40 protein-coding genes and 1 tRNA gene are annotated in these 51,028 nt (G+C 75.8%); 9 read left to right on the top strand and 32 right to left on the bottom strand.

Annotation, left to right across the window (positions count from 1 at the left end; translation table 11 throughout):
- Positions 1-200, top strand: a 200-nt coding sequence (locus EJA20_RS09840; RefSeq protein ID WP_164983920.1) for a WD40 repeat domain-containing protein, incomplete at its 5' end; no start/stop codon positions are given.
- Between the two features lie 27 nt (positions 201-227).
- Here EJA20_RS09840 and EJA20_RS09845 read toward each other — a convergent pair.
- The 4 genes from EJA20_RS09845 to EJA20_RS09860 all read right to left on the bottom strand — a co-directional run bounded on the left by EJA20_RS09845 (position 228) and on the right by EJA20_RS09860 (position 4,962).
- Positions 228-1,766, bottom strand: coding sequence for a peptide ligase PGM1-related protein (locus EJA20_RS09845; protein ID WP_129337983.1), 1,539 nt, complete (start codon positions 1,764-1,766; stop codon positions 228-230).
- Positions 1,763-2,587, bottom strand: coding sequence for a class I SAM-dependent methyltransferase (locus EJA20_RS09850; RefSeq protein WP_129337984.1), 825 nt, complete (start codon positions 2,585-2,587; stop codon positions 1,763-1,765). The genes EJA20_RS09845 and EJA20_RS09850 overlap by 4 nt, the downstream gene beginning before the upstream one ends.
- Complete coding sequence (locus EJA20_RS09855) at positions 2,584-3,084, bottom strand: hypothetical protein (RefSeq protein ID WP_164983919.1); 501 nt, start codon at positions 3,082-3,084, stop codon at positions 2,584-2,586. The genes EJA20_RS09850 and EJA20_RS09855 overlap by 4 nt, the downstream gene beginning before the upstream one ends.
- A 441-nt stretch (positions 3,085-3,525) precedes the next feature.
- Positions 3,526-4,962: a ricin-type beta-trefoil lectin domain protein gene (locus EJA20_RS09860; protein ID WP_240675309.1), complete on the bottom strand. Its 1,437-nt coding sequence runs from the start codon at positions 4,960-4,962 to the stop codon at positions 3,526-3,528.
- 141 nt (positions 4,963-5,103) lie between these two features.
- Between EJA20_RS09860 and EJA20_RS09865 the strand changes: the two genes are divergently transcribed.
- From EJA20_RS09865 to EJA20_RS09875, 3 genes are read left to right on the top strand one after another with little or no spacing between them, the layout of a single operon-like run.
- Entirely contained in the window at positions 5,104-6,180 is a 1,077-nt protein-coding gene (locus EJA20_RS09865; RefSeq protein ID WP_338068815.1) for a LacI family DNA-binding transcriptional regulator, read from the top strand.
- Positions 6,177-6,677, top strand: coding sequence for a hypothetical protein (locus tag EJA20_RS09870; RefSeq protein WP_205687443.1), 501 nt, complete (start codon positions 6,177-6,179; stop codon positions 6,675-6,677). Before EJA20_RS09865 ends, EJA20_RS09870 begins: the two co-directional genes overlap by 4 nt.
- 7 nt (positions 6,678-6,684) lie before the next feature.
- On the top strand, positions 6,685-7,755 hold the full coding sequence (locus EJA20_RS09875; RefSeq protein WP_129337986.1) for a GGDEF domain-containing protein: 1,071 nt from the start codon (positions 6,685-6,687) through the stop codon (positions 7,753-7,755).
- Positions 7,756-7,846: 91 nt separating this feature from the next.
- On the opposite strand, the gene EJA20_RS09880 is transcribed toward EJA20_RS09875, so the two are convergent.
- The 9 genes from EJA20_RS09880 to EJA20_RS09920 all read right to left on the bottom strand — a co-directional run bounded on the left by EJA20_RS09880 (position 7,847) and on the right by EJA20_RS09920 (position 19,626).
- Positions 7,847-9,202, bottom strand: a complete 1,356-nt coding sequence (locus EJA20_RS09880) for a glucose-6-phosphate dehydrogenase (RefSeq protein ID WP_129337987.1) — start codon at positions 9,200-9,202, stop codon at positions 7,847-7,849.
- Positions 9,203-9,409: 207 nt separating this feature from the next.
- Positions 9,410-9,482: transfer RNA gene (locus EJA20_RS09885), tRNA-Asn, on the bottom strand.
- 79 nt (positions 9,483-9,561) lie between these two features.
- On the bottom strand, positions 9,562-10,329 hold the full coding sequence (locus tag EJA20_RS09890; RefSeq protein WP_129337988.1) for a LutC/YkgG family protein: 768 nt from the start codon (positions 10,327-10,329) through the stop codon (positions 9,562-9,564).
- Positions 10,326-11,834: a lactate utilization protein B gene (locus EJA20_RS09895; protein ID WP_129338016.1), complete on the bottom strand. Its 1,509-nt coding sequence runs from the start codon at positions 11,832-11,834 to the stop codon at positions 10,326-10,328. Before EJA20_RS09895 ends, EJA20_RS09890 begins: the two co-directional genes overlap by 4 nt.
- Positions 11,835-11,848: 14 nt before the next feature.
- Positions 11,849-12,718, bottom strand: coding sequence for a (Fe-S)-binding protein (locus EJA20_RS09900; protein ID WP_129337989.1), 870 nt, complete (start codon positions 12,716-12,718; stop codon positions 11,849-11,851).
- A gap of 63 nt (positions 12,719-12,781) precedes the next feature.
- A complete protein-coding gene (locus tag EJA20_RS09905) occupies positions 12,782-14,290 on the bottom strand; it encodes a rhamnulokinase (RefSeq protein ID WP_129337990.1) in 1,509 nt (502 codons plus the stop codon).
- Between the two features lie 107 nt (positions 14,291-14,397).
- Positions 14,398-16,452, bottom strand: coding sequence for a bifunctional aldolase/short-chain dehydrogenase (locus EJA20_RS09910; protein WP_129337991.1), 2,055 nt, complete (start codon positions 16,450-16,452; stop codon positions 14,398-14,400).
- A gap of 160 nt (positions 16,453-16,612) precedes the next feature.
- A complete protein-coding gene (gene rhaI / locus EJA20_RS09915) occupies positions 16,613-17,782 on the bottom strand; it encodes an L-rhamnose isomerase (protein ID WP_205687444.1) in 1,170 nt (389 codons plus the stop codon).
- A gap of 815 nt (positions 17,783-18,597) precedes the next feature.
- Positions 18,598-19,626 (bottom strand): LacI family DNA-binding transcriptional regulator, encoded by a 1,029-nt coding sequence (locus EJA20_RS09920; RefSeq protein WP_129337992.1) that lies wholly within the window; start codon positions 19,624-19,626, stop codon positions 18,598-18,600.
- Positions 19,627-19,806: 180 nt separating this feature from the next.
- Here EJA20_RS09920 and EJA20_RS09925 point away from each other — a divergent pair, with 180 nt between their 5' ends.
- Positions 19,807-20,604, top strand: coding sequence for a transglutaminase-like domain-containing protein (locus EJA20_RS09925; protein WP_129337993.1), 798 nt, complete (start codon positions 19,807-19,809; stop codon positions 20,602-20,604).
- A gap of 60 nt (positions 20,605-20,664) precedes the next feature.
- Here EJA20_RS09925 and dnaG read toward each other — a convergent pair whose 3' ends face one another.
- The 7 genes from dnaG to EJA20_RS09960 form a co-directional block, all read right to left on the bottom strand.
- Positions 20,665-22,815, bottom strand: a complete 2,151-nt coding sequence (dnaG, locus tag EJA20_RS09930) for a DNA primase (RefSeq protein WP_129337994.1) — start codon at positions 22,813-22,815, stop codon at positions 20,665-20,667.
- Between the two features lie 55 nt (positions 22,816-22,870).
- Positions 22,871-24,172, bottom strand: a complete 1,302-nt coding sequence (locus EJA20_RS09935) for a deoxyguanosinetriphosphate triphosphohydrolase (RefSeq protein ID WP_129337995.1) — start codon at positions 24,170-24,172, stop codon at positions 22,871-22,873.
- 67 nt (positions 24,173-24,239) lie between these two features.
- Positions 24,240-25,547: an alpha-amylase family glycosyl hydrolase gene (locus EJA20_RS09940; protein WP_129337996.1), complete on the bottom strand. Its 1,308-nt coding sequence runs from the start codon at positions 25,545-25,547 to the stop codon at positions 24,240-24,242.
- An 89-nt stretch (positions 25,548-25,636) separates the two neighbouring features.
- Positions 25,637-27,553, bottom strand: coding sequence for a glycoside hydrolase family 13 protein (locus EJA20_RS09945; RefSeq protein WP_129337997.1), 1,917 nt, complete (start codon positions 27,551-27,553; stop codon positions 25,637-25,639).
- A complete protein-coding gene (locus EJA20_RS09950; RefSeq protein WP_129337998.1) occupies positions 27,553-28,497 on the bottom strand; it encodes a sugar ABC transporter permease in 945 nt (314 codons plus the stop codon). Before EJA20_RS09950 ends, EJA20_RS09945 begins: the two co-directional genes overlap by 1 nt.
- Positions 28,494-30,128: an ABC transporter permease subunit gene (locus EJA20_RS09955; RefSeq protein ID WP_240675311.1), complete on the bottom strand. Its 1,635-nt coding sequence runs from the start codon at positions 30,126-30,128 to the stop codon at positions 28,494-28,496. The genes EJA20_RS09950 and EJA20_RS09955 overlap by 4 nt, the downstream gene beginning before the upstream one ends.
- A gap of 240 nt (positions 30,129-30,368) precedes the next feature.
- A complete protein-coding gene (locus tag EJA20_RS09960) occupies positions 30,369-31,670 on the bottom strand; it encodes a sugar ABC transporter substrate-binding protein (protein ID WP_129337999.1) in 1,302 nt (433 codons plus the stop codon).
- Between the two features lie 175 nt (positions 31,671-31,845).
- On the opposite strand from EJA20_RS09960, the gene EJA20_RS09965 reads away from it, so the two are divergent.
- From EJA20_RS09965 to EJA20_RS09975, 3 genes are all read left to right on the top strand, one after another.
- Positions 31,846-33,066, top strand: coding sequence for a LacI family DNA-binding transcriptional regulator (locus EJA20_RS09965; protein WP_240675313.1), 1,221 nt, complete (start codon positions 31,846-31,848; stop codon positions 33,064-33,066).
- 135 nt (positions 33,067-33,201) lie between these two features.
- Positions 33,202-34,269 (top strand): LacI family DNA-binding transcriptional regulator, encoded by a 1,068-nt coding sequence (locus EJA20_RS09970; protein WP_240675320.1) that lies wholly within the window; start codon positions 33,202-33,204, stop codon positions 34,267-34,269.
- Between the two features lie 32 nt (positions 34,270-34,301).
- A complete protein-coding gene (locus tag EJA20_RS09975; RefSeq protein WP_129338002.1) occupies positions 34,302-36,215 on the top strand; it encodes a glycoside hydrolase family 13 protein in 1,914 nt (637 codons plus the stop codon).
- A gap of 28 nt (positions 36,216-36,243) precedes the next feature.
- Here the strand turns inward: EJA20_RS09975 and EJA20_RS09980 are convergent, their stop codons facing one another.
- The 6 genes from EJA20_RS09980 to EJA20_RS10005 form a co-directional block, all read right to left on the bottom strand.
- On the bottom strand, positions 36,244-37,455 hold the full coding sequence (locus EJA20_RS09980; protein ID WP_129338019.1) for an SLC13 family permease: 1,212 nt from the start codon (positions 37,453-37,455) through the stop codon (positions 36,244-36,246).
- On the bottom strand, positions 37,452-39,110 hold the full coding sequence (locus EJA20_RS09985; RefSeq protein ID WP_129338003.1) for a catalase: 1,659 nt from the start codon (positions 39,108-39,110) through the stop codon (positions 37,452-37,454). Before EJA20_RS09985 ends, EJA20_RS09980 begins: the two co-directional genes overlap by 4 nt.
- A gap of 64 nt (positions 39,111-39,174) precedes the next feature.
- A complete protein-coding gene (locus EJA20_RS09990; RefSeq protein ID WP_129338004.1) occupies positions 39,175-39,642 on the bottom strand; it encodes a Fur family transcriptional regulator in 468 nt (155 codons plus the stop codon).
- A gap of 99 nt (positions 39,643-39,741) precedes the next feature.
- Positions 39,742-40,935 (bottom strand): tRNA dihydrouridine synthase DusB, encoded by a 1,194-nt coding sequence (gene dusB / locus EJA20_RS09995; RefSeq protein WP_338068816.1) that lies wholly within the window; start codon positions 40,933-40,935, stop codon positions 39,742-39,744.
- Between the two features lie 222 nt (positions 40,936-41,157).
- Positions 41,158-42,009, bottom strand: a complete 852-nt coding sequence (locus EJA20_RS10000) for a hypothetical protein (protein ID WP_129338006.1) — start codon at positions 42,007-42,009, stop codon at positions 41,158-41,160.
- A gap of 434 nt (positions 42,010-42,443) precedes the next feature.
- On the bottom strand, positions 42,444-43,829 hold the full coding sequence (locus EJA20_RS10005) for a glycine--tRNA ligase (RefSeq protein WP_129338007.1): 1,386 nt from the start codon (positions 43,827-43,829) through the stop codon (positions 42,444-42,446).
- 190 nt (positions 43,830-44,019) lie between these two features.
- Between EJA20_RS10005 and EJA20_RS10010 the strand changes: the two genes are divergently transcribed.
- The gene (locus tag EJA20_RS10010; protein WP_129338008.1) at positions 44,020-44,598 is read left to right on the top strand and encodes a DedA family protein; all 579 of its coding nucleotides are present in this window, start codon (positions 44,020-44,022) and stop codon (positions 44,596-44,598) included.
- On the opposite strand, the gene EJA20_RS10015 is transcribed toward EJA20_RS10010, so the two are convergent.
- The 6 genes from EJA20_RS10015 to EJA20_RS10040 form a co-directional block, all read right to left on the bottom strand.
- A complete protein-coding gene (locus EJA20_RS10015) occupies positions 44,531-44,917 on the bottom strand; it encodes a VOC family protein (protein WP_240675316.1) in 387 nt (128 codons plus the stop codon). The two genes, EJA20_RS10010 and EJA20_RS10015, sit on opposite strands and share 68 nt — an antisense overlap.
- The gene (locus EJA20_RS10020) at positions 44,914-45,837 is read right to left on the bottom strand and encodes an isoprenyl transferase (protein ID WP_129338009.1); all 924 of its coding nucleotides are present in this window, start codon (positions 45,835-45,837) and stop codon (positions 44,914-44,916) included. The genes EJA20_RS10015 and EJA20_RS10020 overlap by 4 nt, the downstream gene beginning before the upstream one ends.
- Positions 45,837-46,568 (bottom strand): DNA repair protein RecO, encoded by a 732-nt coding sequence (recO, locus tag EJA20_RS10025; protein ID WP_129338010.1) that lies wholly within the window; start codon positions 46,566-46,568, stop codon positions 45,837-45,839. Before recO ends, EJA20_RS10020 begins: the two co-directional genes overlap by 1 nt.
- Positions 46,569-46,596: 28 nt before the next feature.
- Positions 46,597-48,192, bottom strand: a complete 1,596-nt coding sequence (locus EJA20_RS10030; RefSeq protein WP_129338011.1) for a GGDEF domain-containing protein — start codon at positions 48,190-48,192, stop codon at positions 46,597-46,599.
- Positions 48,193-48,287: 95 nt separating this feature from the next.
- Entirely contained in the window at positions 48,288-49,994 is a 1,707-nt protein-coding gene (leuA, locus tag EJA20_RS10035) for a 2-isopropylmalate synthase (RefSeq protein WP_240675326.1), read from the bottom strand.
- 239 nt (positions 49,995-50,233) lie between these two features.
- Positions 50,234-51,028 (bottom strand): FHA domain-containing protein (locus tag EJA20_RS10040; protein ID WP_129338013.1); only part of this gene is annotated, 795 nt, incomplete at its 5' end.

Genomic DNA, 51,028 nt, shown 5'->3' on the forward strand with positions numbered 1-51,028 from the left:
CCACCGCCGGCGAGGACCGCTCCGCACGCCTGTGGGACACCACCACCGGCACCGAGCAGGGCCGTGCGGAGCACTCCGGCGCGGTCCGGGCGGTCGCCTTCTCCCGCGACGGAGCGCTCCTGGGCACCGCCGGCGCCGACCGCTCCGTCGTCCTCTGGGCGGCCCGCAGCGACCGACGGGCGGGCCCCCGGTCCCGGTAGCCCCGCCGCCGTGACGCGGTGCACGGCTCACCGCGCCTGCGCCGGACCCGGCTCTCCCGTCCGGGGCACCCCCTCGTCACGGCGGCCTGCGAGGAGGGCCAGGTCCGACACCGCGGCGTCGAGGAGTGCGGCCGCGTGCGTCCGCGTCCGTCCGATGCAGGTGAGCCCGAGGCGCCCGTGCGCCGTCACCGCGTCGAGCATGTGCAGGACGACGCCCGTGCCCGACGACCGCCGGAACGCCCAGGGCGCTCCCCCGCAGGCGCGGACGAGGTCGACGGCCTCCATGCCCACGAGGCCGGGGACCACCACGCCGTCGGTCCCGTAGTAGGCACGCGGCGCGCCGTCCTCGGCGAGGTGCTCCCCGGACACCTCGTCGTAGGTGCCGCCGACGAGGTCCCGCAGGGTCCTCAGGTGGTGCACCGTGCCCGAGCTCCGGAGGTTGATCTCGATCCCGCACGGGCGGCGTCCGCCCGGTCCGTCACTCGTGAGGAGGTCCAGGCCGAACCACCCGATCACCCCGAGCGCGCTGAGGCGTCGGCCGACCGCCGCGGCCGCGGCGTGGATCACCGTCGCGTCCGCAGCCGGGAACCAGCAGCCCCCGAAGTGCTGGCCGAGCACACCCGTGAGGACCTGGTCGTGCGTCCCCTCGATCGCGACGCGGCCGTCGGGCCCGATCGTGCACTGGACCGACGGGGAGCGCAGACCTGGTCCGTCGACCAGGTGCTCCACGACGCACCCCTCGTCGGCGACCCGTCGCAGGAAGGTCGGCAGGCCCAGGACCGGGACGGCGAGCTCCAGCCGCTCGGCGAGCCCGGCCACCAGGGCGTCGGTCGACGCCGCCTCGACCCCGGCATAGCGGAACACCGCGTTCCCCACGCCTCCGACGCTGCTCTCCAGCTTGACGACCGCCTGCTCCAGCGCCGGGTCGCGCCCCTTCAGGTCCGCGAGCGCCCGGGCGAGCGCCTCGACGCCGCGGACCCCCTCGATCCCCGTCGGGACCGGGATGCCGAGCTCGCGCATGAGGCGGCGCCCCCCGCTCTTGCGTCCGGGTCCGGCGAGGGCCGGGTCCGCGGCGTTGAGGGGGAGCCCGAGCTCGATGGCCAGCCGGCACTCCGGCTCGGTGGCGGCGAAGCACTCGATGTAGGCGTGGCGCGTGGCCGCGCACGCGGAGCGGATGCGGGCCAGCAGGTCGGGCCGGCGGAGCAGCCTCTGCGTCAGCAGCTCCCCGTCCTCCTCCGCGCAGGTGAGCACCGACAGGCGCGTCCCGGCACCGCCGACCCCGTGCGCGTGCACGTCGAGCGCGTACGCCGCGGCGGCCGGGGAGACGGCCCGGCTCGTGACGACGACCAGGTGCACCGTCTCGTCACGGAGCGCCCCGAGGAGGTACAGCATCCGGTGCTCCCAGTACCGGAGCACCGGCTCGCGCCTGACCAGGTCCGGCTCCGAGCTGAGGCTGGGGACGACGACGACCGTGACGGTGGCGCCCTGGGACGCGGCCCCCAGTGCCGCGGGCAACCGCTCCTGGACGGCGTGGAACCGCGCTGCGAGCTCGCCCGGCCCGATCACGGCCCCACGCCGAGGACGACCACCCGGGTGTCGGCCCCGTTCAGGAGTGCCTCGCCGCGCGGCACCAGCCCCCCGGCACCCAGCTCCGCCAGGAGCGACACCTCCGCGGCCGTGGACAGCGGGAACGGGTAGAAGCCGGCGTGGTCCCGGATGAACCCCTCCGGGTCGACGGAGCCGAGCCGTTCGCACCGCTCCCCCACACGACGGATGAAGTCGGCGTGCCGCGCCAGCGCCTCGCCGTGCCGCGAGAACGCGAGGCCGACCGCCTCGGGGTCGGCTGAACGGTCCGTGAACAGCTGACGAGCCCGTTCGACGTCGCCTCCGGCGACCCAGAAGAACGCGTTGGTCGAGGGCCGGTCGTACAGCCCGAGCAGCTCCGCCACGCCCGTCCACGCGCTCCTGCGGAAGTACGCGATGAGCACCACCCCGTCGGGGAGCAGGTGCGCCCGGAGCACCTCGACGAGCCGGGGGACCAGCCCGGCCGCGATCGAGCGCTCGTTGACGACCCCCGTGCTGACCAGCGCCGTCGCGAAGCGACGCCCGAGACGGAGGTCGACGACGTCGCACAGCACGGTCTCGACCCCGCGCCGCTCGCGGGCCCGGCGGGCCATCGTCGCCGAGCTGTCCACGGCGACGACGTGGAAGCCGGCCGACGACAGCGACGCGGCGACGAGCCCCTGGCCGCTCCCGACCAGCAGGACCGGGTCGCGCAGCTGGGCCGCGAGCGCGGGCACCGCCTCGACGTTCATGCCGTGGCCCTCGACGAGGTCCCAGTGGTCGGCCCACACCGCCCAGTCCGTCGGGTAGCGGCCCTCGTTCACAGGACGTACTTGCGGTACGGCACGTGCCCCGCGAGGAGCTTGTCGCGGATCGGCGTCATGCTGGCGATGAAGCCACGGAAGAGGACCCAGTACGGCTCGTTCACCTTGTCCAGCGGACGCTCGGGGCGCTCGGCGAGGAGCCAGAAGTTCTCGCTCTCCCACGTCTTGAGGGCGTAGTAGCCGAACATGTACTGGGCGACCTCGCGGCGGATCACCCGCGACGTGACGAGCAGGGCGACCTCCTCGAAGAAGCCGAGGAAGTCGATCTTGTTCTGCATCGGGACGTCCCGCAGGTCGGGGTGGTCGCTCTCCAGGAGCTGCACGATCTGCTGGAAGCTCGCGTTGGTCTTGAGCCGGTTGCGCGCCTCCAGGAAGAACTCGATGCGCTTGATCGTGCCCTGCCGTCGGTACTCGTTGACCGCCTTGACGAGCGTCAGCAGACCCACGACGAGAGCAGCCGTCGTCAGGACGAGCTCGACCTGCTCCTTGGCGGTCATGGGCACCCGCACCGCAGCACCGGCGGTGGTCCCGGGCACGACGACGCCCGGGGCCCGGCGTCTTGGCACCTCACCACGGCGCGCATCGGCCTTGCCTCACTGGCGGGTGCGACCCCACCGGGCGAGAGGGACGGAGGCGTCCCCGGCACCTCGCTGCGCCGGGAGCGTCGTGCCTGCCGTTGTCCCACGGGGACCGGTGCCGCGTCAACGGCGCAGCGGTGCCGGGCGCGTCGACGACGGCTGCCGGGCCACGTCAGCTCGGCGCGGTGGGCCCGAGGAGGCGGGCGCCCTCTCCCCGGGACGGGTGACGTCGGTCGCGTCGGCAGGAGGACCGCACGGTCGGGGACGCGACCTCGGGACGCTCGGCCGGGACCCCGACGCGACGGGCGGCGCTGCGCTCACCGCCGCCCGGGCGGGACGCCCCGCGACCGACGACGGCCGTCAGGCCGCGCGCTCCCACTGCTGCGTGGTCGCACCCGGCACGCAGGTGGCCAGCGTCAGGCCCCAGGAACCGGCGGGGGTGGCCAGGCAGAGGGTCGGGTCCGCGGCGACGGCGAGGCTGCCGTCGGTGCCGGCCACCCACCGCTGCTCGGCGCCGCCGGTGCAGTCCTGCAGGACCACGGATGCGCCCACGGTCGCCGTGGCGGGCGCGACGCACATGTCGGCGTAGACGCGCAGCTCCCCGGCGGCCGTGACGTCGAAGGACTGGTTGCCGCCGCCGTTGCAGTACCAGAGGCCGAGCGCCGTGCCGACGGCCGTGGAGGCCCCCGGGATGTCGACGCAGATGTCGCTGCCGCCCGCGCTGTGGTGGACGCTCAGGAGCGGCGCGCCGGGCGGGGCCGGCGGCAGGTCGTTGAGCACCTCGTCCTTGAGCAGCCGCCAGCCCCACTGGATCTGCGCGAGCCCGGAGGCGTTGGTGACCTCGAGGTCGCCCTCGCCGACCGCCTCGGTGAGCGTGTAGGAGTCACCGGTGCGCAGGCCCGGCCAGTAGACGAGGCCGATCCCCTGGTCGCGGGCGACCTCCGTGAGGGCCCCGAGGTAGGCCGTCGAGACGTCGCCGGTGTGGTTGGCGTAGTTCAGGCCCGTCGTCATCGGGGACCCGGCCTCGGTCACCACCGTGCGCCACCCGACGTCGCCGAGGCGGGGCAGGAGGTTGGCCTTCCACTCCTCCTCCGTGGTGTGCGAGGCCCAGAAGCCGTAGAAGTGCAGCGACAGGAGCGTCCCGTCCAGCTCCGGCGCCGCGCCGACACCGGTGACGTCGTCGTTGTAGCCGGTGCCCGACACGATGACGCGCTTCCGGGGGACCTCGGTGTGGTCCGCCAACCAGCCCGCCGACAGGTCCACCCACGCGTCGAGGGAGTAGCCGAAGGGCTCGTTCATGATCTCGAAGTAGACCTTCGGGTTCTTGGCGTACTCCGCGACGACCGTGTCCCACATCGCGTCGAAGGCCGCCGGGTCGTCGATCCGGCCGTCCTTGGCGTCGTCGGCCTCCCAGTAGCTGAGGATCACCTTGAAGCCGTGGCGCGTCGCGGCGTCGACGGCGCCCCTGTAGGACTCCCACCAGTCGGTGCCCACGCTGGAGGGGTTGATCGGCAGGCGCACGGTGTTCGCGCCGACCTCGTGCCGGAACTCCAGCACGGTCGCCGAGGCCTTGGCGTAGGTCGTGCGGTAGTCGTCCGCGGTGCTCAGGCCCGACGGCACCACCTCGTCGTCCGCGTAGTTGTCGCGGGGGTCCGCCCAGTTCACGCCGCGGAACTCGCCCGTGCCCGAGGGCCCGACGGAGGGGCTCGCGGCGGCGGGGGCCGCCACCGACCCCAGCACCAGGAGGGCGCCGGCCGCGAGGGCCGCCGTCCGCATCGTCGCTCGCACTGATCGCATGGGACTCCGTTCCCGGGGCGCCTCGCTGCGCCGCCGTCCGTCCGCGGCCCGGGCGGGTGCTCCGCCCCGAGCCGATGATTGCGCAACCATGGCACCGGTCGTCGTGGTTGCGCAACCAGGTCGGGCACTAGCGTGGGGCCCGTGGCAGGGGGGACGGGGCGTGCGGTGCGGCCGGCGTCGATGGCGGACGTCGCGCGGCAGGCCGGGGTCTCCCCCATCACCGTCTCGCGCGTGTCGAACGGCTACGCCGGGGTGACGGAGGCGACCCGGCGTCAGGTGCAGGCCGCCATGGACGCGCTCGGCTACCGCCCGAACAGCGCCGCGCGCGCCCTCAAGAGCGGGCGCTTCCGGACCATCGGCGTCGTGACGTTCACGCTCGCGACGACGGGCAACATCCGCACCGTCGACGCGATCGCCACCGCTGCGGCCCGGGCGGGGTACGCGACGACCCTGCTGCCGGTCGAGGCGCCGACGCGCCGCGAGGTGCACGGCGCCCTCAGCCGGCTGCACGAGCTCGCCGTCGACGCGGTCGTCGTCATCATGGAGGTCTCCCTGCTCGACCACGCCGACGTGCTCGTCCCACCCGGGGTGCGGACCGTCGTCGTCGACTCCGACGCCGGCGACCGGTACGCGGTCGTCGACACGGACCAGGCCGACGGGGCGCGCCAGGCGGTCGAGCACCTGCTCGGGCTCGGTCATGCGACCGTCCACCACGTCGCCGGCCCCGACGGGTCCTTCGCCGCCCGCCGGCGGGAGCGCGCCTGGCGGGAGCTCCTCGTCGAGCGGGGACGGGTCGTGCCGGAGCCGGTGGCCGGGGACTGGACCGCCGACGCCGGGCACCGGGCGGGACGGATGCTCGCCGCGGACCCGTCCTGCACCGCCGTCTTCGTCGCGAACGACCAGATGGCGCTCGGCGTGCTGCGCGCGATGGCCGAGGCCGGGCGCCGCGTGCCGGAGGACGTGAGCGTCGTGGGCTTCGACGACGTGCCCGAGGCGGCCCAGTTCGCGCCGCCCCTCACCACGGTCCACCAGGACTTCGACGAGGTGGGCCGCCGGTGCGTCGCCCGCGTGCTGGCCGACCTCGCGGGCGAGGACGAGGGCGCGGGGACCGCGCTCGTGCCGACGCGGCTCGTCGTGCGGTCGAGCACCGCCCCGCCGGCCGGGACCCCGCGTCCGGCGGCCCCCCGACGAGGCGTGGCCCTGCAGGAGCACGCATGACGGGGGCGCCGGCGCACCTGCTCGCCGCCACCGCCGCGCACGCCGCCTTCCAGGCCGTGGTGACGGCCGTGGTCTACCCCGCGCTGCTCGAGGTGCCGCCCGACCGGTGGGAAGCAGCGCACGAGCGGCACTCGCGCCGCACGGTCCGGGTCGTCGCCCCGCTGTACGGGCTGCTGCTGGCCTCCTGCGCGGCGACCGTCGTGCGCCGGCCGCGGCGGCCCCTCGCCCTGGTGGCCGTCGCGGCGACCGGCGGCGCCCTGACGACCACCGCCCTGGTCGCCGCGCCCACGCACGCCGCGCTCGGCCGGCACGGGCCCCGGCCGGCCCTGGTCGCGCGGCTGCGCCGGTGGGACCGCGTCCGCCTGGCGTGCGCGCTGCTGGGCGTGACCGCCGCCGGGGCCGATCGGGTGATCCGGCGCAGGGACGTCCAGGTCAGGGGCCGCGCATGGAGCGCGGGACCTCCGACCCGTCACGCCGGCGCGGAGGGCCCCCGATAGGACCGGCATGGCGCCCCGGTCCCTCCTGCGCGCGCTCGAGCCGCGCGACCCCGCGGCGTCGGCGCGCATCCTCCTCATCGGCTGGGCCCTGGTGGGCAGCGGGTCCGTGGCCTGGGAGGTCGTCATGCACGCCTTCGGGCGGGACGGCGTCACGCCCGGGTCCTCGCTCGTGTCGGTCGGGTCCGTCGCCGCGTTCGGGCTCCTCATCCTCGCCGTGCGGCGCCGGCCGGAGCGGGTCCCGGCGCTCGTGTGGCCCGCCATCGCCGTCCTCCAGCCCGTCGCCGCGACCACGATCGCCCTGCTCGCCCGGGACGCGAGCGCGGGCAGCCAGATCGGCCTGCTCTACGGCGTGGTGTACGCCGCCTCCCAGCTGCGCCCGGCGGTCGCGTGGTGCGTGACGGGCTGGGCGGTGGCGCTCGACGCCCTCGTCGTCGGCCTGCTGCTGCCCGCCGGCGAGGCCGTGGCGGACCTCGTCGTCGTCGGCGTCTCGCTGCCCTACGTCACCGCGGTCATGCTCATGGCGACCACCGCCCAGGACCGTCTCATCCGGCGGCTCGACGAGCTGGCGACGACCGACGCCCTCACGGGCCTGGCGAGCCGGCGCGGCCTCGAGGCGGCGACCGCCGCGGCGCTCGTCGGGCGCCGGCCCGGCGACGCCGCCCCCCACGTCGGCCTCGTCCTCGTCGACGTCGACCACTTCAAGCAGATCAACGACCGGCACGGGCACCCGGCCGGGGACGCCGCGCTCGTGCGGCTGGGGCACCTCCTGCGCGGCGTGGCCGGGCCGTCCGACCTGGCCGCGCGGCTCGGCGGCGACGAGCTGGCGCTGCTCGTGCGCGGCGACGCGGACCTCGTCGCCCGCCGGGCCGGCGCCGTCCTGGCGGCGGTGCGCGACGCCGACGTCGCCGGCCCCGACGGCGCCGGCCTGCGCGTGAGCATCGGGCACGCGGCGGCCGGCCCCGCGACGGACGCCGAGGCGCTGTACGCCGCGGCCGACCGCGCGCTGTACGCGGCGAAGGTCGCCGGCCGAGACCGCACGGCCGCGGCGGACGTCGAGGGCTGCGTCGCTCCTGCATGACCGCCTCCCGCCGGTCGCCGCGGGAGGCCGCCGCCGCCGACCTCGCCGCGGACCCGCGCGTGACGCGCCGGCGTGGTGCCGGTGCTGCTCGTCAGCGGGCCGGCGGTCCGCCCGAGCCCGCCGGGTACTCCTCGAGCGGCACGACCCGGGCGGCCCAGGCCCGCAGCACGGGCTCGAACACCCGCCACGCCTCGACGGCCTCGGCCCCGGTCACCGAGGTCCGGCTCCCGCCGCCCAGCACGTCGGTGAGCACCGACGCGTAGGCGACCAGCTCGCCCGGCGCGTGCACCGCGCCCCCGGGCCCGTCGAGCTCTACCCACAGCGTGCGCGGCGTCGGTGCGCCGACCGCGGGCGGCAGCGCGACGTCGACGTCGTGCCGCAGGTGGACCAGGACGCCCTTGCGCGGCGCGCCCATCCCCTTGCCCGTCCGCAGGACGACGGGCACGCCGGCCCACCGCGGCGTCGCGACCTCGAGCACGACCTCGGCCCAGGTCTCGGTCGCGCGGGCCGGGTCCACCCCGGCCACCGCGGCGTAGCCCGGCACGGGCCGTCCTCCGGGCACCGCCTCGTCGGCGAGCACGCCCGCCCCGTACCGGGCCCGCCGCGTCCGGTCCGCCATCTGCTCGGCCGTCGGCTCCCGGACGGCCCGCAGCAGCGCGAGCTTCGCGGCGTGCAGGGCGTCGTCGCCGTCCCCCGCCGGTGGCTCCATCAGGGCGAGCACCAGGACCTGCAGCAGGTGGTTCTGCACGACGTCGCGGACGGCACCGGTCCCGTCGTAGAAGGCGCCCCGCTCCTCCAGCCCGAGCGTCTCCTCCCAGACGATCTCGACCCGCTCGACGTGCTCGGCGCCCCACAGCGGCGCGAGCGGGCCGCTGGGGGCGCGCAGCCGGGCGAGCTCCTCCACCTGCGGCATCGCGAGGATGTGGTCCACCCGGAAGCGCGCGGCCTCGTCGTCACCGGCCGCCCGGGCGAGCAGCCCGTCGAGCGCGACGGCACCCGCGCGGTCGTCGCCGAACGGCTTCTCCACCGCCACCCGGCTCCCGGCCGGCAGCCCCACCGCGGCCAGCGACCGCAGCGCCGGCGGGAAGGCGACCGCCGGCAGCGCGAGGTACACCGCGACCGCGGGTCCGCTCGACGCGTCGCCGCCCCGCCCCGCACGGGCGACGAGCCGCGCCACCCCGTCGCTGTCGTGCACGTCCACCTGCCCGTACCCGAGCCGGCCGACGAGGTCCTCGCGCACCGCCCCGGTCAGGTCACCGGCGTGGGCCCGCAGCCGTGCGTCCACGTGCGCGCGGAACTGCGCCTCGGTCCAGCCCTGGTGCCCCCCGCCCACGACCCGCAGGTCCGGGGGCAGCCCTCCCGCCGCCAGCAGCCGGGCCAGCGCGGGCAGCAGGAACCGCCCCGCCAGGTCCCCGGTCGCCCCCAGGACCACCAGCCGCCCGATCACACGCACCCCGTCGCCATGGCGCCACCCTCCTCCATCGGACCGCGCAGGCCCAGCCGGCGGTGACCCGGCGGGGTCGCGGCCCGGACGGGCGAGGTCGGGCAGAGGCGTCCTCCCGCCGCGCGCGCTGGCGCCGGCTTGCTCGGGCGCTCCCGGGGGACGACAGAGGTCAGGGCCGCCCGGGGGCGGCCCTGACCTGTGCCCTTCCTGCTCCCTCGACTGGACTCGAACCAGTAACCGTCCGATTAACAGTCGGATGCTCTGCCAATTGAGCTACGAGGGATCGCGGCGCGCAGAACGATACCAAAGGGTCCGCCGTGCGCCGAACGGGGTCGGGGAGGTGCCGGACCAGGACCGGCCGGTCAGGCCTCCACGACGAGCACCCGCAGGTCGCGCGGGCCGTGCACGCCCTCGACCCGGACGAGCTCGATGTCCGAGGTCGCGCTCGGCCCCGAGATCCACGTCATCGGGCGCTCCGGGTGCTCCCCCAGCAGGTCGACCGCCGTCGGCACGTCCGCCACGACCTGCGCCGCCAGCACCACGCACACGTGCCGGTCCGGCAGCAGCGTCAGCACGCGGCGCCCCTGGTCGGGCTCGGCGTCGAGGACCACGGTGCCCGTCTCCGCGATGCCCACGCGGGCGGCCGTCAGCACCGCGCCGGCGCCGTCGAGCTGGGCCGGCGTGAGGGGGCGGTCGGGGTGGTCGACGAGGAGCTCGAGACCCTCCTCCTGCAGCGCCTGCACCCAGGGCCCCGGAAGGCCGGGCGGCACCGCCACGGGCCCCGCGTCGCGGAGCTCGGCGACGAGGGCCGCGCGCAGGCCGCCCTCGTCGACGCGCACGACCCGTGCCCGGTAGTCCTCGAGCCGCTCGACGAACAGGTCGAGACGCCCGGGTGTCACCGGGGCCGAGCGGTCGGCCCGGCGGTACTCCCGCGGCACCGGGCCGGGGGCGTGGGGGTCCCGCAGGTCCGCGGGGACGTGCCCGTCCGTGCCGGGGCCGTCGTCGTGCGGCAGGGGGCCCGCCGACGCGCCGCCGCCGGGGCCCGGGCCGGGGCGCGTCGCGGCGCCCGTCGTCGCCAGGGCCGCCCGGACGCGGGCGAGGACCTCGGTCCGGGCGTCGGGCGCGCTCACGCCCCCTCCCCCGTCCCGCGGCCGGCGTCCCGCTCGCGGGACGCGAACCAGTCCTGGAAGGTCTGCGTCGGCGGCACGGGCAGGTCCCGCGAGCGCGTCCACAGGCTCCCCGGGAAGGGCAGGCGGCGGATGCGCGTGCCGGGGATGACGCGGCCCGCCAGCGTGAGCAGCCGCGTCGCCCACCGGAAGCGGGTGCCCGAGGTCATCGCCGCCGCGGCCACCGCCATGCCGGCGCCCATCGGCGTCAGCGACGGGTGCGCGTCGGCGTGCACGCCCTTCTCGCGCAGGTGCACCAGCGCCGAGGGGATGTCGATCTTCACGGGGCAGGCGTCGTAGCAGGCGCCGCACAGGGAGCTGGCGAACGGCAGCGTGGCCGTCACGTCGTGGGAGCCGGCGCCGTGGGCCTCCCCCAGGCCGAGGAGCTGCGGGGTGAGGATCGCGCCGATCGGACCGGGGTAGACCGACCCGTAGGCGTGGCCGCTGGTGCGCTCGTAGACGGGGCACACGTTGAGGCAGGCCGAGCACCGGATGCAGTGCAGCGCGGAGCGGCCGACCTCGTCGGCGAGGGCCTTCGTCCGGCCGTTGTCGAGGAGCACGAGGTGGAACTCCTGCGGGCCGTCGCCCGGCGTCACCCCGGTCCACATCGAGGTGTAGGGGTTCATGCGCTCGCCCGTGGAGGAGCGCGGCAGGAGCTGGAGGAACACCTCGAGGTCGGCGAAGGACGGCAGGACCTTCTCGATGCCCATGAGCGTGATGAGGGTGCGCGGCAGGGTCAGGCACATGCGGCCGTTGCCCTCGGACTCCACGACCGCCACGGTGCCCGTGTCCGCGATGGCGAGGTTGGCGCCGCTGATCGCCACGTCGGCGCGCAGGAAGCGGGCGCGCAGGTGCGCCCGGGCGGCCATCGCCAGGTCGCGCGGCTCCGAGGTGAGGCCCTCGGGCGCGTCGCCCATGCGCTCGGTGAAGATCTCGCGGATCTCCTCCCGGTTGCGGTGGATCGCCGGCACGAGGATGTGGGAGGACTGGTCGCCCGCGAGCTGCACGATGAGCTCGGCGAGGTCCGTCTCGGCCGCCTCGATGCCCTCGGCCTCGAGGTGCTCGTTGAGGCCGGTCTCCTGCGTGGCCATCGACTTGATCTTCACGACCTCTCGGGCGCCGGCGGCCCGCACGAGGTCCGTGATGATGCGGTTCGCCTCGGCGGCGTCGCGCGCCCAGTGGACGACGCCCCCGCGGGCCGTCACGGACTCCTCGAGCCGCTCGAGCAGCTCCGGCAGGCGCGCCATGACGTCGGCCTTGATCGCCGACCCCGCGTCGCGCAGGGCCTCCCAGTCGGGCAGCTCGGCGGTGACGGCCAGGCGCTTGTCGCGGATGGTGTGCGTGGCGTGCCGCAGGTTGGCCCGCATCTGCGTGTTGGCCAGCGTGCCGCGCGCGGCGTCGGGGAAGGACGGCCCCCAGCGCAGGGGGTCGTGGGGCGTCGCGGCCGGCTGCGACCGCACGCCCGGCATGCCCAGGTCGACGCTCACGCGGCCCCCACCCCCGTCGCGGGCGCGCAGGCGCCCCTCGTAGTGCCGTCCGCCCGGCCGTCCGCCCGGCCGTCCGCCCGGCCGCGCCCCCGGCCCGTCCCACCGCGGCCGTCCCACGGCCGCTCCCGCGTCGCCGCGAGGATCTCCGCGAGGTGCAGCGTGCGGACCTCGGTGTCGCGGCGCCCGAGCGCGCCCTGGATGTTCATGAGGCAGGACCAGTCCCCCGCGGTGAGCACGTCGGCACCCGACGCGACGACGTTGTCGACCTTGTCCGCGACCATCGCCGAGGACGTGTCGGAGTTCTTCAGGGCGAAGGTGCCGCCGAAGCCGCAGCACTGGTCCGCCCCGGGCAGGTCGACGAGCTCGAGGCCCTCGACCGCCCGCAGCAGCCGGGTCGGCCGGTCCCCCACGCGCAGGATGCGCAGGGAGTGGCAGGTGGGGTGGTACGTGACGCGGTGCGGGAACCAGGCGCCGACGTCCTCCAGCCCCAGCACGTCGACGAGGAGCTCGCTCAGCTCGTAGGTGCGGGCGGCGACGAGGTCGGCCTCGTGCGCGAGGCGGTCGTCGCCGGCGCGGCGGGCCACGAGCGCCTGCTGGTGGCGGGTCGAGCCCACGCAGGAGCCGGAGGGGGCGACGACGGCGTCCCACTCCCCGTCGAGCACCGGAGCGAAGGTGCGCACGTGGTTCCGCACGATCGGGACGGCCTCCGGGCCGTAGCCGGAGTTCACGTGCATCTGGCCGCAGCAGGCCTGGCCGCCGGGGACCACGACGTCGTGGCCCAGGCGCTCGAGGAGCTCCACGGTCGCCTGCGCCGCGCGGGGGAACAGCCCGTCGACGAGGCAGGTGGCGAACACGGCGATGCGCACGCGGCATCCTCTCAGAAGGGGCCTGAGCAGGCCCTCAGGGGCGTCGGGGGTGGGGGGACAAGGTCAGCCGTGCAGGCGGCGCTCGGCCGCGTCCCAGAGGGCGGGGTCGCCGCCGGGACCGTGCCGCACGGTCGTCGACGAGGCCGCCACCACCGACCGCAGCGCGGCCAGCCCGTGCGGGACGACGCCGGCGGCCTGGGCCTGCACGAGCAGGTTGCCGATGGCCGTGCCCTCGGCGGGGCCGGCGACGACGGGCAGCCCCGTGGCGTCGGCCGTCAGCCGGCAGAGCAGCGTGTTGCGCGCCCCGCCGCCGACGAGGTGCACGACCTCCACCGTGCGACCCGCGAGCGCCGCCGCCTCGCGCACGGCCCGCCGGTAGGCCAGCGCGAGCGAGTCGAGGATGCAGCGCGTGACCTCGGCGGGCGAGGACGGGACGGGCTGGCCCGTGCGGGCGGCGGCGGCCGCGAGGCGCGCCGGCATGTCGCCCGGGGCGGCGAGGGCCGGGTCGTCCACGTCCACGACGGTCCGCAGCGCGGGGACGGCCTCGGCCGCCGCGAGCAGCGCGACGAGGTCCTCGGGGCGGCCCGCCTCCCGCCAGGTCCGCAGCGACTCCTGCAGCAGCCACAGGCCCGAGACGTTCTTGAGGTACCGGACGGTGCCGTCGACGCCGAGCTCGTTCGTGAAGTTCGCCGCGCGGCTGGCCTCGGTCAGCACCGGGGCGTCGAGCTCGAGCCCGACGAGGGACCAGGTCCCCGAGGAGATGTAGGCCGCACCCCGGGCGGGCATGGGCACCGCGGCCACCGCGGAGGCGGTGTCGTGCGAGCCGACCGCGACGAGGCGGGTGCCCGTGAGGCCGAGGGCGTCGGCGAGCCCGGGCAGCACGGGTCCGACGACCGTCCCGGGCTCGACGAGGGGCGCCAGCAGCCGCGACACGTCGACCCCCGCCACGTCGGCGGCGGCGGCGAGCACCTCCGGCGACCACGTGCGGGTCGTCGGGTCGAGGAGGTTCGTCGTCGAGGCGTTCGTGACCTCCGTGACGCGGCGGCCCGTGAGCCAGTACCCCAGCAGGTCGGGCACGAGGAGCAGCCCCTCGGCGCAGGCCAGGGCGCGCGTGCCGGCGGCCGCGACGAGCTGGAAGACGGTGTTGAAGGGCTGCAGCTGCAGGCCGGTGCGGGCGTAGAGCTCCGCGGCGGGCATCCGGGCGAAGAACCGCTCCGGCGCGCCGGCCGTACGGCCGTCCCGGTAGTGCACGGGGTTGCCGACGAGCGCGCCGTCGGCGTCGAGCAGCCCGTGGTCGACCGCCCACGTGTCGATGCCGACGGACGTGAGCGGCCCGTGCTCCCGGGCGGCCGTCCGCAGCCCGGCGCGGATGCCGGACCACAGCGCCAGGACGTCCCAGTGCAGGACGGGCCGGGCGGCGTCGGACGTGCCGACGCCCACCTCGACGGGCTCGTTGGCGAACCGCGCCACCTCGCTCGTCGTGAGCCGGCCGTCCTCCACCCGCCCGACGAGGACCCGGCCGCTCGACGCCCCGAGGTCCACCGCGGCGAACGTCGCCGGCGTGCCTGCCATCCCTGTGCCCCTGTCTCCGTGGTGCGGGGCGGGCGCCGCGCGTGCGGCACCCGCCCCTCGTCGTGCTGCTCCCCCGGCTGCCGGCCGGGGGCGGTGGTCCGGCGCGGTCAGCGCAGGAACGCCGCCGCCACGCCGGAGTCGACGGGCACGTGCAGGCCCGTCGTCTGGACGAGGTCGGGGCCCGTGAGCGCGAAGACCGCCGCCGCGACGTGCTCCGGCAGCACCTCCTTCTTCAGGAGGGTGCGCTGGGCGTAGTAGGCGCCCAGCTCGGACTCCGGCACGCCGTAGACCGCGGCGCGCTTGGCGCCCCAGCCGCCGGCGAAGATCCCGGAGCCGCGGACCACGCCGTCGGGGTTGACGCCGTTGACGCGGATCCCGTGCTCGCCGAGCTCGGCCGCCAGGAGGCGGACCTGGTGCGCCTGGTCGGCCTTCGTCGCGGAGTACGCGATGTTGTTCGGGCCGGCGAAGAGTGAGTTCTTCGAGGCGATGTAGACGATGTCGCCGCCCATCTCCTGGGCGACCATGGCGCGGGCCGCCTCGCGGGCCACGAGGAAGGAGCCGCGGGCCATGACGTCGTGCTGGAGGTCCCAGTCCTTCGTCGTCGTCTCCAGCAGCGGCTTGGAGATGGACAGCCCGGCGTTGTTGACGACGAGGTCCACGCCGCCGAACGCGAGCGACGCGGCCGCGACGAGGGCCTTCACCTGCTCCTCGTCGGTGACGTCCGCCTTGACGGCGACGGCGACGTCGGGGCCGCCGAGGCCGTCCGCGACCTCCTGCGCGCCCTCGAGGTTGAGGTCGGCGATGACGACGCACGCGCCCTCGGCCGCCAGCCGCTCGGCGATGGCCCGGCCGATGCCCGAGCCGGCGCCGGTGACGAGCGCGACGCGGGTGGCGAGCGGCTTGGGCTTCGGCATCCGCGCGAGCTTGGCCTCCTCGAGCGCCCAGTACTCGATGCGGAACTTCTCGGCCTCGTCGATGGGGGCGTAGGTGCTGATCGCCTCGGCGCCGCGCATGACGTTGATGGCGTTGACGTAGAACTCGCCGGCGACGCGGGCGGTCTGCTTGTCCTTGCCGAAGGAGTACATCCCGACGCCCGGGACGAGCACGACCGCCGGGTCGGCACCGCGGATCGCGGGGCTGTCCGCGGTGGCGTTGCGGTCGTAGTAGCCCTGGTAGGCCGCGCGGTACTCCGCGTGCAGCTCCTTCAGGCGCGCGACGACGTCCTCGAGCGGCGCGTCGGCGGGCAGGTCGACGACGAGCGGCGAGACCTTCGTGCGCAGGAAGTGGTCGGGGCACGAGGTGCCCAGCGCCGCGAGGGCGGCGAGCTTCTCGCGGGAGACGAAGTCGAGGACGACGTCCGTGTCCGTGAGGTGGCCGACCTGGGGGCGGTCGGTGCTGGCCAGGCCGCGGACCACGGGGGCGAGGGCGGCGGCGCGCGCCCGGCGCTCGGCCTCGGGCAGCGCGGCGAAGCCCTCGCGGACGGCGCCGAAGGGGTGCTCGCCGCGCTCGGCCAGCTCCGCGGTGCGGGCGGCGATGAACTCCTCCGCGGTGCGGACGATCTCGAGCGAGCGCTGCTCGGCCTCGTCGGAGGTGCTGCCCCACGCGGTGATGCCGTGGCCGCCGAGGACGCAGCCGATGGCCTGCGGGTTCGCCTTCTGGATGGCGGCGATGTCGAGGCCGAGCTGGAAGCCCGGGCGGCGCCACGGCACCCACGCCACGCGGTCGCCGAAGATCTTCTGCGTCAGCGCCTCGCCGTCGACGGAGGTGGCGAGCGCGATGCCGGCGTCGGGGTGCAGGTGGTCGACGTGGGCCTGCTCGACGAGCGCGTGCATCGCGGTGTCGATGCTCGGGGCGGCGCCGCCCTTGCCGTGGAGGCAGTAGTCGAAGGCGGCGACCATCTCGTCCTCGCGCTCGACGCCCGGGTAGACGCCGACGAGCGCGCGCAGGCGGTCCAGGCGCAGCACCGCGAGGTTCTTCTCCGTCAGGGTGCCGAGGTCGCCGCCCGAGCCCTTGACCCAGAGCAGCTCGACGGGCTCGCCCGTGACGGGGTCGGTCTCGCTGCCCTTCGCGGAGGTGTTGCCGCCGGCGTAGTTCGTCGTGCGGGGGTCGGCGCCCAGCCGGTTCGAGCGGGCGATGAGGGCCTCGGCCTCGGGGTGCGTCATCGGGTCTCCAGGTGGGTCGGGTGGCGGCGGTGGTCCGCCACGGCACCACGCCGGGGCGCGGTGGCAGGCAGGGTCGGACGGTCGGGGCGAGGGTGGGGCGCTTCGTCGCGGGGGGGGCCGAGCGGTGCCGGCCGGGTGGCGGCACCGCGTCCTCAGACGGTCAGGCGCCCCAGCCGGCCTGCTGGCCGCCGACGCGCTCCGCCGCGATGGACTGCGCGTAGCCGGACTCGCGGTAGGCCCGCATCGGGTCCTCGGGCAGGCCGCGGCCCGCGCGCCACTCCGCCAGGGCGGGCCGCACGTCCGTGTAGAAGGCGTCCATGAGGAGGCCGTTCGCGCCGAGGACGTCGCCGGCCTCCTGCGCCGCCGCCAGGGCCGTCATGTCCACGAGCAGGGCCCGCGCCGTCATCTCCTGCACGTTGAGCACGGAGCGGATCTGGCCGGGGATCTTCTCCTCGACGTTGTGGCACTGGTCGAGCATGAACGCCACGCCCGAGCCCGCGTCGAGCCCGCCGCCGCGCACGACCTCGAAGAGGATCCGGAACAGCTGGAACGGGTCCGCCGCGCCGACGATGAGGTCGTCGTCGGCGTAGTTGCGCGAGTTGAAGTCGAACGACCCGAGCCGACCGAGGCGCAGGAGCTGGGCGACGATGAACTCGATGTTCGTCGAGGGCGCGTGGTGGCCCGTGTCCAGGCAGACGACGGCTCGCTCGCCCAGCGCCGTGACGTGCGCGTACGCCGTGCCCCAGTCCGGCACGTCCATCGTGTAGAAGTACGGCTCGAAGATCTTGTACTCGAGCACGAGGCGCTGGTCGTCGCCGAGGCGGTCGTAGATCCGGCGCAGGGAGTCCGCGAGGCGGTCCTGGCGGCCGCGGATGTCCTGCTGGCCGGCGTAGTTGGTGCCGTCGGGCAGCCAGATCTTGAGGTCCTGCGAGCCCGTCTCGTGCATGACGTCGATGCACGCGAAGTGGTGGTCGACGGCCTTCTGCCGGATCCGCGGGTCCAGGTGCGTGAGCGAGCCGTACTTGTAGTCGTCGTCCTGGAACGTGTTCGAGTTGATCGTCCCGAGCCGGATGCCCAGGTCCTCGGCGAAGGCGGTCAGCTTGCCCCAGTCCTCGACCTGGTCCCACGGGATGTGGAGCGCGACGGAGGGCGCCAGGCCCGTGAGCCGGTGCACCTGGGCCGCGTCCGAGAGCTTCTCCTCGACCGTGCGCGGCGTGCCGGGGGTGGCGAAGACCTTGAAGCGCGTGCCGGCGTTGCCGAAGGCCCACGACGGCAGCTCGATCGCCTGCACGGCGAGCCGCTCCAGGACGGCGGCGGGGATGGTGCTCACGAAGGTCTCCTCGGCGAGGTCGGGCAGTCGGACGACTGGTGCGTCCGGACGCGCCGGACAGGCGGGCGGCGGGAACGCACGGCCTCCTCGACGAGGCTGTGTGAATCGTTCCAACGGGTCCGACAGTAGGGCGCGTCGAGACCCGCCGTCAAGGCCGCCGGGCCCCTGGCACCTCGCCCGTGCCCTGCGGCCGAGCGCGCCCGGACCCGCCGGCCGCCCCGCCGACGGACCCGTCGCGGGTCGGACGACCGGTGCACGCCGGCCTCCCCCGGCCCACGCCCCGCCCGGTGCGCGCCCCACCCGACCGGCCCACGCCCCGCCCCACCGGTGCGCGCCCCACCCGACCGGCCCACGCCCCGCCCCACCGGTGCGCGCCCCGCCCGACCGGCCCACCCCCCGCCCCACCGGTGCGCGACCCGCCCGACCGGCCCACCCCCGCCCCACCGGTGCGCGTCGCACTTCGCCGTCGACGGGGCACCTGCAGGTGCGACACCGACGGCGAAGTGCGACACCGGCGGCGGGGTTCGGCACCGACGCCATGGTCCGGCACCGACGCCAGGGTCCGGCACCGATGCGACCTGCGACGCCGGTGGCCGGGCGCCACCGCACCGCAGGCCGACGCCCGGCGTCGCACTTCGCCGTCGACGGGGCACCTGCAGGTGCGACACCGACGGCAGAGTGCGACGCCGAGGCGGGGTGCGACACCGACGGGGTGCGACGCCGACGGTCGGGTTCGACGCTGATCAGGGGCGACGCCGATCAGGGGCGACGCCGGTGGGCGGGGGCGACGGCGATGGGCGGCGGCGGGTGGTCCCCTAGACCTCGCTGGAGGCGCGGACCACGAGCTCCGGGGCGAAGACGACGTGGTCGGCCGCCGCGCCGGGCTCCCGGCCGCGCAGGAGCAGGTCCGCCGCGCTCCAGCCGACGTCGTGGGTCGGCTGGCGCACCGAGGTGAGCGGCACGGCCAGCTCGGCGGCGATCTCGATGTCGTCGTACCCCACGATCGCCACCCGGCGCAGGAGGGCCGTGCCGCCGAGGCGGCGCAGGTGCCGCTGGACGCCGACGGCCACGAGGTCGTTGACGCAGAAGACGGCCTCGGGCGGCCGACCGTCGGCCTCGACCAGCGCGCGCACCGCGGCCTCGCCGCCCGGCGCGTCGAGCGAGGGCAGCCGGACCTCCCGCACCACCCGGTCCGGGTCGAGACCGGCCTCCACGACGGCGTGCCGCACGCCCCGCAGGCGCTCGGCGCACTGACGGATGCTGTGCGGCCCGTTGAGGAACGTCAGGGACGCGTGCCCCCGGTCGAGCAGGTGCCGCGCCGCGAGCGCGCCGCCGGCGGCGTCGTCCACGCCCACGGACGGGAAGTCGTCGTCGTCCGTGGCCGCGTCGAGGAGCACGACCCGCACGCCGCGCCGCCGCAGCGCCTCCAGGTGCTCCCGCTCCGGCGCGCTGGGCACCACGAGGACGCCGACGACGCCGTGCTCCTCGAAGAGCCGCAGGTACTTGCGCTCGCGCTCGAGGTCCTCGTCGGAGCTCGCCAGCATGAGGGTGTGGTCCGCCGCCGCCAGCCGGTCCTCGATGCCGCGGGCCACGTCCGTGAAGAACGGGTTGCGGATGTCGAGGAGCACCGCGCCCACGGTCGTGATGGTCCCGGCGCGCAGCTGCCGCGCCATCCCGTTGGGGACGAACGAGAGCTCCTCGATCGCCGCGAGCACGCGGTCGCGGGTGGCGGGCGTGACGACGTGGGGCCGGTTCAGCACGTTCGAGACCGTGCCGACGGCCACGCCGGCGCGCCGGGCGACGTCGCTGATGGACGCCCGCTTCCGTTCGACGTCGCGCGGCACGCGCCCATCCTGGCAGAACGGCGCGCGTCCCCGTGGCAGGGCGTCCCCGGACCCTCCTGGCCGCCCGTGCCCGGCCGATAGGATCGACGTGGTCGCGGCTCGCGCCCCACCCGCCGGGTCCGCCCGGCTCCCTGTCCCCACCCCGGGTCCGGCCGCCGACGGCCGGGAGAGGAACCGGCCGTGCGCCGCAGCGTGACCTCCCACCTCGTCCTCGACGTGCAGGCGCCCGCCGAGCTCGTGCTCGCCGTCGCCGTGGCCGACGGCGCCTGGGAGCGCGAGGAGCGCCTCGACGTGCGCGGCGAGGCCGCCCCGCTCGCGGTGCGCGAGGTCAAGGCGCCCCACGGCGGCCGCCTGCACCGGGTCGACGCCCCCGCGGGCCTCGTCGTGGTCGACTACAGGGCCGTCGTGACCGGTGACGCCGGCCCGCCCGCCGCCGACGAGCTCGACCTGGAGGAGTACCGGCGCCCCAGCCGCTACGCCGACTCCGACCGGCTCCTGTCCTTCGCGCTCGACCAGTTCTCGGGGCTCACGGGCGGCGCCCTCGCCGACGCCGTGGTCGCCTGGGTCGGCCGGCACGTGCAGTACTGGCCGGGCTCGAGCCTGCCGACCGACGGGGCGACCGACACCCTCCTGGCGCGCCGGGGTGTGTGCCGCGACTTCGCGCACCTCGTCGTCGCGATGCTCCGCGCCCGGGACGTGCCCGCGCGGCTCGCCGCCGTCTACGCCCCGGGCCTGAAGCCCATGGACTTCCACGCGGTGGCCGAGGCGTGGGTCGACGGCGGCTGGCGCGTGCTCGACGCCACGGGCATGGCGCCGCGGCCGTCCCTCGTCCGGATCATGACCGGCCGCGACGCCACCGACACCGCGTTCCTGTCGACCTACGGCGGCGCCGTCCGGCTCCGCTCCATGACCGTCACCGCCGTGGCGCTCGACGGGCTGCCCGACGACGACGGCACGGGGGTCGTCGAGCTGCGCTGAGGTGCGACCCCGTCGCCCACCGCTCCCGGCCGCCGCGTGCGGCGACGCCGGGCTGCCGGGCTACGCGCTCTCGCGCAGCGTGCGGCGCTGGTTCTCCACCGCGACGAGCTCGGCGAACGCCGCCCCGTACGCCGCGGGGTCCGCCTCGGCGTCCATCCGCTGCAGGCGTCCGCGCAGGTCGGCGATGTGCCGCGTGTAGCCCAGCTCGACGAGACGCAGGACGAGCCCGCGCACGTAGCTGCCGAGCACGTCCGGCCGGTCCTCGGCCAGCGGCGCGACCGCCAGCTCCGTGACGAGCGGCCGCACCGTCTGGCCGGCCTCCTCCAGCACGCGCCCCACCCAGCCCGTCGCGACGCCGCTGGCCGCCGTCATCGTGACGGCCCCCGTGACGCCGCCCGCCGCCCGCACCGCCTCGTGGACGGCGCGGTGCACCGGGACGGAGAAGGCGTCGGCGCCGAGCTGGTCGAACTCCACCGGCACGAGCTCCGGCACCTGCAGCACGACCTCGAGGGCCGCCCGCTCGACCTGCACGACGGGGTCGCGGCGGTCCGGCGTCCGGTCCTCGTGCGGGCGCGCCGGCCGCTCCTCGTCCCGCCCTCCCCCGTACCCGCTCCCCCGGCCGTCGTCGCGGCGGCCGCCGTCGCGGGACGTCCACCGGCCGTCGCGGCCGCCGGAGGGGCGCCGGCCGTCCTCGCGGCGACCCTCGTCGCGGCGCCCCTCGTCGCGGCCGCGGCCCTCGCCCGGCCCGGTGCGCGCGCCGCCCGCGCGGGACCGGTCCCGGTCGGCCCGCTCGTCGGTGCGGTCGCCGCCCGTCGGCCCGGTGCCGAAGCGGCCGCCGGCCGCACCGCCGCGGCGCGCGGCCTCGACCGCCCGCTGGACGGTCTCGACGTCCTCCATCCCGAGCCACCCCGCGAGCAGGCGCGTGTACTCCGGGCGCAGGGCGCGGTCGCGGATCTGCGCGACGGCCGGGGCCGCCGACCGCAGCGCGTTCACGCGGCCCTCGGGCGTCCCGAGGTCGAAGGCGCGCAGCGTGGACCGCACGACGAACTCGAAGAGCGGCTGCCGCTGGGCGACGAGCGCCCGCACGGCGTCGGGCCCCTTCGTCTGCCGCAGGTCGCAGGGGTCGAGGCCGCCGGGCTCGACGGCGACGAACGTCTGCATGGAGAACGCCTGGTCCTCGCCGAACGCGCGCAGGGCCGCCTTCTGCCCGGCGGCGTCGCCGTCGAAGGTGAACACCACCTCGCCGCCGAGCGACGTGCCGCCGGCCAGCTGCAGGCCGGCCGAGGAGCCGGCGTCCCCCAGCAGCCGCCGCAGCAGCCGGGCGTGGTCCGTCCCGAAGGCCGTGCCGCAGGTCGCCACCGCGCCCGCCACGCCGGACAGGTGCATCGCCATGACGTCCGTGTAGCCCTCGACGACGACGACCCGCTTGTCCTTCGCGATCGCCCGCTTCGCCAGGTCCAGGCCGTAGAGCACGTGCGACTTGCGGTAGACCGCCGTCTCGGGGGTGTTGAGGTACTTCGGGCCCGTGTCGTCCTCGAGCAGCCGCCGGGCGCCGAAGCCGACGGTGTCCCCCGTGACCTCGCGGATCGGCCAGACGAGCCGCCCGCGGAAGCGGTCGTAGACGCCGCGCCGGCCCTCGGACACCAGACCGGCCGCGGCGAGCTCGGCCTCCGTGAAGCCGCGGCCGCGCAGGTGCCGCAGCAGCCCGTCCCAGCCCTGCGGCGCGTACCCGACGCCGAAGGTGTCGGCCGCCGCCCGGTCGAACCCGCGCTCGGCGAGGAACCGCCGCGCCACGGCCGCCTCGGGCGAGGTCAGCCCCTCGCGGAAGAACTCCTCGGCCTGGCGGTTCGCGTCGAGCAGGCGGCGGCGCCGCCCCGGCTCCTCGCCCGGGCGGGGCGCACCGCCCTCCTCGTACCGCAGCTGGATGCCGGCACGGCCGGCCAGGTGCTCGACGGCCTCGGCGAACGCGAGACCGTCGACCTTCTGCACGAAGTCGATGACGTCGCCGCCCTCGCCGCAGCCGAAGCAGTGGTAGCGGCCCACGTGCGGGCGCACGTGGAACGAGGGGCTGCGCTCGTCGTGGAACGGGCACAGGCCCTTGAGGGAGCCGACGCCCGCCGGCCGCAGCGCCACGTGGGCGCCCACGACCTCCTCGATGCGGGCGCGCTCGCGGACCGCCTCCACGTCCTCCCGCACGATGCGCCCCGCCACGGGCGCAGTCTAGGTCGCGCCGCCCACGCGCCCCGGCGCCCGGGGCGGCGCACCCTCAGCGCCGCGGGCGCACCAGGCGGGCGTGCAGCTCCGTGGCCGACACGTCGGTGAGCGAGGCCACCTGGTCCACGACGACCCGCAGCCGCGCCGCGTCGTCGCCGGCCGCCCGCCAGTCCGCGGCGAAGGGCGGCTCCAGCGCGATCGGCGCCCGGTCGGCCAGCACCACGACGAGGTCCTCGAGCACCTCCCGCTGCCGTCCGTAGAGCGGCTCGAGCTCGCGCGGCGCCATGACGTAGGCGACCGCGAGCCCCTTGAGGACGAGGATCTCGGCCACGGTGTCCACCGGCACGACGAGGTCGGCGGCGTACCGGGTGAGGGGCCCCGGGCCGTACCGCTCCCTCGTCGCCCGCTGCGCGGCCTTCGCGAACCGGCCGATGAGCTGGCTCGTCGCGTCCTTGAGCACCGCGAGCGCGCCCCGCGACCCGTCGAACCCCGGCCGCCACAGCCGTGCCGCGACGAGCCGGTCCATCGCGTCGAGCAGGCCGTCCTCGCCGATCGCGTCCCCGTACCAGGTGTGCACGGCCTCCACGACGCGGTCGCGCTCCTCCGTCCGCTCGAGCACCGCGAGGTCCACGCGCCCGCCGACGACCGCGTCCTCCACGTCGTGCACGGAGTACGACACGTCGTCGGCGAGGTCCATCACCTGCGCCTCGAGGCACTTGCGACCCTCGGGGGCGCCCTCGCGCAACCACGCGAACACCGGCAGGTCGTCCTCGTAGACGCCGAACTTGTGGGTCGGCCGGCCGCTCGCCGGGCTCAGCGGCCCCTCCCCGAACCGCCACGGGTACTTCACCGACGCGTCGAGGCTCGCCCGCGTGAGGTTGAGGCCCACGGCCGTCCCGTCCGGCCCGACGACCTTGGGCTCCAGCCGGGTGAGCAGGCGCAGCGTCTGCGCGTTCCCCTCGAAGCCGCCGATGTCACGGGCGAGCGAGGCCAGCGCCCGCTCCCCGTTGTGGCCGAACGGCGGGTGGCCGAGGTCGTGCGCGAGGCAGGCGGTGTCCACGACGTCGGGGTCGCACCCCAGCGCCTTGCCGATCTCGCGCCCGACCTGCGCCACCTCGAGGGTGTGCGTGAGCCGCGTGCGCACGAAGTCGTCCGACGAGGGGCCCAGCACCTGGGTCTTCGCGCCGAGCCGCCGCAGCGCCGAGGAGTGCACGAGCCGTGCGCGGTCCCGCTCGAACGCGGTCCGCGCGCTCGACTTCGGCGCCTCGCGCACCCACCGCTCGCGGTCCCGGTCGGCGTAGGCGTCGTCGACGAGCCGGGCGCCGTCGGGGGCGCGGTCGTCGAGGGCGGTCACGCGCCCAGGGTAACGAGACGGCCGAGCAGGGAGCCGACCAGGCCGGCGCAGGGCCGGTCGAGCGCCGTCAGCGCGTGAGGACCACGAAGCCCCAGGCGTCCAGCGGCAGCCGGTCGCCCAGCGCCACCGTCCGCCGCTCCCCCGTCACCGCGTCCGTCCAGGTGCCCGCCGCCGGGCCGTCGAGCAGCGTGACCTCGCGCGCCTGCGGCGAGAGGTTGAGCACCGCGAGCACGGCGTCGTCGCCGGCGTCCCGGACGAACGCGAGCACCGCGGACCGGTCCGTCGTGACGACCTCGACCATCCGCGCCCCCCACACGCCGTTCCACAGCGCCCGGTGCTCCTTCTTCAGCGCGATCAGCCGCCGGTACAGCTCCCCGCGGGGGTGCTCGCGCCACACGAGGGGGTCCCGCTCGAAGAACTCCAGGCGCCGGTCGTTGCCGGCCTCCTGGCCGTTGTAGACCAGCGGCATGCCCTCGCCGACGACCGACAGCCAGATCGCCGCCTCGAGCGCGTCGCCGAACATCTCCTCCTCCGTGCCCTCCCACGCGTTCTTGTCGTGGTTGGACACGAAGGTCATGCGGACCGCGTCCGCGGGGTACGCCTTCTCGTTCCAGGAGTAGTAGACGCGCAGCGCGTCGACGTCGGCCCGGCCCGTCGCGATGTGGTGCAGCGCCTCGTTCCAGCTCCAGGCGTACGTGAGGTCGAAGGCCCGGCGGTGCAGCTCGCGGTCCTCCCACTCCGCGAGCAGCACCACGGGCTTGACCGCGTCGAGCGCCGCCCGCACGTCCTCCCAGAAGTCCGTCGGCACGAAGCCGGCCACGTCGCAGCGGTAGCCGTCCAGGTCGAGCTCGCGCACCCAGCGCACCATCTCGTCGCGCATGTACGCCCGCAGCTCCGGGACCCGGTAGTCGAGGTCGACCACGTCCTCCCAGTCCCACCACGGCGTCGGCCGCAGCCGCCCCGCCCAGTCGCGCACGTACCAGTCCGGGTGCCGCTCGACGAGCACGCTGTCCCAGGCGGTGTGGTTCGCGACCCAGTCCAGGATCACCCTCAGCCCGAGCGCGTGCGCCGCGTCGACGAACGCGCGCAGGTCCTCGCGCGTGCCGAGCTCGGCGCTGACGGAGGCGTAGTCCCTCACGGCGTACGGGCTGCCGAGCGTGCCCTTGCGGTGCAGCTCGCCGATCTCGTGGACCGGCATGAGCCACAGGACCCGGACGCCGAGGTCGGCCAGGCGCGGCAGGTGCGCCTGCGCGGCCGCGAACGTCCCCTCCGGCGTGAACTGGCGGGTGTTGATCTGGTAGATCGTCGCGTCGTGCAGCCAGTCGGGGTGCGTGATCGCGATGTCCGACGGGCGCAGGCGGGCGGGCGTGGTCACTCAGGTCTCCGGTCCGGGTCGGGGTGCGGCGCGAGGGTGGGGCGGGAGGGTGGGGCGGCAGGGTGGGGCGGCAGGGTGCGAGGGGTGGGTCAGGCGGTCGGCAGGCGCCAGGCGTGCGCGGCCGGCCCCGCCCCGGGCAGGACGACGTGCCCCGCGGGCCCGGCGACGAGGGGCTCGCCGACGAGGGTCTCGGCGGCGGCGGCCCCGGGCAGCGCGAGCGCGGCGGCGGGGAGGACCACCGGGGCGTGGTCGGCGCGCGCGACGTGGACGAGCACGCGCTCGTCGGGGTGCTCGCGCAGGAACGTCATGTGGTCCTCGCCCACGTCGACCCACCGCAGGGAGCCGTGCCGCAGGGCCGGGGAGGCCCGCCGCAGCGCGATCCACGCACGGTACGCCTCCAGCGTCGGGGTGTCCCACGTGTCCCGCCGGTCCCAGGGGAAGGGGGTGCGCGCGTGCTCGCCGTCGACGGCCGTGAGCCCCAGCTCGTCGCCCATGAAGACGCTCGGGACGCCCGGCAGGGTCGTCTGGAGGGCCAGCCCGACGAGGTGCCGGCCGCGCCCGTGACCCTCCCGGTCCACCCCGCCGTGCGTGCCGCCGCCGGCGACGGTCCGGAACCGCGGCGTGTCGTGGGAGTCCAGGTGCAGCGTCGAGGCCGCCCACGACCGCCACGGCGCGCGCGCGCGGACCTCCCGCAGCGTCGCCACCGCGGCCGTCGCCGGGAGCACCGGCACGGGGACGGGGATGCCGAGGTAGGACAGCCCGTGCGGCCGGCCGGGGCCCGCCGCCGAGCCCCCGTTGAGCCACGTCCACACCGGACGCGTGAAGGAGGCGTAGTCCATCGTCCCGTGCCAGCCGTCGCCGTCCAGGTCCCCCGCGGCGTCGTGGCCGTGCTCGGCGAGCAGCCACCGGTCGGGCGGCATCGTCGCGCGCACGGACCGCGCCACGTCGTGCGCGAGGTCGGCCGTGCCGAGGCGCCCCGTCATGTTGGCGACGTCGATGCGCCACCCGTCCAGGCCCGCCCGCAGCCACCGGTCGACGACGGAGCCCGGGCCCTCGTGCAGGGCCCGCCGCAGGCCCGGGGCCGCGTGGTCGAGCTTCGGCAGGGAGGGCACGTCGAGCCAGGAGACGTAGTCGTGGGGGTGCTCGCGGAAGGTGTAGTACGCCGCCTCCGGCGCGCCGGGGTCGGCCTGGGCGCGGCGGAACCACTCGTGCCCGTCGCCGGTGTGGTTGAGGGTGAGGTCCCCCACGACGCGCAGGCCCCGCGCGTGCGCCGCCGCGACGAGCCGGCCCAGCGCCTCGTCGCCCCCGAGCAGCGGGTCGACCCGGTCGAACGTGACCGCGTCGTAGCGGTGGTTCGACCGGCCCTCGAACACGGGGGTGAGGTAGAGCAGCGTCGCGCCCAGGTCGACCACGTGGTCCAGGTGCGCCACGACGCCGTCGAGGTCGCCCCCGTACAGCTGCCGGGGCGTGAGCGGTCCCCGGTGCACGACGGGGTCGTCCCAGGCCGCCGGCACCGCCCACGCCGGCGGCGTGCGCACCGCCCCGGACCGCGCGAAGCGGTCCGGGAAGACCTGGTAGGCCACCTGGTCCGCCACCCAGCCCGGCGGCCCGGGGTGCGTGGCCAGGCGGAAGTCGTGCGCGTCGGACACGTCCCGCGCGTGCAGCCCCGTCCCGTCGAGGACGGAGTAGCGACCGCCCTCGACGAGCACGAAGCGGTAGGACGTGACGGGGTTGGCCACCTCGAGGTCGGCGACGAACCACGCGCCCGCCGCGTCGGAGCCGTCGAGCCGCGCCGGGCGGAGCACGGGCTCGCCGTCCCGCACCGAGCGCAGCACGACGGTGGCGTCCCGGGCGTCGGCGCCGGGCACCGACGGGACGCGCACCCGCACGGGGACGGTGTCCCCGGGCGCGGGCGTGCCCTGCGGTCCGTAGAGCGGCGAGCCGTCGTGGTGGGGCTGGTCGAGCGGGCGGCGCCGGTCGGGGGCGGCTGCCGTCGTGCCCGTCATCAGCCCTTGACCGCGCCGGCCGTGATGCCCCCGACGATGTACTTCTGCAGGTACTGGAAGAGCAGCACGACGGGGATCGACACGACGACGGACGCCGCGGCGAACCACCCGAGGTTGTTGGACCGGTCCGCGTCGAGCACGCCGTAGAGCCCGACCGCCACCGTCTTGATGTTCGTCTCCCGCAGGAAGATCGAGGCGAGGAGGAACTCGCCGAAGACCCCGACGAAGACGAGCAGGCCCGTCGTCGCCAGGATCGGGCGGACCAGCGGCAGGATCACCTGGAAGAACACCTGGGCGTGGCCGGCGCCGTCGATCTTCGCGGCCTCGTCGAGCTCGATGGGGATGGAGTCGAAGAAGCCCTTGATGAGCCACACCTGCCCGAGGGCGCCGCCGAGCATGATGAGGATGTAGCCCGGCAGGGTGTCGAGCCCGATCTGCGGCACCGACCGGCCCAGGTCGGTGAACATCTGGAACAGCGCCACGGCGGCGAGGAACTGCGGGAAGAGCTGGATGAGCAGCAGGGTGAGCAGCCCGCCGCGCCGGCCCTTGAACCGGAACCGCGAGAACGCGTACGCGGCGAGGGCCGAGGCGAAGAGCTGGCCCGCGACCACCACGACCGCGACGAGCAACGTGTTGAGGAACCAGCGCACGAACGGGCGGCCGGGGTTGCCGAACAGCTCCTCGTAGTTCACCCAGCTGATCGTCGTGGGGAACAGGTCGGTGGAGACCACGGAGCCGATGGGGTTCACGGACGCGGACAGGATGTAGAGGATCGGGATGATGGCGTAGACGATCGCGAGGACGCCGACGACGTGCCGCCACCCCACCTCCTGCCACCAGCGTCGCCGGCGCCGCCCGGCGCGCGTCCGGTCGTCGCCGGGGGTGCTGCCGCCCCTGCCGCCCGCGCGGGTGGTGGGTCCGGTCGTGGGGGCCACGGTGCTCATCGGTTCACGTCCTCGAGGCTGCGGGTCGCGCGGAACTGGGCCGCCGCGAGAAGGCCGGTCAGGATGAAGAGCAGCACGGAGATCGCCGAGGCGAACCCGATCTGCTGGGCCGCGTTGCCGAAGGCGAGGCGGTAGGTGTAGCTGATGAGGATGTCGGTGCCGCCGGCCGTCGGGTTCGCCGGGCTGAACGGGCCGCCCTCCGTGAGCAGCTGGATGGCGTTGAAGTTGTTGAAGTTGAACGCGAAGGACGCCACGAGCAGCGGGGCCACCGCGACGAGCAGCAGCGGCAGGACGACCTTCCGGAACTGCATGAAGCCGTTCGCGCCGTCGAGCGACGCCGCCTCCTTGAGGTCCCCCGGGATGGACTGCAGCGCCCCCGTGCAGATGAGGAACATGTACGGGAAGCCCATCCACAGGTTCGTCAGCAGCACGGCCAGCCGCGCCGTCCCGGTCTGCCCGAGCCAGTTGACGTCCAGCCCGAGCAGGTCGTTCACGAGCCCGAAGTCGCGGTTCCAGAAGCCGGACCAGATGGACAGGGCGATGAAGCCCGGGATGGCGTAGGGCAGCAGGATGAGCGAGCGGTAGAGCCGCTGGCCCCGCACCCGGTCGTCGTTCATCACGACCGCCAGGGCCAGCCCGAGGAAGAACGTGGACCCGACGGACCCGACGGCGAACAGCAGCGTCCACAGGAAGATGCTGATGAAGTCGCTGCTGATGGCGGGGTCGGTGAAGGCCCGCACGTAGTTCTGGAGGCCGATGCTCTCGCCCCACGACTGGTCGGACAGGCGCGTGCCGTCCTCGGCGGTGAAGTAGGAGCGGTCGCCGCTGGCCGCGCGCTGCGGCGTGTAGACCTCGCCGGTCTCGCTGTTCGTGATGGTGTCGGCCGCCTCGTCGTAGACGAGCGGCGACGTGAGCTCGACCGCGCTGAACCCCTGCTGCCGGATGACGCTGTTCTCGCCCGCCGGCACCGTGAAGCCCTCGAGGCCGCCGCCCGCCTGGCCGGCGTCGTTGATCTGCGAACGCGTCAGCAGCGTGACGCCGGGGACCTCGGTGACGACGCCGTCCGTGATGGTCGCGTCGTCGGCGCCGAGCTCGGTGAGGCCCTCGGCGTCGCCCGCGAACGCGTCGCCGGTGGCCTCGTCGACGAGGTAGAACGTGAAGGGCCCGTCCGCGACGCCACCCGTGGTGCCCACGGCGAGCGTGTAGGACGGGGCGTCGGGGACCTGCACCGCGGACGCGCCGATGATGCGCGTGACGGTGGCCTCCTTCGTGCCGCGGGTGCCGTCGCCGTAGTTCGTGGAGCTGAGCTGCGCCGTCATGAGGATCGGGTAGACCACGAACACGACGAGGAACAGCGAGCCCGGCACGAGGTACTTGAGCGGGACCGCGCGCTTCGTGGCGTAGACCGCGAGCAGGACGACGACGACCGCCCAGAGGCCACCGACGAACACCCAGGAGCCGTCGCGCACGAGCGCGGGGGTGACGGCGATCGCCAGGCCGGCGACGAGGCCGAGCAGGACGACCTTGACGACGAGCGGCAGGACCGTCGAGGTGCCCCGCCCCGCGAGCGTCGAGCGGGGGCGGGACCGGTCCGGCGGTGGGGTGACGAGGCGGCTGGGGGCGATGGTCACGGAGGGCTCCGGGTGGCGCGGGCGGCGGGGCGCGGGAGGGGCGCGAGGAGGGCGGGCGGCGCCACGCCGGCGGGTCGGCCGGGCGACGGCGGTGTCGCGGGGGTGCGCCGGGGCGCGGGGGTGCGGGGGTGCGGGCGTCCGGCCGCCGGGGAAGGGCGCGGCGGCCGAGGGGGGTGTCCGGCGACGGGCCGCCCGCCCCCGGGGCCCGGCGTCGGCCGGGTCCCGGGGGCGGGCGTCGGGTCAGGAGCCCGCGATGGCCGCGGAGATGGTGTCCTGGGCCTGCTGCATCGTCGTCGCCGGGTCGGCGCCGCCGATGATGGCCGAGTAGGCCTGGCCGAGCGGGGCCCACACCTCCGCCATCGCGGGCAGAGCGGGCATCGGGTTCCCGTTGTCCGCCGCCTGCGCGAAGGTCTCGAAGTCGGGGTTGTCCGCCGCGATCGCCTGACGGACCTCCGTGAGGGCCGGGGGCAGGTTCGCCAGCTCGTACATCGTGGTCATCGCCTCGGCGTTGTTCACGCCGTTGGTGACGAACTCCTGGGCGAAGGTCTTGTTCTGGCCGTTGGAGGCGACGTAGAAGGCCTGCGCGCCGAGGAACGGCTGGGCGGGCTGCTGCCCGGCGAACCCGGGGACGGGCTGGATCGTGTAGGCGTCCTCGCCGATGCCGGCGCGGATGTCGTTGAGCGCCCACGGGCCCGAGATGAGGCACGCGGCCCGGCCCTCGGCGAACAGCGCGATGCTGTTGTCGCCGTTGACCGACCGGCGCAGGACGTTGGAGCCCGCCTCGCCGAGGTCGTAGATCTTCTGCGCCGCGGCGAGGCCGCCCGGCGTCGCGAGCCCGAGGTCGTCGGCGTTGTAGGTGCCGTCCGGGTTCTGCCCGAAGAGGTAGCCACCCATCGAGGTGAGGACCGGCTGCATGTGGTACGCGTCGCCCACGTCGCCCTGCGCGACGTTGAGCGCGGACTCGACCTGGCCGCCGTCGACCGCGGCCTGGCCGGCGGCGATGACGTCCTCGAGCGTGGCGTACGTGTCGGGCGCGTACTGCTTGTTGCAGTAGAGCGCCAGCGCCTCGACGCCGTAGGGCAGCCCGTAGATCTGGCCGTCGTAGGTCACGGCCTGGATGGCGTTCTCGGCGTACCCGCCGAGGTCCGCGGCCGACAGCTGCAGCGGGTCGACCGCGCCGTTCTGGACCATCTGGCCGATCCAGTCGTGGGCGCCGACGACGACGTCCGGGCCGTTGCCGGCCTGGTTCGCGGTGATGAAGTCCGAGCGGGTGTTGACGATGGCCTGCACGCCGACCGAGATGCCGTTCTCCTCGGCGAACGCGTCGGCCACCGCCTGGACGGCGTCGAGCTTGAGGGCGTCGGTCCAGATGACGAGCTCCTCGTCGCCCCGGACGGGGGCGGCGCTCTCGCTGGCGACGGGCTCGCTCGCCTCGGGGGCGGCGCCGGTCTCCTCGGTGCTGCCCCCGCCGCCGCCGCTGCAGGCGGCGGCGAGCATGCCCACGCTGGCGATGAGGGCGATCCTCGATGTGATGCTGCGCATGTCGTCCTGTCTCTCCGTCGTTGGAAGTGGCCGGCGACGCGGCGGTCGTCCTCGACGAGGACCGCCACGCTGCGACCCCGTCACCGTAGCAACTCGTTTTCACGGCCAGCAAGACGCTGTCAATCCGTTGCAGAACCGTGACCCGACGGGAGGGGCGAGCCCCTACGCTCCAGCCGTGCCCACCGCCGTGCCGCCCCGGACGCCCACGGCCGTCCCCGCCGCTCCCGGCGCCCCCGCCCCGGCGGCACCCGGCGCCGCCGCCCCCGCCGCTGCCGCTGCCGGCGCCGCCCGCGCGCACCGGCCGCCCGTGCTGGCCGAGGTCGCCGCCCGGGCCGAGGTCAGCGTCGCCACCGTCAGCCGCGTCCTCAACGACCGGGGCGGCTCGGCGGCGGCCCGCCGTCGGGTCGGCACCGCGCTCGACGTCCTGGGCTACGAGCGCCCCGCCCACCTCGCCGAGCGTGCGACGCCCCCGGTGCCGGACGGGGTCGGCGTGCCCGAGCCCGTCGCCCGCGGCCTCGTCGGGCTGGTCCTGCCGGACCTCGGCAACCCCGTCTTCCCCCGCTTCGCCGGGGTCGTCGAGCGCTGCCTCGCGGCCGCCGGCCTGACCCCGCTGCTGTGCACCCTCACGCCCGGCGGCGTGCACGAGGACGCCTACGTCCGCGTCCTGCGGGCGCACGGCGCGGCGGGCGTCGTCTTCGCCTCCGGCCTCCACGCGAACACGGAGGCCGACCCGGCCCGCTACCACGCGCTGCACGCCGACGGCATGCCGTTCGTGCTGGTCAACGGAGCGGTCCCCGGACTGGACGTGCCGGCCGTGGCGCACGACGACGCGCTCGGCACGCGCCAGGCCGTGCGCCACCTGCGCCAGCTCGGGCACGTCCGCGTGGGCCTGGTCCTCGGGCCCGTCCGGTACACCCCGAGCCGACGGCGCGCGGCGGCCTTCGCGGCCCTCGTCGCCGAGCGCGAGCTGGGCCCGGAGGCGGCCGGGCTCGTCGCCCACGACGAGTACGGGGCCGAGGGCGGGGAGCGGGCCGCCGCCCGGCTGCTCGCGGCGGGGGCGACGGCGCTCGTCTGCGCCTCCGACCTCCAGGCCCTGGGCGCGGTCCGGGCCGTCCGCGCCGCGGGCCTGGCGGTGCCCGGGGACGTCTCCGTCGTCGGCTCCGACGACTCGCCGCTGCTGCGCTTCACCGACCCGCCCCTGACCACGGTGCGGCAGGACGTGGAGGGCGTGGGCGCCACCGCGGTGCAGGCGCTGCTCGACGAGATGCGCGGCGGCCGGGCGGCCCCCGGCGGGGGTGCGCGCACGGAGATCCTGCTGCCGCCCGAGCTCGTGCTGCGCGGCACGACGGCACCGCCGTCGGCGCGGTCGTTGCAGCGTCTCGTCGCCGCCCGTTAGATTGCGGCGCACACGCGCTTGCAAGACATGCAACGCTTTTCCAGGCGTCGCCCGGGGGCACGACCCGGGCGACGCCGGCACGGACCAGGACGAGGAGGTCTGGTGGACACCCCCGCCCTGCCCGAGCGCACGCGCATGGCCGACCTCGCCGAGCTCGCCGGCGTCAGCACGGCGACGGTCTCGCGCGTGCTCAACGGCAAGCACGGCGTCTCGACGCAGGCCCGCCAGGCGGTGCTCGCCGCGCTCGACGTGCTCGGCTACGAGCGCCCCGAGAAGCTGCGCACCCGGTCCGTCGGGCTCGTCGGTCTCATCGTCCCGGAGCTGAGCAACCCGGTCTTCCCGGCGTTCGCGCAGGTCATCGAGACGATGCTCACCGAGCGCGGCTACACGCCGCTGCTGTGCACCCAGTCCCCCGGCAGCACCACGGAGGACCAGTACGTCGACGTGCTCCTCGAGCACGGGGTGGCCGGCATCATCTTCGTCTCCGGCCTGCACGCCGACACGGCGGCCTCGACGGACCGCTACGAGCGCCTGCTCCAGCGCAAGGTCCCGGTCGTCTTCGTCAACGGCGCCGCCGCCGGGATCGCGGCCCCGACCGTCTCCACCGACGACGCGGCGGCGATCGACCTCGCCGTGCGGCACCTCGTGCAGCTCGGGCACCGGCGCATCGGCCTGGCGACGGGCCCGCAGCGCTTCCTGCCGGCGCAGCGCAAGCACGCCGCGTTCGTGCGCAACCTGCGCGAGCAGCTCGACGTCGACGACCCCGAGGAGCACGTGGTCTCCACGCTGTTCACCGTCGAGGGCGGCCAGGCCGCGGCGCAGCAGCTCCTCGCGACGGGGCACACCGCCATGGTGTGCAGCTCGGACCTCATGGCCCTCGGCGCCGTGCGCGCCGCGCGCTCGCTCGGCCTCGACGTGCCGCGCGACCTGTCCGTCGTCGGGTTCGACGACTCCCCGCTCGTGCCGTTCACCGACCCGCCGCTCACCACCGTGCGCCAGCCCGTGCAGGCCATGGGGCACGCCGCGGTGAGCGCGCTCGTCGCCGAGATCTCCCGCAGCAGCGCCGCCACCACGGAGCTGCTCTTCCAGCCCGAGCTCATCGTGCGCGGCTCCACCGGCCCCGCACCCCTGCGCGCCGCGGACGCCCCCACGGGCACCCGGCCGGCCGGCACGCGCGTGCCGGCCCACCGCGCCGGCGCCTGAGCCAGCCCACCCCCACCGACGGAGGACCCCTCGTGACCTCGCACGCCCCCGCGCGCCCCGACGCCGCCGCCACCACCGCCGCCGGCACCGCCCCCGGACCGGTCGAGGACGGCCTCGTCCACCCCGCCGACGGGCCCGGGGGCGCCTGGTGGCGCCACGCCGTCATCTACCAGGTGTACCCGCGGTCCTTCGCGGACGCCTCGGGCGACGGCATCGGCGACCTGCCCGGCATCACCGCACGCCTGGACCACCTCGTCGAGCTCGGCGTCGACGCCGTCTGGCTGTCGCCGTTCTACCGCTCGCCCCAGAACGACGCGGGCTACGACGTCAGCGACTACCGGGACGTGGACCCGCTGTTCGGCACGCTCGAGGACGCCGACGCGCTCGTCGCCCGGGCCCACGAGCTCGGCCTGCGCGTCGTCGTCGACCTCGTCCCCAACCACACCTCGGCCGACCACGCGTGGTTCCAGGAGGCGCTCGCCGCCCCGCCCGGCTCCCCCGCCCGCGACCGCTACCTCTTCCGCGACGGCCGCGGACCGGGCGGCGACGAGCCCCCCAACAACTGGTCGTCCATCTTCGGCGGCCGTGCCTGGACGCGGACGACGAACGCCGACGGCACGCCGGGCCAGTGGTACCTGCACCTGTTCGACGCCACGCAGCCCGACCTCGACTGGTCGAACCCGCAGGTGCGGGACGAGTTCGAGGACGTCCTGCGCTTCTGGCTCGACCGCGGCGTCGACGGCTTCCGGATCGACGTCGCCCACGGTCTCGTGAAGGCCGAGGGCCTGCCGGACTGGGCCGGGCACGTGCGGATGGTCGACGGGGCCGAGGACGACCCGGTCGCCGCCGTGGACGACGCGACCGAGGCGCACCCGAACCCCATCTTCGACCAGGACGGCGTGCACGAGGTCTACCGGGCCTGGCGCCGGGTGCTCGACGCCTACGACGGCGACCGCGCCATGGTCGCCGAGGCCTGGGTCGAGCCCCTGTCCCGCCTCGCGCTGTACGTGCGGCCCGACGAGCTGCAGACGGCCTTCAACTTCGCGTTCCTCGTCGCCGGCTGGGACGCCGGGGCGCTGCGCCGCGTGGTCACCGCCTCCTACGCGGCGAACGACGAGGTGGGCGCGCCGACGACCTGGGTCCTGTCCAACCACGACGTGGTCCGGCACGCGACCCGGTTCGGGCTGCCCGACCCGACGGAGCGCCCCAACGGCATCGGGCCCGACGACGTCCAGCCCGACCCCGTGGTGGGGCTGCAGCGCGCCCGCGCCGCGTCGCTGGTGCTGCTCGGCCTGCCCGGCTCCGCGTACCTCTACCAGGGCGAGGAGCTCGGCCTGCCCGACCACACGGAGCTCGACCCCGCCGTCCGCCAGGACCCCGCCTTCTTCCGCACGGGCGGCGAGGAGCTCGGCCGCGACGGCTGCCGCGTGCCCCTGCCGTGGTCGGCCGACCCGGCGGCGCCGGCGGCGGGCTTCTCCCCCACGGGCGAGAGCTGGCTCCCCCAGCCCGCGGGCTGGGGGCAGTACGCCGCGGAGGCGCAGCGCGGCGTGCCGGGCTCGACCTTCGAGACGTACCGCGCCGCCCTGCGGGTGCGGCGCGAGCTCGACCTCGGCAGCGGCGACCTCACGTGGGTGCTGCTCGGCCCGGACGCCGTGGGCGCGCCGGAGGCCGGCACCGGGTCCGTCACCCCCGTGACCCCGGGCACGGCGGAGGGGCGCGAGCCGCACGGCCTGGCCACCGAGCACGGCGACGACCCCGGCGCCGGGCGTCACGGGGTCCTCGCCTTCCGCAACGGCCCGGCGCTCGTCGTGGCGAACGTCGGCTGCGACCCGACCCCGCTGCCCGCGGGGGCCGAGGTGCTCGTCGCCTCCGGGCCGCTCGGCGGCGACGGCGACCACGCCGTGCTGCCGACGGACACCACCGTCTGGCTGCGCCTGCCGGCCTGAGGTCCCGCCGCCGGCGGCGTCAGCGGCGTCAGCCGACGAGCGCCAGCGCCAGCGTGGCCCCGACGACGACCACCGGGGCCAGCAGCACGCCCTGGAGGACGACCGCCCGCACGGGCACGTCGAGCAGGACCTGCCGGCACCGCTGCCACCACAGGACGGTCGCGAGCGACCCCCACGGCGTGAGCAGCGGGCCGACGCCGGTCCCGACGAGCACGGCGGCGACCCGCAGCGGGTCGCCGGCGGCCGCGGGCTCCAGCGCGAGGTAGGCGGGCAGGTTGTTCACCGCGTTCGCCGCGAGGGCGGCCGTCGCGGCCAGCCGCAGGAGCGCGCCCGGGCCCGTGCCGTCGCCGGCGGCGACCGCGAGCGCCTCCCCCAGCCCCGCGACGTGCGCGGCCTCGACGGCGGCGAAGAGCCCGGCGACGACGAGCAGCGTCCGCCACGGCACGAGGTCGGCGGGCGGGACCGGCAGGGGGCGGCGGCGCACCCGCGTCGCGACGAGGAGCGCGATCGCGGCGACGAGGGCGGCGGCGGCCGTCGGCAGCCCGAGGACGAAGGCCACCCCGAGGAGCCCCACGACGACCGCCGTGGCCCGCAGCAGGGGCGCGTCCGGGACGGGCCGGGACGGCGCGAGGCCGTAGCGACCGGCGACCGCCCGGCGGTCCCGCACCGCCAGCAGCGCCACCGTCAGCACGACCGCCACCGCCGCGGGCGCGGCCAGCAGGGGCGCGAACGCGGCGTCCGCCCGCCGCAGGGCGTCCTGCGCGAGCAGGTTCGTGAGGTTGGAGACGGGCAGCACGAGCGAGGCCGTGTTGGCGAGCGCGAGCACGAGGAGCGCGAAGGGCAGGGGCGACGAGCCCGTGCGCCGTGCCAGCGCGACGACCACGGGCGTGAGCAGCACCGCCGTCGTGTCGAGCGAGAGCACGGCCGTCGACAGCACCGCGAGGACGACGACGAGCGCCCACAGCACGGGCCGCCGACCCCGGCCGGCGCGCGCCGCCACGTCGGCCGCCGCGGCGAACAGGCCCGCGCCGGCGCACAGCTCCGCGACGACGGTGAGCGCCGCGACGAGCGCGAGGACCGGCAGCGTCCTCCTCGCGAGCGCGAGGGCGGCGCCCCCCGGCAGGGCGCCGGTCGCCAGCAGCACCCCGACGAGCACGACGGCGAGCGCCCACCACGGGACACGACGAGGACCCGGCCGCCGTGGCGACCGGGTCCCCGTCCCGTCGGTGCTCGTCCTCAGCCGGCGACGACGACGTGCTCGTTGGGCACGCAGTGCGTCATGACGTGGCCCGTGACGTCCCGCGGGCCGTTCTTGCCGAGGTTCGCCAGGCGGTCCAGCTCCTCGTCGGACAGGGTCTGGCTCTGCAGCGGCGGCAGGTGCCGGACGTCGTCGGGCGAGATCCCCAGGCCGTCGCCGACGCGCAGGCCGAGCTCGTCCTCGCACAGGAGCAGGTGCCAGACCATCCGCTCCTGGATGGGGCGGTCGCACTGGAGCAGCGCGGTGGTGAGGTTGAGGACGAGGTCGTCCTTCTCCCACTGCTCGGACAGCTGGTACCGCTCGCCGGCCTGCGCGTAGTCGTTCGTGCGCGGGATCCGCTTCCGGGTGAGGCGGCCGGTGATCTCCGGGCCCTGGTCGTCGTGCGTCGGGTAGGTCGCCTCGCGCAGGCCCCCGGTGATGGAGGGCTCGTAGTTCACGTGGGGGTTCGCGCCCACGTCGTCGCGGCCCATCGACATCTGGCCGCCCTGCTGGTTGGTGTGCACCGGCACCTTGGGCTGGTTCACGGGCACCTGCAGGTAGTTCGGCCCGACGCGGTGGCGCTGCGTGTCCGAGTAGGAGAACGTCCGGCCGACGAGCATCTTGTCGTCGGAGAAGTCCAGCCCGTCGACGAGCACGCCCGTGCCGAAGGCGATCTGCTCGTTCTCGGCGAAGTTGTCGCTGACGTTGCGATCGAGCACCATCCGGCCGACGGGACGCAGCGGGAAGGCCTCCTCGGGCCAGACCTTCGTGTCGTCGAGCGGGTCGAAGTCGAGCTCGGGGTGCTCGTCGTCGCTCATGATCTGGACGTGGAGCTCCCACTCGGGGAAGTCGCCCGCCTCGATGGCGTCGTAGAGGTCCTTCGTGTGGGCACCCAGGGTCTGCGCCTGGACGGCGGCCGCGTCCGCGGCGGTCCACGACTTCACGCCCTGCTTCGGCAGCCAGTGGTACTTCACCAGCACCGTCCCGCCGTCGGCGTCGACCCACTTGTAGGTGTTCACGCCGAAGCCCTGCATCGTCCGGTAGGAGGCCGGCGTGCCGCGCGGGCCGAAGACGAGCGTGACCATGTGCATGGCCTCGGGCGTCTGGCTGAAGAAGTCGAAGGCGCGGTTGGCGACGTTCGCCTCGAACGTCACCGGGTCCGGCTTCTGGGAGTGGATGAAGTCCGGGAACTTGATGGCGTCGCGGATGAAGAAGACGCCGAGGTTGTTCCCCACGAGGTCCCAGTTGCCGTCCTCCGTGTAGAACTTCACGGCGAAGCCGCGGGGGTCGCGCGCCGCCTCGGAGGAGTCGCGGCCGCCGGCGACGGTCGAGAAGCGCACCGCGACGTCCGTGCGCTTCCCCTTCTCCTGGAACAGCTTCGCGCGGGTGTACCGGCTGATCGGCTCGTCGCCGAGGGAGCCGTACGCCTCGAAGTACCCGAAGGCGGTGGTGCCGCGCGCGTGCACGACGCGCTCCGGGACCCGCTCGCGGTCGAAATGGCTGATCTTCTCGAGGAACTGGTAGTTCTCGAGCGTCGCGGGACCGCGGGCGCCGACCGTCCGCTGGTTCTGGTTGTCGTAGACGGGGTGGCCCTGGCGGTTGGTCAGCACGGGGCGGTCGTCGTCGGGGGCGGACGGCTGGGAGGCGACGTCGGTCATGGGGTCCTCTCGGTGGTGGCGCCCGGCCGGGTGCCGGGTGCTCGCGGTCCTGGGGGGTGCTGCGTCAGGGCGCTGCCGGCGTGCGGCAGGCCGGGCACAGCCCCCAGAACGTCACCTCCGCCTCGTCGAGCGCGAAGCCCCGGTCGTCGTCGGGGCGCAGGCACGGCGCGGAGCCGTGCGTGCAGTCGACGTCGACCATCGTGCCGCAGCCGCGGCAGACGAGGTGGTGGTGGTTGTCCCCCACGCGGCTCTCGAAGCGCGCGGGGTGGCCGGCGGGCTCGATCCGCCGCAGGAGGCCTGCGGCGGTGAGCGCGTCGAGGCAGTCGTAGACCGCCTGGGTGGACACGGCGCCGAGGCGGGCGCGGGTCGCGCGCTCGACCTGGGCGGCCGTCAGGTGCGGGTGGCCGGACACGTCGCCGGGGGCGCCGTGGCCGACGCGGCCCGCCGCGTCGAGGATCTCGAGCACCGCGGTCCGCTGGCTGGTGACGCGCAGACCGGCTGCGCGCAGCCGCCCCACCACGTCCGTCGCCATGGCGTCACTCTCGCACGCTTGTCTGGAACGGGTCCAGACAACGGGTGGCGTGTCGCCCGGCCGGCCTCGCGCTGCCCCGATCCGGGGCCTCCGTCACCCCTAGCCGCCGGAGACGCTGAGCTCGGCCTCCGCGAGGCGGCGGCGGAACTCCTCGGACAGCTCGCGGGAGTCGAGCCAGCCGTCGGGCACGGCGGGGCGCTTCGGCGATCCCGCGCGGCCACGCGGCCCCTCCGCGGGGCCGCCCGGGTAGGGCTGGTCCAGGTCGAGCTCGGCGAGCAGGTCGTCGAGCTCGACGAGGGTGCTCACCTGCGCCAGCCGGGCCCGCAGGTCCCCGCCGACGACGTAGCCCTTGAGGTACCAGGCCATGTGCTTGCGCATCTCGGACAGCGCCTTGTGCTCGCTGGGGAACACCTCGCACATGAGGACGGCGTGGCGCCGCATCGTCGTCGCGACGTCCCGCATCCCCGGCCGCACCCGGTCCGGGCGACCGGCGAAGGCCGCCTCGAGGTCGGCGAACAGCCACGGCCGCCCCTGGCACCCGCGCCCGACGACGACCCCGTCGACGCCCGTGTGGGCGACCATCGCCAGCGCGTCCTCCGCCGACCAGATGTCGCCGTTGCCGAGCACCGGGATGTCCGTGACCGCCTCCTTGAGGGTCGCGATGGCGTCCCAGTCGGCGGTGCCGCTGTAGTGGTCCGCGGCCGTCCGCCCGTGCAGCGCCACGGCCGAGACGCCGACCTCCTGCGCCGTGAGGCCCGCCTCGACATAGGTGAGGTGCTCCTCGTCGACGCCCTTGCGCATCTTCACGGTCACGGGCACGTCGGACCCGCGGGCGGCGTCGACCGCGGCGGTGACGATGGCACGGAAGAGCTCGCGCTTCCACGGCAGCACGGCACCGCCGCCGCGCTTGGTGACCTTGGGCACCGGGCACCCGAAGTTGAGGTCGACGTGGTCGGCGCGGTCCTCCTCGACCACCATGCGCACCGCCGCGCCGACCGTCGCCGGGTCGACGCCGTAGACCTGGATGGAGCGCGGCCGGAAGTCCCCGTCGGGCGCGATGATGCGCAGCGACTCGACGTTCCGTTCGACGAGCGCCCGCGAGGTCACCATCTCCGCGACGTACAGCCCGGCGCCGCTCTCGCGGCAGAGCCGCCGGAACGCGGCGTTGGTGACCCCCGCCATCGGCGCCAGCACCACGGGCGTCTCGCTGACGATCGGCCCGATCCGCAGCGGCGGCAGCACGGGCGCGGGCGCGCCCCCGGTCACGTCGGTGTCCTCGGCCAGGGTCGTCACCCCCCCATTGTCACCCGCCCCCCGCGCCGCTCGGCGACGCCGCCCTCTGACCGCCGCTGGCCGCGCTCGGGCCGCCGGATGACGGCGCCGGACCGGCTCACCGAGCAAGGGACACAGTGGCGCCGCCATCCGACCGTCGAGGGCGGCGCCGCGGACGGCGGATGGCGGCGTCGCGACACCGGTGGCCGGGCGATCGAGTCATGCGTCGACCGGGGCGCCGTGTCAGGAGCCGGTGCCGGTGGTGCGGGCACGTCGTCCCGCGGCGGCCAGGTGCGTGCCGATCGTCGTGACGAGGCGGCCCCTCGGGCCGAGGTCGTGGGCCGTGAAGCGCAGGAGGTCGACCGTGCCGGTGGCGACCACCGCGTTCTGGCGGCGCCGGTCCGCGAAGACCGCCTCGGGCGTGCCGTGGACCGTCGCGCCGTCGATCTCGGCGACGAGCCACCGCCCGCCGGGCAGGCGCCAGCCGAGGTCGCCGCGGGCGACGGTGCGACCGTCCGCCGTGCGGACCGGCACCTGCAGCTCGTCGGGCGGGAGGCCGGCATCGGTGAGGTCGAGCCGCGCCCACGACTCGAGCGGCGACTGGGACCGCCCGTCGGCGAGGGCGAGCAGAGGTCGTGCCGCCGCGGCCCCTCGTCGCCCCCGCAGCAGCGCGTCCACCGCCGCCAGGTCGGTCTCGACGAGGAGACGGCGCTGCAGCGCGCTGTCCAGCACCGCGACGCCGTGACGCCGGTCAAGGTGCGGCAGCGCCTGAGCCGTCGCGTGCACGGGGGACGCGACGCGCGCCGTGCCGACGCGGACCGTCGGGACGCCCGGGAGGTGCCGCGTGGCGAGGCCCCCGCGCGGGCGCCGGTGGTCGCCGGCGGGCAGCGCGACCTGCCCGACGATGGTCGGCGGCAGCCCGTGGACCCCCAGCAGGGCGAGCGCGCTGGTGCCCACCGCGACGGCCCTCGGCCCGTACGCCAGGAGCGCCGCCCAGGCCGCGCGGCAGCGGGCCCGGTCCTCGGCCGTCAGGGGCGACGCGCCCATGCCGGAGCGCCCCAGCTCGCCGGTCGCGTCGACCACCCCGGAGGTCACGCGCGCGAGGAGGCCGGCCCGCACGAGGGAGGCGACGCGCCACGGGGGACGCCGCCGTCGTCGCACTGACGGGTGGACAGCAGCCCTGCCTGGCGCCGGGCCAGGAGGAGCAGACCGACGGGCATCGGCGCGGGCAGCACCGGCCGATCATGCCCAGCCCGCGACGACGCCGGGACGCGCCCCGAGAGATCTGTGGACAGGGTGACCGGTGCCGACCCGACCGGGGAGCGCGAGGGCCGCCGAGGACCGCTGCACGAGGCCGCCATCCGGCGCGCCCGGACGACCCCGGAGGAGCCAGATGACGGCGCCGACCGCGAGCTCGTGGCATGTCCCCACGCGCCGCCGCCCTCCGGCCGTTTGCCGGAGCGGGTCCGGCCGTCGGAGGGCGGCGTGGCGGGGGCCGTGCGGGTCGGGGACCCGGGACGAGGGCCCGGTCAGCAGCCGATGAGGCGCTGGGCCAGGTAGCTCGTGACCTGGTCGAGGGCGACGCGCTGCTGCGACATGTCGTCGCGGTGGCGGATCGTCACGGCCTGGTCCTCCAGGGTGTCGAAGTCGACCGTGATGCAGAACGGCGTGCCGATCTCGTCCTGGCGGCGGTAGCGGCGGCCGATGGCGCCGGCGTCGTCGAAGTCGACGTTCCACGAGCGGCGCAGCTCGGCCGCCAGGTCGCGGGCCTTCGGCGAGAGCTGCTCGTTGCGCGACAGGGGCAGCACCGCGGCCTTCACCGGCGACAGGCGCGGGTCGAGCTTGAGCACGACGCGGGTGTCGACGCCGCCCTTCGTGTTCGGCGCCTCGTCCTCGGCGTACGCCTCGACGAGGAACGCCATGAGCGAGCGGGTCAGGCCGGCCGCGGGCTCGATGACGTACGGGGTGTAGCGCTCGCCCTTGCCCTGGTCGAAGAACGACAGGTCCTGGCCCGAGTGCTCCGAGTGCGTCGACAGGTCGAAGTCCGTGCGGTTGGCGATGCCCTCGAGCTCGCCCCACTCCGAGCCCGTGAAGCCGAAGCGGTACTCGATGTCGACGGTGCGCTTCGAGTAGTGGGAGAGCTTCTCCTTCGGGTGCTCGAAGTGCCGCAGGTTGTCCTGCGCGATGCCCAGGCCCGTGTACCACTCGGTCCGGGCGTCGATCCAGTACTGGTGCCACTCCTCGTCCGTGCCGGGCACGACGAAGAACTCCATCTCCATCTGCTCGAACTCGCGGGTGCGGAAGATGAAGTTGCCGGGCGTGATCTCGTTGCGGAACGACTTGCCGATCTGGCCGATGCCGAACGGCGGCTTCATGCGCGCGGCGGTGTAGACGTTCTTGAAGTTCACGAAGATGCCCTGCGCCGTCTCGGGCCGCAGGTAGTGCAGGCCGGACTCGTCCTCGACGGGGCCGAGGTAGGTCTTCAGCATCATGTTGAAGTCGCGGGGCTCGGTCCACTGGCCGCGGGTGCCGCAGTTGGGGCAGGGCAGCCCGGCGAGGCCGCCCTCGGCCTCGTGGCCCTTGCGCTCGGCGTACTCCTCGAGCAGCTGGTCCTCGCGGAAGCGCTTGTGGCAGGACAGGCACTCCGTCAGCGGGTCGGTGAAGACGCCGACGTGGCCCGAGGCCACCCACACCTGGCGCGGCAGGATGACCGAGGAGTCGAGGCCGACGATGTCGTCGCGGCTCGTCACCATCGCCCGCCACCACTGGCGCTTGATGTTCTCCTTCAGCTCCACGCCGAGGGGCCCGTAGTCCCACGCGGAGCGGGTGCCGCCGTAGATCTCGCCGCTGGGGAAGACGAACCCCCGCCGCTTGGCGAGGGAGACGACGTTGTCCAGACGGGACGGGGCAGCCACGATTCAACGCTCCTGGGATCGACAGGCTCCGCGGCTGGAGGTCGCGGAGCGGTTCGCGACCAGCCTAGCGGCGGGCCGGGGGGCCGCCGTCGCGCCCGCGGCGGTGCGGAGGCGGCGCGGGCCGTCGAGACCGTGCCGGGCCGTGCCGGACGGGGCGGGGCGGTCCCGGGCGGTTGCCTACGATCGTCGGGTGGAGGACGCGGCGGCCGCCTACGGGCTCGAGGGCTGGCCCGTCGTCGCCGTGGTGCTGCTGCTGTTCGCCGGGGCGCTGCTGCGCTCGCACGCGATCTACTGGCTCGGCCGGGCCGTCACGCGCGGCGCCGAGCACGCCCGGGACGCGCAGCGCCGCTCCGACGCGACCGGCCCGGCGTGGTGGCACGGCGCGGTGGGGCGGGCCGACGCCTGGACGCGGTCGGCGGCCGTGGCGCGGGGCGTCCGGCTCGTGCGCCGCTGGGGTGCTCCGGTGGTGGCCGTCGCCTACCTCACCGTGGGGGTGCAGTCGGCGGTCTTCGCGGCGGCCGGCGTCGTGCGCCTGCCGTACGCACGCTTCACGGTCGCGTCCGTGCCGGGCTCCGCCGCGTGGGCCGTGGTCTGGTCCACCGTCGGGCTGGGCGCGTGGTGGGCCGCCGTCGCGCTGGCCGCCCGCTCGCCCTGGGCGCTCGTCGGGGCCCTGCTCCTCGTCGCCGGGGTGGTGGTCGTCCTCAGGCGCCGTCGGGCTGCGAGAGGCAGAACTGGTTCCCCTGCGGGTCGGCCAGCACGCTCCAGGTGAAGCCCGGCAGGGCGTGCTCCCCGACGAGGGTGGCGCCCGCCTCCTGGAGCCGGCGCGACCAGCCGAGCCGGTCGTCGGCGCCGAGGTCCAGGTGCACCCGGTTCTTGCCGGGGGTGGGGTCGTCGACCCGCTGGAAGCCCAGGACCGGCAGCGCCGCGCGCCGTCCGGGCACGACCATGACGAACGCGCCCCCGTGCTCGTCGCGGACGGTGCCACCCGTCACGCCGGCCCACCAGCGCGCGAGGGGCACGGGGTCCGCGCTGTCGACCGTCACCATGCCCAGGGACAGGCCCGCCGCCGGGCCGGAGGAGTGGCTCACGGGCCGACCGTAGCGGTCGGGGAGCCGCCGGCGGCGGACGTCGACGCGTCGCGCGCGGGCTCGGGCGCCGCGGCCGGGGCCGCGTCCTCCACGGCGTCCACGGCGTCCACGGCGTCCACGGCGCGGCCGTAGCGGCGGTCGCGGCGGGCGTACGTCTCCACCGCGCGCCACAGGTGCCGGCGGTCCACGTCCGGCCACGGCTCGTCGAGGAAGACGAGCTCGGCGTACGCCGCCTGCCAGATGAGGAAGTTCGACGTGCGCTGCTCGCCGGAGGACCGCACGAAGAGGTCGACGTCGGGCAGGTCCGGCTCGTCGAGGAACCGGGCGAAGAGCTTCTCGTCGACCCGGTCCGGGCGCAGGCGGCCCGCGGCGACCTCCTCCGCGATGGCCCGGGCGGCGTCCGCCACCTCCGCACGACCGCCGTAGTTGACGCACATCGTCAGGGTGCAGACCGTGTTGTCCCGGGTCTGCGCCTCCGCGGTCTCGAGCTCGCTGATGACCGACCGCCACAGGCGCGGGCGCCGGCCGGCCCACCGCACCCGCACGCCCCAGGAGTCCATGAGGTCCCGGCGGCGGCGCAGCACGTCCCGGTTGAAGCCCATGAGGAAGCGCACCTCCTCCGGCGAGCGCGACCAGTTCTCCGTCGAGAAGGCGTAGGCCGAGACGTGCTGGACGCCGACCTCGATGGCGCCGGCGACCACGTCGAGGAGCGAGGCCTCCCCCGCCGCGTGCCCGGCGGTCCGGGGCAGTCCGCGGGCGTTGGCCCAGCGCCCGTTCCCGTCCATGACGACCGCGACGTGGCGCGGCACGAGCTCGCGCGGGAGGACGGGGGCGCGCTCGCCGCTGGGGTGCGGCGGCGGCGGGACGGGCACCCGCGGGGCGGCGGGCGGGGCGGGGTCCTCGCGGCGGCGGCGGACCATCAGACGCGCTCCACCATCGGCAGCGAGCGCAGGGAGCGCTCGAGGTGGAACTGGCAGAACGCCGCGACGAGGCCGTCGGCCTCCCCGCGGTGGCGCTCGGCGCTGCCGTCGGCGACCTCCCAGTCCCCCTCGAGGAGCGCGGCGAGGAGGGTGAACGTCTCCGGCGCGGGGGCGGCCGAGCCCGGCGGGCGGCAGACGGGGCAGACCGCCCCGCCCGACGCGACCGCGAAGGCCGCGTGGGGCCCCGGCGTGCCGCAGCGCGCGCACTCGGTGAAGCTCGGCGCCCAGCCCGCGACCGCCGTGGCGCGCAGGAGGTAGGAGTTGAGGACGAGGCCGGGGGCGTGGGCGCGGGCGGCCAGGGCGCGCAGGGCGCCGGCGAGCAGCCGGTACTGCTGCACGGCGGGCTCGCGCTCGTCGGCGACGAGGCGCTCGGCGGTCTCGAGCATCACGGTGCCGACCGTGTACAGCGCGTAGTCCGGGGCGATCGCCCGGGCGGAGGCGTCGAGGGTCTCCGCCTGCGTCACCACGTCGAGGTTCCGGCCGGTGCTCAGCTGCAGGTCCACGCGCTGGAAGGGCTCGAGGCGGGACCCGAACCGCGACCCCGTGCGGCGCACGCCCTTGACGACCGCGCGCACCTTGCCGTGCTCGCGGCTCAGCAGGGTGACGATGCGGTCGGCCTCGCCCAGGGAGTGGGTGCGCAGGACGATCGCCTCGTCGCGGTACAGGCTCACGGGGCCATCATCCCCCGCCGGCGGCCGCTCAGCCGCCGACGCCGGCGCGGGTGACCTGCGTGTCGCGCCCCGCCCGCTTCGCCTCGAGCACCGCGCCGCTGAGCTCGGCGAGCAGCGCGTCGCCGTCCGTGCTCACGGCGGCTCCCACGGAGATCGTCACCCGCAGGCCGGGGTGCACGGCCTCCCACGGCACGGCGCGGACCCGGGCGACGAGCTCCGCGGCCCGCGCGTCGAGGTCGGGCACGGCGTCCGGGGCGGCACCGGGGGTGGCGTCGAGCAGGACGACGAACTCGTCGCCGCCGTAGCGGGCCACGAGGTCGCCCACCCGCACGGACGAGCGCAGCTCCTCGGCGAGCCGGACGAGCACGTCGTCGCCCACCACGTGGGAGAAGGTCTCGTTGACCTCCTTGAAGCGGTCCACGTCGACGAAGAGCGCCGCGACGGGCCCCGGCGCCCGGTCGAGGAAGGACTGGATGGCCCGGCGGTTGCCGACCCCGGTGAGGCCGTCGAGCACGGACAGCTCCGCCACCCGGCGCGACTCCACCTGCAGCTCGTGGATCTGCACCTGCGCGAGCATCGCCGCGAAGCGCTCGGACCGCTCCGCCCACAGCAGGTCCTGCGCGCGGCGGAACATGCGCGCCGCGTGCTCGACCGCCGGGTGGTCGCCGTGGCGGCGCAGCGCGACGGCCAGCAGCGCGTCGTCGGCGACCGTCGACCACACGTCGCGCAGGCCCGTCTCGGCCTCCGCGCGCAGGGCGTGCAGGTGCACCTCCGACTCCTCGAGACGGCCGAGCGCGAGCAGGGCCAGCGCGCGGGTGGCGGTGGCGACGAACCACTCGGGCCGCCCGCGGCGCCGCTCGACCTGCGCGCGCAGGGACTCCACGTGCCGCAGGGCGGTGACCGGCTCTCCCAGCGCCAGCTCGACCCACGCCAGCCCCACCTGGGCGAACGTCCACGCGCCGGACGCGGGGGCCCGCCGGGTCAGCCGCTGCAGGTGCAGGGCCTGCGAGGCCATGCGCTCCAGCACGCGCGCCGCCTCCTCGTGCCGGCCGATGAGCTGCAGGCCCGCCGCCCACTCGACGAGCGTGCGCAGGCCCTCGACGAGCACCCCGGGCGCCGCGCCGTCCCCGATGAGGGGCGCCGCCTGCCGGATGACCGCGTCCGCCTGCTCGTACAGCTCGACGGTCCGCAGCGCCTCGGCCAGCAGCACGGCGGCCGACGTCTGGTTGTAGCGGCGGCCGTCGGGCACGCCGGTGAGCACCCAGGCGCGGGCGACGAGCTCCAGCACCTCGTGGTGCCGGCCCTCGCGGCGGGTCGCCAGGGCGCGGAGCATGACCGCCTTGGCGCGCCAGTACGGCTCGGGGTCCCCCGCCGAGCGCCGCTCCAGCTCGAGCGCCCACTGCAGCGCCGGCTCGGCCTGCCCGACGGCGAACAGCGCCCGCCCGCCGATGAAGAGGAAGAACCGGGCCGAGCGGTCGTCGCCGGCCGCGTCGGCGAGGGCGACCCCGGCGGCGGCCCGCTCGGCCGCGCGCCAGGGGTCGCCGTCGACGAACTCCCCGTGCGCCACGTCCGTGAGCGCGTCCAGCACGCCGAACTCGCCCACGGGGACGGGCAGGCGCTCCACGGCGGGTTCCTCCACGGGACGGGGACACCCGACCGTACCGTGGCGTACGCGCTCGTGCGGGCCGGGCCGGGGCGCCGGCCCGCACGCGACGGGCGTCAGCGGGTGGCGCGGTTGACCGCGGAGACGATCGCCTTGAGCGTGGCGGTGGTGATCGACGGGTCGATGCCCACGCCCCACAGCACCCGGTCGCCCAGACGGCACTCGACGTAGGCCGCCGCCGCCGCGTCCCCGCCCGCGGACAGGGCGTGCTCGGCGTAGTCGAGGACCGCGACCTCGACGCCCACGCCGGCCAGCGCGTCGACGAAGGCCGCGACCGGCCCGTTGCCCGTGCCGTGCAGGCTGCGGACCGTGCCGCCCTCGGACAGCTCGACCGCGAGCGTGTCCGGCCCCTCGGGGCTCGACGTGGTCCGCGTGCCCCGCAGGCGGAACCGTCCCCAGGGCGCCAGCGGGCCCCCGGGCTCCACGGGCAGGTACTCGTCGTTGAAGATCTTCCACAGCTCGTCGGCGGTCACCTCGGTGCCGTGCGCGTCCGTGTGGCGCTGCACGACCTGCGAGAACTCGATCTGCAGGCGGCGCGGCAGGTCGAGGTCGCGCTCGGACTTCAGCAGGTAGGAGATGCCGCCCTTCCCCGACTGGGAGTTCACGCGGATGATCGCCTCGTAGCTGCGGCCCACGTCCTTGGGGTCGATGGGCAGGTACGGCACCGCCCACTCGACGTCCCCGACCGGCCGACCGGCCGCCGCGGCCTTCGCGTCCAGGACGTCCAGGCCCTTCTTGATGGCGTCCTGGTGGGAGCCGGAGAAGGCGGTGAAGACGAGGTCGCCGCCGTAGGGGTGGCGGTCGGCGACCGGCATCTGGTTGCAGCGCTCGACGACGCGACGGATCCCGTCGATGTCCGAGAAGTCGATCTGCGGGTCGACCCCCTGGCTGAAGAGGTTGAGGCCCAGGGTCACCAGGTCGACGTTGCCCGTGCGCTCGCCGTTGCCGAACAGGCACCCCTCGATGCGGTCGGCGCCGGCCAGGTAGCCCAGCTCGGCCGCGGCCACGGCGGTGCCGCGGTCGTTGTGCGGGTGCAGCGACAGGACGACGTTCTCGCGGTGGTGCAGGTGCCGGCCCATCCACTCGATGGAGTCGGCGTAGACGTTCGGCGTGGCCATCTCGACCGTGGCCGGCAGGTTGACGATGACCTTGCGCTCGGGTGTCGGCTCCCAGACGTCCAGCACGGCGTTGACGACCCGGACCGCGTACTCCAGCTCCGTGCCCGTGTAGGACTCGGGCGAGTACTCGTAGAACACCTCGGTGTCGGGGACGAGCTCGGCGTACTTCTTGCAGAAGCGCGCGCCCTGGACGGCGATGTCGAGGATGCCGTCCTCGTCGCTGCGGAACACCACCTCGCGCTGCAGCACCGACGTGGAGTTGTACAGGTGGACGATCGCCTGCTTTGCGCCGGCGATGGCCTCGTACGTGCGCTCGATGAGGTGCTCGCGCGCCTGCGTCAGCACCTGGATGACCACGTCGTCGGGGATGCGGCCCTCCTCGACGAGCATCCGGACGAAGTCGAAGTCCGTCTGCGACGCCGCCGGGAAGCCGACCTCGATCTCCTTGTAGCCCATCCGCACGAGCAGCTCGAACATCTCGAGCTTGCGGGCCGGGCTCATGGGCTCGATGAGCGCCTGGTTGCCGTCCCGCAGGTCGACGGCGCACCAGCGGGGGGCCTGCTCGATGCGCCGGCCGGGCCAGGTGCGGTCGGGCAGGTCGACGCGGATCTGCTCGTGGAACGGGCGGTAGCGGTGCACCGGCATGCCGGACGGGCGCTGGGGGTTGCGCACGTCGTACGGGGTGACGGCGGTGCTGGTGGGGCGGTCGGAACGGGTCGTGGTGCTGCCGGTCTGGCTCATCGGGTCGTCCTCAGCTGTGCTCGGGGGGCAGCCGTCGGCCGGGACTCCGCGACGAGGGGGACGGCGGTCAGGCCTCGTCGCGGCAGCGAAGGAGGAGGCTGCGGCGGAGCCGCCGGGACGTACGACCGGGCATGACCGGCACCCTACCGCGCACCGGGCGCGTCCACGCGCGGGGTCCCGGGGACCGAGCGGACCTCGAGGGCCAGGCCCCCGAGCCGGACGCCCACGCCCGCCGCCAGCCGCACGCGACGGCCGGGCAGCACCTGCACCTCGTCGCCCGTCGGCAGCACGACGAGGGTGCCGTTCGTCGACCCGCAGTCGGCGAGCCACAGGCCGTCCGCGGACACGTCGAGCTGCGCGTGCGTCTTGGACACGGTGCACGCCGGGTCGACGAGCTCGACGACGTCGAGGCCGTCGCGCAGCACGGGACGCCGCCCGAGCAGCGTCGTGCGCTGCACGGCGACCGTCCGCCCGTCGGGCAGGACGAGGACCGCGACCGGGGCCGGGGGCCGGCGCGGGCCGGCGGCGGGCACGGGCTGGCGCGGCCCGGTGCCGGCGGGGTCGGCGCGGCCGGCGGGGTCGTGCGGGGCATCCGGGTAGGTCGGGGTCCGGGGGCCGGGCCCCGCCGGGACGACGACCGGGGCGCGACGCGTCGCCGAGGGCACCTGCGGGAAGGCGACCCACTGGGCGTCGCGGCCGACGGCGAGGGGGGCGGGCGCGCCGGTGCGCGCCCAGTCGGGGGTGCGGATCCCGTCGGGGGGCGTGCCCGGGGCGCCCTGCGCGGGGGGCGAGAGGGGCTCGTCCCCGGGCAGCGCGGCCCCCCGCAGGTCGGGCGGCAGGACGAGCAGCCGGGTGGTCGCGGGGCCGGTGGCGCGCGGCGGCCGCGGTGCGGGCGCCGGCGTGCCCGGGCGGACGGCGGCGGGCTGGCGGTGCAGGCG

It is taken from the genome of Cellulomonas endophytica (assembly GCF_004123805.1).
GTDB classification, from domain to species: Bacteria; Actinomycetota; Actinomycetes; order Actinomycetales; family Cellulomonadaceae; genus Cellulomonas; species Cellulomonas endophytica.

Excerpts from the sequence above, each read along its gene's own strand:
- EJA20_RS09855 (WP_164983919.1), bottom strand. The coding sequence starts at position 3,084 with ATGACCGCCAAGGAGCAGGTCGAGCTCGTCCTGACGACGGCTGCTCTC.
- EJA20_RS09985 (WP_129338003.1), bottom strand. The coding sequence starts at position 39,110 with ATGACCGACGTCGCCTCCCAGCCGTCCGCCCCCGACGACGACCGCCCC.
- EJA20_RS09910 (WP_129337991.1), bottom strand. The coding sequence starts at position 16,452 with ATGACGCACCCCGAGGCCGAGGCCCTCATCGCCCGCTCGAACCGGCTG.
- EJA20_RS09990 (WP_129338004.1), bottom strand. The coding sequence starts at position 39,642 with ATGGCGACGGACGTGGTGGGGCGGCTGCGCGCAGCCGGTCTGCGCGTC.
- EJA20_RS09860 (WP_240675309.1), bottom strand. The coding sequence starts at position 4,962 with ATGCGATCAGTGCGAGCGACGATGCGGACGGCGGCCCTCGCGGCCGGC.
- EJA20_RS09895 (WP_129338016.1), bottom strand. The coding sequence starts at position 11,834 with ATGCCGGGCGTGCGGTCGCAGCCGGCCGCGACGCCCCACGACCCCCTG.
- EJA20_RS09950 (WP_129337998.1), bottom strand. The coding sequence starts at position 28,497 with ATGAGCACCGTGGCCCCCACGACCGGACCCACCACCCGCGCGGGCGGC.
- EJA20_RS09875 (WP_129337986.1), top strand. The coding sequence starts at position 6,685 with ATGGCGCCCCGGTCCCTCCTGCGCGCGCTCGAGCCGCGCGACCCCGCG.
- leuA (WP_240675326.1), bottom strand. The coding sequence starts at position 49,994 with ATGCCGGTGCACCGCTACCGCCCGTTCCACGAGCAGATCCGCGTCGAC.
- EJA20_RS09905 (WP_129337990.1), bottom strand. The coding sequence starts at position 14,290 with ATGGCAGGCACGCCGGCGACGTTCGCCGCGGTGGACCTCGGGGCGTCG.
- EJA20_RS09945 (WP_129337997.1), bottom strand. The coding sequence starts at position 27,553 with ATGACGGGCACGACGGCAGCCGCCCCCGACCGGCGCCGCCCGCTCGAC.
- EJA20_RS09970 (WP_240675320.1), top strand. The coding sequence starts at position 33,202 with ATGGCCGACCTCGCCGAGCTCGCCGGCGTCAGCACGGCGACGGTCTCG.
- EJA20_RS09870 (WP_205687443.1), top strand. The coding sequence starts at position 6,177 with ATGACGGGGGCGCCGGCGCACCTGCTCGCCGCCACCGCCGCGCACGCC.
- EJA20_RS10020 (WP_129338009.1), bottom strand. The coding sequence starts at position 45,837 with ATGGTCCGCCGCCGCCGCGAGGACCCCGCCCCGCCCGCCGCCCCGCGG.
- EJA20_RS09960 (WP_129337999.1), bottom strand. The coding sequence starts at position 31,670 with ATGCGCAGCATCACATCGAGGATCGCCCTCATCGCCAGCGTGGGCATG.